Genomic DNA, 55,028 nt, shown 5'->3' on the forward strand with positions numbered 1-55,028 from the left:
AGGCGACACAGGTGAGGGTCCGGCCGCCGGGGAGGCTGATGCCGTACGACTCGTAGGCGTGGTCGACGGAGGCGACGACGTAGCCGCGGGAGGCGAGGTCCTCGGCGAGGTGGGTGAGCGTCCAGCGGGAGACGCCGAAGCCCGGCGAGAGCAGCACCAGGGGGCGCCGCCCCGGCGCGGGCCGCGCGTCGGTCCTGCTGTGGGTGCGCGTCCGGGCGAGCACGTCGCCGGAGACGCCCGGCCCGAGCTGCGCGGCGAGCAGGCGCGCCTCCTCGCGGGTGGCGTACGGGGCGATCCGGCCGCCTCCGGAGCGGGCGGCCGGATAGTGCAGGGTGACCATCAGCGCCCGTCCGTCGGCGGTGGGCACCCACGGGTCGGTACGGGAGCGGTCCACCAGGGGCAGGACGGTGCTGCCGATGGCGTACGGACCGGTGGGCGCCGGCAGGACGGCGGCACGCGCCGACGGCACGGAGGAGACGGCCGGGGCGGGAGAGCCGGCCGTCGCACCCGGCACGGAGGAGGCCGCCGTGGCGGCTCCGGCGGTCGGTAAGGCGAGGGAGCAGGCGAGGACGGCGGCGGCGGCCGCCCGGGTGATTCGGGTCATGCGGGCACGGTAGGCGGCGGACGGAGCGCCGCGCGTCCGCCCACGGTCCCACCTTCCGTCACTCCGGAGTCTGACGCGCTTTCCGGCCCGGGGCCGACGCGCGCCCCGGCCCCGGAGCCCGGCGCGCGCCCCTCGACGGTCGCGGCGCCGACGCCTGCGGGCCGGACCCAACTCCCCGTGTCCGGTGACCTCCTGGCGTCCCGCGGGTCGAACCGGTCTTGACAGTCCGGAAGACGTCCTGCCTATGGTGAGGCGGAGTCCTCGTCCGCCCGGACGGGTCCACCACCGGGGGGAGGCGCACGTGGTCGCGACGAGCACCGCGCCGTACGCCCCCGCCGACGCCCGGCTGGTCTGCCGCCGGCACGTCGACTTCTGCCGGACCTCCTCGGCCATCTGTCCTTCCCCTAGGGCCTGTCGTCAAATTCCCCTCTGCCCCGCCCTTCGGGCAACGAGGGGATTTTGACGACAGGCCCTAGCGCCTGATCCCGCTCCCGCGTGGGTCCGCGCGTCCCGTGACGTCCCGCCCGACCGGCCGCCGGTCCGCCGTGCCCCGCGCACGGCCGCCGCCGTGCCGTCGCGCGCTTCCCGACCTCCGGAAGGACTCCCATGCCCCGCCCTGCCCTGCGTCTGGCCGTCGAGATCGACGGCGACGGCGCCCATCCGGCCGCGTGGCGCCGTGCCGCGCACTCCCCCGGCGAACTGCTGAGCCCCCGGCGGCTCGCGCGGGTCGCCGCCGTCGCCGAGAACGCCGGTTTCACCCTGGTCACGCTGGACGACTCGATCCTGCCGCCGGGTTCCGGCGCCGACCCGGTGGGCCGGATCGGCGCGGTCGAGCGCGCGGCCTACGTGGCCGCCTCGACGAGTGTCCTCGGCGTGGCGCCCGTGCTGGCGACGACGTACGCCGAGCCGTTCCACATCTCGTCGCAGCTCGCCTCCCTCGACCACGTGTCGGCCGGCCGCGCCGGCTGGGTGGTGGGCGTCGAGGAGGACCCCGAGGCCGCCCGCGCCTGGGGCAGGCCCGTGGTCGAGGGCGCCGACGCCCTGGCCCGTGAGGCCCACGACGGACTGCGGGTCGTTCGGGACCTGTGGGACTCGTGGGAGGACGACGCGGTGATCCGCTCCGTCTCGACCAGCCGCTATCTGGACCGTTCGCGGCTCCACGCCATCGACTTCACGGGTGAGACGTACACCGTGCGGGGGCCGTCGATCGTGCCCCGACCGCCGCAGGGCCGCCCCGTGGTCCTCGCCCACCCGGGCCTCGTCCCGGCCGACCTGACCGACGTGGCCCTGGTCGGCGGAGCCACCGCGGCCGAGGCGGTCGCTGCGGCGGAATCCTCCGGCGCGCCCCTGGCGTTCGCCGAGATCGAGGTGGCCCTGGACACCCCACGGGAGACGGCCCGGGAACGGATCGCCGACCTGGAGCGGTCCGCCGCCTGGGAGACCCGCCCCGACCGGCTGCGGTACGCGGGACCGGCCGCCGGGCTGGTGGCGCTCCTGGCCGAACTCGCCGGCCACGTCGACGGCGTACGCCTCCACCCGCTCGTCGTCGACGAGGACCTGCCGGTGCTCTCCCGGCTCGTCCTGCCCGAGCTGTTCGTCCGGCGCCTCGCGGTCCGGCCGCTGCCGGGCACGACCCTGCGCACGACGCTGGGCCTGCCCCGGCCGCCCAGTCGCTTCACGGCCGACACCACCGCCGTGCTCGTCCCGGAGGAGACCCGATGACCCGCGCCGACCACGACGACGTCCCGCGTCCCGACGCCCGCCTGCACTTCGGGGTGTTCTTCCAGGGGGTGAACCACTGGACGATCTGGTCGGACCCCGCCAGCGGTTCCCAGATCGACCCGGCGTCCTTCCTGCGGGTCGCGCGGACCGCCGAACGCGGCCTGTTCGACGCCTTCTTCCTCGGGGACGGCCTGCGGCTGCGCGAGTCCGGGGGCGGGGTCCACGAGCTCGACGTGGCGGGGCGCCCCGACTCGATCACCCAGCTCGCGGCGCTCGCCGCCGCGACCGAGCGGATCGGGCTCGTCTCCACCTCCAACACCACCTTCAACGAACCGGGGGACCTCGCCCGCCGGCTCGCCGGGCTCGACCTGCTCTCCGGCGGCCGGGCCGGCTGGAACGTGGTGACCACCCACAACGCCTGGACCGGGGAGAACTTCCGGCGCGGCGGCTTCCTCGACCACGCCGACCGCTACCGGCGCGCCGAGGAGTTCCTCACCGTGGCGCACGCCGTGTGGAACGGCTGGGCGGACGGCGCCGTCGCCGGCTCTGCGGACGCCCGTTCCTGGTCGGTGCCGGACGCGGTGGGACGCGTACGGCACCGGAGCGCGCACTTCGACGTGGACCTGGCGCCCACCCTGCCGCGCAGCGCCCAGGGGCACCCGGTCGTCTTCCAGGCGGGCGACTCCGGGGAGGGCCGGGACTTCGCGGCGCGCAACGCCGACGTGATCTTCTCCGCGCACGGGACCGACTTCGACGACGCCCTCGCGTTCGCCGAGGACGTCCGCCGCCGGCTGCGCGCGGCGGGCCGGGCCGAGGACGCCCTGCGCATCCTGCCGGGCACGGAGATCGTCATCGGGGCGACCGAGAAGGAGGCGGAGGAGAAGGCCCGCTGGGTGCGGCTGGAGCAGGTCACGCCCGCGGTGGCCCTCGGCATCGCGGGCCGCCTGTGGGGCTTCGACCTGTCGGACCGGGACGCCGACGGACCGCTGCCCGTCGAGGATCCCGTGGTGGCCCAGGACAAGGGGACCTTCGGCACCCGCTGGGTGGACGATCCCCGCGTGGTGGTGGCCGAGTGGCGGGCCAGGGCGGACGCCAACGGCTGGTCGCTGCGCGAGACCGTGATCGAGCTCGGTCCGCAGCGCGGGCACGTCGGCACCCCGGCCGGACTCGCCGAGAGGTTCGCCCGGTTCGCCCGGCACGGCGCCGTCGACGGCTTCAACGTCTCGCCGTACCTGGTGCCGGACGGCCTCGACGACATCGTCGACCTGCTCGTGCCCGAGCTGCAGGAGCGCGGCGTGTACCGGACCGCGTACACGGGGACGACGCTCCGGGAGCACCTGGAGCTCCCGCCGGCGGCGTGACCCGACGGGGCGCGCGCCGCTCGGGGCGCGCCCCGTTCCCCAGGGTTCCGGTCGGCCGCGTCACGTCCCGGGTCCGGAGTCCGCCGCGTCCCCCGCTCCGCTCAGCCCAGGGGCAGGTCCAGGAAGGACGGTACTTCCTCCGGCGAGCCGAGGGTGGTCTGCGTCCAGGTGACGGACGCGTCGCCGTAGAGCGGGTCCTTGCTGTCGACGACGAGCATGAGGCGGTGGCCGGCCGGGACGTCGTACGCCGTCGCCTGGAGTTCCCAGGTCACGGTGGTGTCCTGCTCCGGCATGAGGTCGTACACGGTGAGCGGCTCGTGGGTGATGATCCGGGCCGTCTCGTCGTCGGCGACGTCCAGCAGATGGGCGACGAGGGTCGCGGACGTGGCCGTGGAACGGACCGTGAGGCGCAGTCGAGGGATGCCGCGGACGCGCCGGCCGGCCTGTTCCGCCTCCCGGGGGTCGTAGAGCGGACCGGTGGTCCAGGCGACGGCGTGCCGGCGGTCGATCTTGCGGGTGTCGTAGGTCTTGGGGGTGCCGGCCCACTCCGCCTGGCCGGTCCTCAGGAGCGCGTCCATGGCGGTCGCCTCGGTGTCCACGCCCGCGAGGAACGCGCGCCGCCAGCCGGTGCCGCCGGACGTGCCCTCGGCGGCGGGGAGCAGGAGCCCGTCGGTGCCGCCCGCGCCGTCCCCGGTGAGCCCGAAGGTCTCGACGCCGGCGGTGACCCCGCTCCAGTCGGCCCGGTGCTCGCGGACGGCGGGGACGACGATCCGCCGCTCGCCGGTCGGCTCGCCGCTCACGGGGTGCGCGGCGGGTTCCGTCACGTAGGTGAACATCACCTGGCCGCAGACCGCCGCCCAGTCCGCGACCCCGTTGCGGGCGCCCCGCAGGTGGTGGTCGAGCCAGGCGTACGCCTCCTCCAGGGCGAGGTCGGGCCCGTCGGGGTCGGTGCCGGTGAGCCCGGCGCCCTCGGGGGCGGTGTGGTCGCCGATCCAGAGGTTGAGGCGCTTGGGCACCTCCAGGGCGTCGAAGGTCCTGACGACCTGGTTCACGGCGAACAGGCCCTCGTGCCAGGTGTGGGAGAGGAGAGTGGGCGTCTCGTTCTCGTTGGTGAGGTGCAGGTAGGAGTCGGGGGAACGCAGTCGGCACCACTCGACGAAGGTGTCCAGGTTCCGGTCGGCGAGGAAGTCGGCGAGGACGGCCCGGTCGGCCTCGCGGAACTTCTCCTCCATCGGCCCGCCGGTCAGCGCGAGGAGCGTCCTGACCGCGGCGAGCCGACGGGTGCCGTGGTCGAGGAGTCCGGCGGCGAGGTCGCCCCAGGTGCTCAGCGCGGCCACGGCAGAGACCCGGTCGTCGTGCGCGGCGACCAGCCGGCCGATGCCGGAGCCGTAGGAGGCGCCGAGGAAGCCGACGGTGCTCGGCGCGAGGTGGTCGACGGCGAAGTCCACGACGGAGGAGCCGTCGGCCCAGTCGTGCGGCCCCGCGACGTCGACGAACCCCTCGGATGTGGAGGGCAGTCCGGGGGCGCCGAGGCCGCGGGGTGTGTACGCCAGGACGTGGTAGCCCCGGCGGGCGAGCCGGAGGTACGCCCAGAGGAACAGCGGCCAGCCGTACGGCGTCCAGCCGGCGGGGACGACGACGAGCGGATGGGGGCCGGGGCCGCGCTGACGGAGGCTGAAGGCGGACAGCCGGATGCCGTCGAAGGACTCGATCCGGTGGTACCCGGGCAGCGCCCGGGCCCGCACCTCCTCGACGTACGCGGCGAACGGCGGCGGCAGCAGGGTGCGGGGAGCGCCCCCGTCCCCGTGCGCCAGGACGGCCGCGGCCAGGGTCTGGCCGAGCCGGGCGACGTCGGGGTCGACGGTGCCGTCGGCGGCCCACAGGCCGCGGCCCTTCATGCGGGCGGCCTCGGCAGCGCTCACACCCACCGTGACGCCCGGGAAGCCGGGGAACTCTTCGGACGGTCCAGCGGTGAAGGGGTAGTCCTGGGACACGTGCACCCGTTCCTCTCGCCTGGTCTGCTGACGGCCGCGCTGCGGACGGGGGCAAGCCTCGCCCATCGGGCAGGGCGCGACCAGAGCGCACGAACGGCGCACGTGACGCGCTATCGGGTCACAGCGGCACAAGCCGCCGCGGCGCCGGGCTCCCGTCAGGGCGTGTCGGGCGGGAAGGCGACCAGCAGGGCGGCGACGTCGTCGTCGAGGCCGCCGGAGCCGTACGCGGCGAGGTCGCGGTGGAGGAGCGCCGGGACGTCGGCGGGCGCCTCGCGGATCCAGCCGCGCAGCCGGAGTTCCAGCGGGTAGAACGTGCCGGCCCGGTCACGGGTCTCGCTGACGCCGTCGGTGTACAGCAGCAGCCGGTCGCCGGGTCCGAACGCGACCTCCTCGATCCGGTGGTGGTTCTCGGCGAGGCCCGCGAGGTTGACGGGCAGCGACGGGTCGGCGAAGACGACGGGGGCGACCTCGCCACCGTGCTGGAGCAGCGGCGCCGGGTGGCCGCAGCTGAGGAGACGTGCGATGTTCCGGTCGTCGGGGAGCTCCACCAGGACGACGGTGGCGAAGCGTTCGGCGGCGTCCGAGTCCGGGTCCCAGCCGCCGTAGCGGGCGAGGCCGTCGTCGAGCCGGTCGGCGAGCGAGGCCAGGTCGGGGGCGTCGCCGACAGCGGACCGGAAGGCGCCGAGCAGGACCGAGGCGGTCTCGACGGCGCCGAGGCCCTTGCCCTGGACGTCGCCGAGCATGATCCGGACCGCGCCCGGCACGCGGACGGCCTCGTAGAAGTCGCCGCCGATCCGGGCCTTGGCCGCGGCCGCGAGGTACAGCAGGTGCAGTTCGAACCGCCCGAGGCGCTCGGGCAGCGGGCGGAGCACGACCCGCTGGACGACCTCCGCGACGGCGCTGACCTCGCGCAGGTCCTGTTCGTAGCGGGTGCGGACCCTGCTCACCCAGGCGGCGACGCCGGTGACGACGGCGAGCACGACCTCGCTGGCGAGGAGTGCGGAGGCGCTCTCGGAGCGGTCGAAACTGAGCAGCCCCCGCACCACCATGGCGAGCAGACCGATGCCGATCGTCCCGCGCACGGTCCAGGTCACCGCGGCGAGGGCCGGGGCGGCGACGAGCAGGCGTTCGAACCGCTCGTCGTCGGAGGTGAACAGGTCGGCGAGGGCCGTGACGATCAGGACCAGGAAGGGCAGGGCGCGACCGAGGTTCAACTGGGTGCGCGCCGCCCCGGGGGGACGCCGGGGGCCGGCAGCGGGCATCTCATGATCGTACGCAGACGTCCTGTCCGGAGCCGGGTGGCGGCGCACCCGGGCGTGTCCCGGACGCGCCCTTCCGCGGCGTGCCGGCACGGTCCCGGCGGCCGGGCAGCGCGAGGGCGGCCGGGAGGGCGAGGACGGCGATCGCGGCCAGCGCGGGCAGGGCGACGCCCCGGTCCGGGACGAATCCGGCCTGCGGCACGAGGGCCAGCAGCAGGGTCGCGGTGGCGACGCCGAGTGCCGGTCCGATGTTCATCACGGTCTGCTGGAGGCCGCCCGCGACCCCGGCGTGGGCCTCGGGCGCGCGGTGCACGACGACGGAGGTCGCGGTCACCATCAGCGCGACGAAGCCGGCCCCGAGGAGGGCGGATCCGGCGCCGACGGCGACGGCACCGGCCGTCGCGTCCCACGTCGAGATCAGCAGGACTCCGGACGCGAGGAGGGCCGCGCCCGCGGTCGCCGTCCGCCGCGGGCCGAACCGGCGCTGGAGCGGCGGGCAGAGCGGGGCGCCGAGCACCATGCACAACGCGAGCGGCAGGACGCGCAGGGCGCAGTGGAGCGGGTCGAGCCGCTGTACGTCCTGGAGGAAGTACGTCGCCACCAACAGCGTGCCGAAGAGGGCGGCCGAGGCGGCGAGGAGGACGGCGAGCCCGGCGACGACGGGCCCGCCGCGCAGGAGTCCGGGGGGCAGGAGGGGCCGCTCGGTCCGCCGTTCGTGCCGTACGAAGAGGAGGCCGGCGGCGATGCTCGCCGCGCAGGCGACCAGAGCGGTCCCCGCACCGCCGGGGCGGGCCGCCTCGACGAGGCCGTGGACGAGCAGCCCGAGCGCGGCGGCGAGCAGCAGGGCGCCGCCGGGGTCGAGCGGGTCCCGCTCCCGGCGCGTGTCCGGCCCGGTGCCGCGGTCCGGGTCGCGGGTCGCCAGCGCGACGAGGCCGATCGCGAGGGTCGGGGGGACCCCGAGGAGGAAGACGGAGCGCCAGCCGTACGCGGAGACCAGGGCGCCGCCGACGAGCGGTCCGGCGGCCGCGGCGAGGCCGATGGCGGCGGTGCGCACGGCGATCGGGGTCGACAGCCGCTCCGGCGGGTAGGCGGTCCGCAGCATGCCGAGGGTGGCGGGCTGGAGGAGGGCGCCGCAGACGCCCTGGAGGACGCGCAGCAGGATCACGGCGCGGATGCCGGGGGCCAGGGCGACGGCGGCGGAGGTGGCGGCGAAGCCGAGGGCGCCGACGGCGAAGATCCGGCGGTGGCCGTACCGGTCGCCGAGGCGGCCGGCGAGGACCAGGAGGCTCGCCACGGCGACGAGGTAGCCGGTGCTGGTCCACTGGACCTGGCCGACGTCGGCGTGCAGCTCGCGCTGGAGGGCGGGTTGGGCGACGGTGAGGACGGTCCCGTCGAGGGCGACGACGGCGGCGCCCACGACGCTGCAGGCGAGGACGGGGGTGCGTCGGCGGGTCGCGGCGCCGGCTCCGGCGGGCCGTGTGCGCGTGCGGGTCATCGGGTGGGCTCCGCGGGGCCGAGGTGCGCGTCGAGCGCGGCCGTGAGGAAGGGGGCGGGGTCGTCGCCGCCGGTGGCGAGCCGGAGGCTGCCCCAGTGCGACAGCTGGGCGATGCCGTGGAGGTTGGCCCAGAGGGCGCCCGCGACGACGGCGGGGTCGGCACCGGGTCGGACGAGGGCGACGAGCCCGGTCAGCCGGGCGAAGAGCGGCAGGCTCGTCTCGCGCAGCCCCAGCCGACCGCTCCGCAGCAGGTCGTGGCGGAACATCAGCTCGTACATGCCGCGCCGGGCCGCGGCGTAGTCGAGGTAGACGCCGGCGAGCAGGGCGATCCGTTCGCGGGGTCCGGCGGTCTCCCGGTCCTCGGCGGCGACGCGGTCGGCCAGTTCGGCGAAGCCCTGGCGGGCGATGGCCGACAGGAGGTCGAGGTGGGTGGGGAAGTGGCGCCGTGGCGCGCCGTGGGAGACACCGGCCCGGCGGGCGATCTCGCGCAGGGTGAGCGCCTGGGCTCCTTCGGCGTTCACCAGCTCCACGCCCACCCGGACGAGCCGTCCGCGCAGCCCGTCGTCGCCCTCGTGCTCCGCCTCGGGGCCGACAGGGGCTTCGGCGGCCGGGCTCTCTTCGTTTCCGTCGATCTCGCGCATGCACCGTGTCTACCAAGATCGAGTAGACACTGTCTACTCCTCACGCAGACAGTGTCTACTCACCCGTGCGCCCCTGTCCGTTACACTGAGGGACAGCGAAGGGGAGTAGCCCTGCGAACCGGTCGTCGACACACTGGAACCCCCGGGTTCCCGGTGACCGGGTCCGCGCACGACGCGGACGGGCGAGACCTTCGGCCAGGCAACAGCCGTGTCCGCGTCTCCGTGGGCGCGGTCCGTCATGCCGGGCCGAGTGGTCCTCCCGTCGCCCACCGAGGCGCCGTGCGAAGCCCATGGGCCCGGACCGAGCAGAGAGCCCCGGTATGCACCTCGACCCCTTGGCGATCCTCACCGCCTTCGGGCTGATCTTCCTCGCCGAGCTTCCCGACAAGACGATGTTCGCGTCCCTCGCCATGGGCACGCGCATGCGTCCGCTGTACGTCTGGATCGGCACCTCCACCGCCTTCCTGGCACACGTCGCCATCGCCGTGGGAGCCGGCAGCCTGCTCGGGCTGCTCCCCGGCTGGTCCGTCAAACTCGTCTCGGCCCTGCTCTTCGGCTTCGGCGCCTTCGTGCTGCTGCGCGGCGGCGACGACGAGGAGGCGGACGAGGGCGGCCGGACGGTCAGTGGCTTCTGGCCCGTCTTCTCGACCGCCTTCATGGCCGTCTTCATCAGCGAGTGGGGCGACCTGACCCAGATCACCACCGCCAACCTCGCCGCCACCAACGGCACCTGGTCGACGGCGATCGGCTCGCTCGCCGCCCTGATGAGCGTCTCCGCCCTGGCCCTCGTGGCGGGCCGGTTCATCGCCAAGCGCGTGCCGCTCAAGACCGTGCAGCGCGTCGGCGGCGTCATCATGGCCGGCCTCGCGATCTGGTCCCTGACGGAGGTCTTCACCGGCTGACGCGCGTCCGTCGTCCGTCCGCGCCGCACACCCCCGCCCTCGCGGGGGTGTGCGGCGTTCCGCCCCGGTGCGACCCGCGGGCTCTCCGCCCCCGGAGGCGCGCCCTCGCACGACCTCTTGTTGAAGCAATGAATCACTGCTTCACTCCTTCCATGCCCTACCGACGCACCCCCGCCGTCCAGGCCCGGCTGGACGCCCAGCGGACCTCCGTCGTCGACGCGGCCCTCGGGCTGCTCGCCGAACAGGGCTACGCGGGCTGCACGATGGCGGCGGTCGCGACCAGGGCCGGAATCGCCACGGGCAGCGTGTACCGCCACTTCCCCAGCAAGGGCGACCTCGCCGTCGAGCTCTTCCGCTCCGTGGTGAGCCGGGAGGTCGCGGCGGTCTCCGAAGCGGCCGGGCACCCCGGGCACCGGTCGGCGGCCGAGCGGGTCGTCGCCGTGACGGAGACCTTCGCGCAGCGCGCCCTCAAGTCGCCCCGCCTCGCCTACGCGCTGCTCGCCGAGCCCGTCGACCCGGCCGTCGACGCCGAACGGCTCGTCTTCCGGCGCGCCTTCCGCGACGTGTTCGCCGCCCGCGTCGCCGAGGGCGTGCGCTCGGGCGAGCTGCCGCCCCAGGATCCGGCCCTGACCGCCGCCGCGCTGGTCGGGGCGGGCGCCGAGGCGCTCGTCGGCCCGCTCGCCGAGGGCGCCGTCGGGCCCGACACCGTACCCGCACTCGTCACCTTCACCCTGCGAGCTCTGGGAGTTCCCGATGCCGACCACGCATGAGGTCACCAACCAGGTACCGCCGCTGACCGGATACGACGTGTCCGCCGACCCCGCGCTCCTGGAGGCCCTGCGCCGGGAGGGCGCCGACTGGGCCGAGGCCGAGGTCCGGGAACTCGGCCGGAAGGCCGGCGGCGAGGAGGCCCAGGAGTGGGGGCGGCTCGCCGAGCGCCACTCCCCCGTCCTGCACACCCACGACCGGTACGGCCACCGGATCGACGAGGTGGAGTTCCACCCGCACTGGCACGACCTGATGGACGTGGCCGTGCGGCACGGTCTGCACGGCGCGCCCTGGCGCGACGACCGGCCGGGCGCGCACGTGGCGCGCGCGGCGAAGGTCTTCGTGTGGGGGCAGGCGGACGCGGGACACCTGTGCCCCGTCTCGATGACGTACGCCGCCGTGCCCGCGCTCCGCGCCCAGCCTGAACTCGCCGAGGTGTACGAGCCCCTGCTCACCTCGTCCTCGTACGACTTCGGGCTGCGGGTGCCGACGGAGAAGCGCGGGATCATCGCCGGGATGTCGATGACCGAGAAGCAGGGCGGCTCGGACGTCCGGGCGAACACGACCCGGGCGGTGCCGGCCGGCGAACCCGGCCTGTACGCGCTGACCGGGCACAAGTGGTTCACCTCGGCGCCCATGTCGGACGTCTTCCTCACCCTGGCGCAGGCACCCGGCGGCCTCTCCTGCTTCCTCGTGCCCCGGGTGCTGCCGGACGGCAGCCGCAACGCCCTGCGGCTCCAGCGCCTCAAGGACAAGCTGGGCAACCGGTCGAACGCCTCCTCCGAGATCGAGTACGAGGGCGCCCTCGGCCGGCTCGTCGGCGAGGAGGGACGCGGGGTGGCCACCATCATCCGGATGGTGAACATGACGCGGCTCGACTGCGCGATCAGCTCCGCGTCCGGGATGCGCCTCGGTCTCGTCCAGGCGGTGCACCACGCCACGCACCGCGAGGCGTTCGGCGCACGGCTCGTCGACCAGCCGCTCATGCGCAACGTCCTGGCCGACCTGGCCGTCGAGGCCGAGGCGGCCACGGTCGCGGCGCTCCGGCTCGCCGGCGCGGTGGACCGCGCGACGCGCGGTGACGCCGAGGAGGACCAGCTGCGCCGGCTGGGCCTCGCCGTCACCAAGTACTGGGTGTGCAAGCGGGCGCCCGCGCACGCGGCCGAGGCCCTCGAATGCCTGGGCGGCAACGGCTACGTCGAGGACTCGGGGCTGCCGAGGCTCTACCGCGAGTCCCCGCTCCCCTCCATCTGGGAGGGCTCGGGAAACGTGGCGGCCCTCGACGTGCTGCGGGCGATGGCCCGTCAGCCGCAGGCGGTCGAGGCGTACTTCGCCGAGGTCGACCGCGGCGCGGGCGCCGACCGGCGGCTGGACGCGGCGGTCGCCGGCCTCCGCAAGGAGCTCGCGGGGCTCGGCGACCCGGACGCGGTGGCGTACGGGGCCCGTCGTCTCGTCGAGCGCCTCGCCCTCGTCCTCCAGGGCTCGCTGCTGGTGCGCCACGGGCACCCGGCCGTCGCGGACGCCTTCTGCGCCTCCCGTCTGGACGGCGACCGGGGGCTCGCCTTCGGCACGCTGCCGACGGGCGTCGACACGGCTGCGATCATCGCGCGCAGTGGCCCGGACGCGGTGGGCGCGGGCCGGGGAGTGCCTTCCTGATCTCGCCCGACCCGCGTCGCCCGCCGGAGCACGGCGGGCGACGCGGTCGTCCGCGGCGGACCGGTGCGGGTCAGGAACCGGTCAGGACGACGAGCCGCTGGGTGGCGCGGGTCATGGCGACGTAGCGGTCGACCGCTCCCTCGACGCCGTCGCCGAACCGGTCGGGTTCGACGAGGACGACCAGGTCGAACTCCAGCCCCTTCGACAGCGACGGGGTGAGCGACCGGACGCGGGAGGTCTCCCGGAAGGTCGGGTCGCCGATGACGCAGGCGACGCCTTCGCCGTGCTCGCCGAGCCAGTCGTCGAGGACCGGGCGCAGTTCGGAGACGGCTCCGTACGTGACGGGGAGACCGCTGCTGCGGACGGAGGTCGGCACGTTCGCGTCCGGGAGCGCGGCCCGGATGACCGGCTCGGCCTCGCTCATGACCTCCTCCGGCGTGCGGTAGTTGATGCTCAGCGAGGCGACGTCGATCCGGTCGAAGCCGTTCCGCTCCAGCCGCTCGGTCCACGACTCGGTGAACCCGTGCCGGGCCTGGGCCCGGTCGCCGACGACGGTGAAGCTGCGCGACGGACAGCGCAGCAGCAGCATCTGCCATTCGGCGTCGGTGAGTTCCTGCGCCTCGTCCACGACGATGTGCGCGAACGGGCCGGCCAGGGGCTCGGGGTCGGCGACGGGCAGGGCGGAGTCGTCGACCAGGCTGTCCTTGAGGTCCTGTCCGCGCAGCATCGTCACCGCGCCCTCGCCGTCGTCGTCCGCGGCGAGCACGTTGTCGATGACGTCGGCCATGCGGGCGCGCTCGGCGTCGACCGAGGCCCGGTGGCGTCGCCGGCGCGCCGGCGCCTCCGGGTCGCCGAGCCGGTGGCGGGCCGCGTCCAGGAGCGGCAGATCGGACACCGTCCAGGCGTGGGGGTCGGTGCGCCGCAGCGCGCGCACCTCGTCGGGGCCGAGCCAGGGGGCGCAGAGCCGCAGGTAGGCGGGGACGGTCCACAGGTCGCCGACGAGGTCGGTCGCCTCGAGGAGGGGCCAGGCGCGGTGGAGGGTGCCGACGAGCTCCCGGTCGAGCAGCAGCGCCTTGCGGAACTGCTCGGGCGGAACGTCGGCGTCGCTCTTGTCGGTGAGGATCGTCAGCAGCTCCTCCAGGATCTGGTCGCGCGCCTCGTTGTGCGGGGTGCCGGGCCCGACCGCGCGGAACGCCTCGGCCCAGTCGTCCGCAGTCAGCCGGACGTCCGACCAGGCGGTGGTGACCGTCATGGCCTCGGTGGGGGGATCCTCGTAGAACCGGACGGCCGTCTCGACGGCCCGGACCATGTCCGCGGACGCCTTCAGACGGGCCGCCTCGGGGTCGGTCTCGACCGTCGCGCCGGCTCCCTCGGCGACGAGGTCCCGCACGGTGCACGTCCGCACGCCCTCCTCGCCGAGGCTGGGCAGGACGTCGGCGACGTAGTTCAGGTACGGCTGGTGGGGGCCGACGAAGAGCACGCCGCCGCGGCGGTGGCCGAGTCGGGGGTCGGAGTACAGGAGGTAGGCGGAGCGGTGCAGGGCGACGACGGTCTTGCCCGTGCCGGGACCGCCGTCGACGACGAGCGCACCGCGGGACCCGGCGCGGATGACGGCGTCCTGGTCGGACTGGATGGTGGAGAGCACGTCCCGCATCCGGGCCGACCGGGAGCCGCCGAGGCCGGCGATGAAGGCGGACTGGTCGTCGAGCGCGGCGTGGTTCCGCAGGCCGTCGGCGGTGAAGACCTCGTCCCAGTAGTCGCTGACGCGGCCTCGGGTCCAGCGGTACCTGCGGCGGCTCGCCAGGCCCATCGGGTCGGCGTGGGTGGCCGCGAAGAACGGTTCGGCCGCGGGGGAGCGCCAGTCGACGAGCAGCCGCCGCCCTGCATCGTCTGTGAGGCCGAGGCGGCCGATGTAGAGGGGGTCGGTGCCGTCCGCGCCGACGACGTGGCCGAGGCACAGGTCGAGGCCGAACCGCCGCAGGGCGCGCAGGCGGGCGGTCAGCCGGTGGATCTCCAGATCCCGCTCCATGGCCGCCTGGCCGACTCCGCCCGGCGCCCTGCGTTCGGCGTCGAGGCGGGCGGACAGGTCGGCGATCGCCAGCTCCAGGCTCTCCTCGATGGCCGCGAAGTGCTTCTCGTCTCCGGCGATCAGCGCCGGGTCGGCCTTCGCCGCGAGGCTGTCGGGCAGGTGGAACGCGCTGGTGGTCTGAGGCTGCATGTCTCCCGTTTCCGCAGGTCCTGGCTTCGAGGGGAGATTGTGCGGCACCACGGGGGCCTTGCCGCAAGCCCCCCGGTGCGCTATATCTTGAGAGTGGCGGAGGATGGGTGCTCTCCTCTCGCCGACGGGCCGTGACGACGACCGGCCTCCCCTACCATCTCCCCCGGCCCGTGTGCCGGGTCGTCCGCGTGCTCTCTCGGCGGACCGGCCTGCGGGGTGACAGGCTGTCGGCGCACGCTTCCCATGGCCACGGCTTCGGCCGTAACGAGAGGGAGTCCCCGTTGGACGACGAGGCGATCCACCGTGAACTGGACGAGCGGGCGGGCGCGGTGGCGGACCGGGTGGTGGCCTGGCGCCGCCATCTGCACCGGCATCCGGAGCTGCCCAACCGGGAGGTGAGGACGGCCCTTCTGGTGGCGGAGGAGCTGCGCGCGCTGGGTCTCGACGAGGTCCGTACCGGCATCGCGGGACACGGGGTCGTCGGCGTCCTGCGCGGCGGCGCGGGCGGCGGGCGCGTGGTGGCGCTGCGGGCGGACATGGACGCGCTGCCGGTGCGGGACCTGTGCGGGACGGACTTCGCCTCGGAGGTCGTCGACGCCGACTACCCGGGCGGCCCGTTCCCGGTGTCGCACGCCTGCGGGCACGACTGCCACACCGCGATGCTGCTCGGCGCGGCGACGGTCCTGGCGGGCGTCCGCGAACGGCTGCCGGGGACGGTCCTCTTCGTCTTCCAGCCCGCCGAGGAGGGCCCGCCGGTGACCGAGGAGGGCGGCGCGCGGGCCATGATCGAGGCGGGCGCGTGCGCGGACCCGGTGCCGACGATGGCCTTCGGGCTTCATGTGACGCCTCATCCCAAGGGGTACGTCGGATACCGGATCGGCAACCAGTACGGCGCCTCCGCGCTCGTCCGGATCGTCGTCACGGGGAAGCAGACGCACGGCTCGACGCCCTGGGAGGGGATCGATCCGATGCCGGCCGTGGGGGCGGTCCTCACGGGGATCGGCCAGCTGTACCGCCAGGTCTCCGCCTTCGACGCGGTCACCGTGTCCATCGGTCACGTCGAGGACGTCGGACGCTTCAACATCGTCGGCCAGACCGTCACCCTCTGGGGCACGGTCCGCTGCGCCGTGGAGTCCGACATGGCCGAGGTCCAGCGGCGCCTCGCCACGCTGGCGGAGCACTCGGCGGCGGCGTACGGGGCGGCGGCCTGCGTCGAGTACCTCCAGCCCGTTCCTCCGGTGCACAACAGCGCACCCTGGGTGACGGCGGCGCTGCCCACCTTCCGCCGGGTGGTCGGCGAGGACCGCGTGGTGGAGACGGGCGGCACCCTCGGGTACGACGACGTGTCCGAGTTCGTGGGCCGGTTCGGCGGCCTGTACGTGATGCTCGGCGTGCAGGACGCGGCCCTGGACTCCTCGGGCCGGCCGGTCCCGGAGCCGGGCGGACGCGGTCTCGTCACCAACCACAACCCGCACTTCTACGCGGACGACGACACGCTCGTCACCGGTGTCCGCCTCCACGCGCACGTGGCCCACGACCATCTGGCGGGGGTGCTGGTGGCGTCCCCCGAACCCTGAGCGCGCCGATCGGCCGGGCCGCCGCTCAGGGGCCCGCCGGGCCGACCGCGCCCACGAAGGCCCTGAGCAGGTCGGAGTCGGCCGTGGTCGGCCAGGCCAGGCCGTACGCGAGGGGCGGGGCGTCGCGCAGCGGGACGTAGGCGATGCCGGGGCGGGGGTGGTAGACGGCGCCGCGTGCCGCTCCGGGGGCGACTCCCCGGCCCGCCGAGACGTGGGAGAGGACCTCCTGCCAGGTGGCGGCCGCCGGGCCGCGGCCGACGGGCGCTCCGGAGGGGGTGGTGCGGGGGTAGTGGTGGTCGGTCCAGTACTCGGGGACCGCACCTTCGGGGGCGATCAGTTCGAGCCCGGCGAGGTCCTCCAGGCCGAGGGACGGCCGGCCGGCGAGCGGGTGGGAGGAGGGCAGGAGCAGCACCCGGTCGTCGGTGGTGACGACGGGGCCGGTGGTGAGGTCCGGCTCGCGGACCGGGAAGGCGACGAACTGGACGTCGAGCGTGCCGTCCCGGAGGGGGCGGACGCCCTCGTCGAGCGGGACCTCCCGGACGGTGATCTCGCAGGCGGGGTGGAGCGCGAGGAGGGCGTCGGCGGCGGCCGTGAGCAGTTCGCCGCCCCAGGGTGCGCCGAAGCCGGCGCGCAGCCGGCCCTGGAGGCCGTGGCCCGCGGCGGTGGCGCGTTCGACTGCGGCGCGCAGCTGCCGGTAGGCGGGCAGGAGGTCCTCGTGGAGACGACGGCCGACCGGGGTCAGTCGGACGCTGCGGCTGGTGCGGGTGAAGAGCGGGGTGCCGACGCGACGCTCCAGCCTCTTGACCGTCTGGCTGACGCGGCCGGTGGTGACGCCGAGGCGTTCGGCGGTGCGACCGAAGTGCAGCTCCTCGGCGAGCGTCAGGAACGCCTCCAGTTCGTACCGTTCGAGCATCGCGCCTCCAGCGATCGTTGAGTGTGGCTCAACGCCGGTTCGATGATCGCACCTTGTTCGGCCGCTCCGGCGACGGGAGCCTTGGGGAGTCCCCGCCCCCCTTCGGAAGAGAGTCCGTGGAACCGAGCCCCGCCGCCGCCCCCTCCCCCGCCCGACCCCTGAACGTGCCGCTGCTCGCGGTGGCGGGCGCGGTCACCGTCGCCAACCTCTACTTCCCGCAGCCGCTGCTCGCCGCCGTGGCGCGCGGCCTGGAGGTCTCGGAGCGGACGGCGGGCCTGATCGCGCCCGCCGCCCAGGTGGGGTACGCGCTCGGACTCCTGCTGCTCGTCCCGACGGCCGACACCGCCCGGCTGCGTCGCCTCACCGCGGTGCTGCTCGCCCTCACGAGCACGGCCCTGCTCGTGGCCGCGGCGGCGCCCGACGTCGTCACCCTGACCGTCGCGACGCTCGCCCTCTCCACCACCACGGTCCTTCCGCAGATCCTCACCCCGGTCGCGGCTGTCCTCGCCGGTCCCGCGCGACGGGGCCGGGTGGTGGCCCTGGTGGGCCTCGGCCTGACCCTGGGCTCGACCCTGTCCCGTACGGTCTCGGGCGCGGTGGCCGATGCGAGCGGCAGCTGGCGGGCGGCGTACGTGGTGGCCGCGATGGCGACGGCGGCCCTGCTGTTCGTGCTGCCGCGGCGGCTGCCCGAGCGGCTGGGGCCGCCGGGACGCACCTCGTACGCCGCGCTCCTCGCCGGGCTGCCCCGGCTCCTCTCGGCCCACCGGGAGCTGCGGGTCGCGGCGGTGATCGGCGCGTGCGCCTTCGGCGCGTTCAGCGTCTTCTGGGCCGTCCTCGCCTTCCATCTGGCGGCGCCTCCGCTGGGGTACGGACCGGGGGTGGCCGGTCTGTTCGGTCTGCTGACGCTGCCGGCGGCGCTGCTCTCCGCGACGGCGGGACCGCTCACGGACCGCTTCGGCGCGGGGGCGGTGAACGCCGGCGGGCTCGTCTGCGCGGGGCTCGGCATCGCGGTGGCGGGCCTGGCCCCCGCCTCGGCCGCCGGGCTGGCGGCCGGGGCGAACCTGCTGGTGGTCGGGGTCAGCGCGTGCCAGGTCGCGGCGCAGGCTCGGATCTTCGCCATCGGACGGGAGGTGGCGGCCCGGGTCAACACGGTCTTCATGCTGGCGACCTTCGGCGGCGGCGCCGTCGGCTCGCTGGCCGGCGGGGGGCTGTACGCGGCCCACGGCTGGGCGGCAGCCCTGCTCGCCGCCGGGGCCTGCGTCGCGGGCGGCCTCGTGACGGTGACCGCGTCGGCGCGCGCGGCGGTCCCGAGTTGCGCGCCCGACGCCACACGGGAGGCTGGGGGTATCCGCCCGCGCACCTCTCCGGAGGGCACCCCGCAGGGAGATTGATGATGTCGGACCTCACCGAGCTCGCCGACGAGCACCTGGCCGCGGCCCGCACCGCCGCGCACGGGCGCAGCGCCCATCTGGTGATGCACGACGGGGTGCTCCGGCAGACCGTCATCGCCCTGACCGCGGGCACCTCCCTCGACGAGCACAACGCGCCCCCGGCGGCCAGCCTCCAGGTGCTGCGGGGACGGGTGAAGCTGACCTCGCCCGGGTGGGCGCAGGAGATGGCGGCGGGCGCGCTCCGGATGATCCCCAAGGAGCGGCACGGCCTGACGGCCCTGGAGGACGCGGTGGTCCTCCTGACCGCGGTGAACGACTGACGCCGCCGCGGGGGCGGTGCCCACGACGCGCCCCGCGCACGGCGCCGGGCGGGGTCACTCGGTCGCGTCGAGGTCCTCGGCGTAGTGCTCGATGGCCGGCCGGTACTTCCGTACGGACGGATCGTCGCTGGTGGCCGCGAGGAGACGGAGGAGCAGTCGGACCGACTCGTGGTGGCGGCCGGTGTTGTACAGCGCCATCGCGAGGAAGGCGCGCAGTGAGCCGTCCTCGGGGAACTCCTCGGCGGCGGCGGTCAGCAGGGCGACGGCGTCCTCGTACCGGCCGAGGACGCGGTAGGTGCTGCCGAGGCCGAGGAGCGCGCCGCGCCGGTCCTCGGGCGTGAGCCCGGTGCCTGCGAGGGCCCGCTCGTAGTACGGCACGGCCTGCGCCTCCCGACCGAGCACGTCGTGCGCCCAGGCGGTCTGGTACGCGACCTCTGCGTCGTCGGGCCATCGCACGGCGAGCGCGACGAGCCGCTCGCACGCCTCGACCTGACGTCCCCGCTCGCGCAGCGCGACCGCCTCGGCGAGGGCGCCGGTCCTGTCCTCGGAATGCTCCATGGCGCCATCGTCGCAGGCGGCCACAGGGGCGACGGGGGTGGGTCCCGCCCGTCCGGGTGGCGGCCCGGAGCATCGACCCCGCGTCGGCTTTCAAGATCATCATGTGCAGAATAACCTGCATGGCGATAACGAACATGCCCGAAACGGCAACGATCGACGACGCCGCGGCCATCAGCCGCGTCCTCACCCGCGCCTTCGACGACGACCCGATGATGCGCTGGTTCTTCCCCGACGAGCCCTCCCGCGCCACCGCGCTGGAGCGTTACTTCACCACCCTCTTCACCCGCCAGTACGTCCTCCACGGCGTGTGCGAGCGCACCGACGCGGCCGCGGCGTTCTGGGTGACGCCCGAGGCCCAGGCCAAGGCCGTGCCCGACGCGGAGACCATCCGCCGGCTCACCGAGATCCTCGGCGACCGGGCCGGGCTGTTCGCCGAGGCGGTCCGGACGGCCTCGGCACACACTCCGCAGGAGCCCCACTGGTCGCTGGCGCTGATCGGCGCCGACCCCGCGGCCCAGGGCCTGGGCCAGGGTTCCGCCCTCCTGCGCTCGGGCCTCGCCAAGGCCGACGCGACGGGCATGCCCGCCTATCTGGAGTCCTCCAAAGAGTCGAACCTCCCGGTGTACGAGCACTTCGGCTTCGCCGTACGCGAGGAACTCCGGCTGCCGGGCGGCGGACCCACGCTGTGGGGCATGTGGCGCGAGCCGCGCCCGACCGCCTGAGCCGCCACGCTCGGGCCGGCGAGCCGGAATTCGCCCCGGCCGAAGGGCCGGACCGGGGCACCGAGAGTCACGGGCTCAGTGGGGCTTCTTCGACCATTCGAGCGTGACCCGCAGGCTGGCGTTCGCGCTTCCCTGGACGACGAGCGCCGTGAGCCGGCCGGCGTCCAGGCCCAGTTGACAGCCGAACTCGACGGTCGCCCGGTCCGGTGACGCCTGGTGCAGCGCTTCGCCGATCCGACCCGCGAAGGAGGAGAGGGCCTCGGTGACCGCCGAGAGGTCGGGCATCCGGTCACCGATCCCCTCGGGCTCCCACTCGGGACCGAGCTGCCGGGCCTCGACGTAGAGGGTGGCGTCCCCGACGGCGACCTTGGTGACGTCCGGCATCGAGGCTCCCTGCGGTCGACGGGTGCTGACAGGACGTCAGTATCGCCGAGGGGGTGCGGGGCCGGGCGCCATCCGCCCGGCGGCGTGGCGCGGTCGTGCGTCCCGGCCACGGGCGGCGTCCGGCCCGCCCCGGTCAGAGTTCCGGGCGGAGGGTGCCGGCGGAGGGGCCGGCCGCCGCGACGGTGGTGCCGGGGGCGAAGGCGCTGCCGCGCTGCCACTCGGGCCAGCTGAGGTTCCAGTCGCCGAAGCCGTTGTCGAAGGGCGTCATGGGAGCCCCGTATCCGTTGACGAAGCTGACGAGGTCGCCCTCGCGGACCGTGCGGAAGAGCCAGGCGGCGTCCTCGGTGCTCATGCCGGTGCAACCGTGGCTCACGTTCTCGGCGCCCTGCGCGTCGACCGACCAGGGGGCCGCGTGCAGGTACTCGCCGCTCCAGGTCACCCGGGTGGCCCAGTGGACCTTGAGGTCGTAGTAGTCGCGGCTGCCGCGTTTGATGCCGATGGAGTCGCCCCGCATGCGGACCGTCGGTTCCTTGCCGAGGACGACCTTGATGCCGCTACGGGTGCGGTAGCCCTCCTTGCCGGTCGTGACCGGCAGGGTGCGCAGGACCCGGCCGTCCTCCCGGACGGTCATGGTCAGGGCCGCGATGTCCGTGACCGCCTCGATCCGTGATCCGGTGGTGAAGGTCACGGGGCTGGAACGGCCGCCGAACAGCCCGCCGCCGACCCGGACCCCGTCGAGTCCGCTCCGGAGGTGGACGACGGCGCGGGAGGGCCAGTAGGTGCGGGGGCGGTAGTGGAGGGTGGTGGCGTCGACCCAGTACCAGGCGCCCTCGACGTGGGGTTCGGCCCGCACTTCGAGGGCTCTCTCGACGGCTCGCCGGGCCGCGGGGTCGTCGGCCGGCACGGGGTGGCTGAGCTCGGCGGTGACGGGATGGCCCACGCCGTACGTCCGGCCGTCCTCCGGTCCGAAGTCGACCGTCAGCCGCTCACCGGCCGGTGCCGAGGCGGTGCGGAAGTCCAGACGGGCGAGGTCGCGGTGGATCCGACCGCCGTCGGGGCGCTCGACGACGAGACGGGCGGCGAGCGCGGCCCCGGCCGGCAGGGCGACCGCGCTGGTCCACCGCGTGCGGTCGGCGCTCGACGACCCCGCGACCCGGCGGCCGCGCCGGTCGGTGACGGTCACGTCGGCCAGGACGCCGGGGGTGCGGAGCGCGATCTCCACGGGTCCGGTCACCCTCCGGTCGATCAGAAACGGGGCGCCGGTGAGCACGGGCCCGCCGGCCAGCTCGACCGTGTGCCGGGGCACGGAGCAGAGTCCGGTGCCCGCGGAACAGCCGTCGACCGTGACGATCGCGGTGGGGTCCGATGCCAGGAGGGAGCGGGTGTCACGTCCGCCGGGCGACTGGGCCGCCGTACCGACGAGGACGGCCCCGACGGCCAGGGACAGGGCTCCCCACCCTCGTACGTATCTGCGTGACGGCACGTCGGACACCCTCCCCTTCCGGACGACGACGTCGGCGGAGGACACCGACCCGATCATCAAAGCGGATGAACCGACAGAAAGATGATCAAGACACCGGGTGTGGCGGCGCAGTGGCCGGCGAGACGACTCGAATGGGTCAGCGGGCGGGCTCGGGGAATTCCTCTGGGTCAGCGGGCGGGCTCGGGGAGTTCCTCGCCCGTCTCCAGAAGGGACTTGAGACTGGCGATGAGCGCGGGCCATCCTTCGCCGATCAGAGCCTTGATGGTCCCGTCGGGCTCCAGGTCGCCATGGGTGACGGTGAGTTTGACGATGTCGCCGGAGGGCTCGATCTCGAACGTCACCCGCGACCTGCGCTCGGCGGCGAGCCGCTCGTAGACCTCGCGGCCGAGGCCCACGGCCTCGGCCCAGGCGGGGGTGAAGGTGTGCCAGGTGTAGGAGAGGAGGCGGCCGGGTTCGGCGGCGAGGACGACCTGCTCGGGGTCGGACGTGCTCCGGCCGCCCTCGTCCCAGACCATGGGCGCTCCGGGGGTCCAGTCGGTCTCGAAGGCCACGCCCCAGAAGCGCCGGGTGAGCTCGGGGTCGGTGAGCGCCTTCCAGAGCTCGTCGGGAGTCGTCCGGATGTAGGTGGTGTAGACGAACGAGTCGCTGTCCATCGCGCTGCCCCTCGGATCTGCTCCCCCGCGGCCTGCCCCCCTCCAGCCTAGGCGGGGGCCGTACGGACGTGCCAGCGATGAACACCCGTCCGGCCCCGTCCGTGCCCCGGTGAATAGGTGCGGAGGAAACTATTCAACGTGCTGCTAGCGTGTCGGAATGTCGCTCAAGCACGCCGTTCTCGCAGCTCTTCTGGAGGGCGAGGCATCCGGATACGACCTGGCCAAGATCTTCGACGTGTCCGTCGCCAACTTCTGGGCTGCCACCCCGCAGCAGCTCTATCGCGAGCTCGACCGCCTCGACGAGGCCGGTCTGATCACGGCCCGTGTGGTGGAACAGGAACGGCGTCCCAACAAGCGGATGTTCAGCCTGACCGAGGACGGACTGCGGGACCTGACGGCCTACACGTCGACACCGCCGAGGCCCAGCGCCGTCCGCGACGAGCTGCTGGTGCAGGTACAGGCGTGCGACGAGGGCGACACCACGGCGGTACGCGGCTTCGTGGCGCAGCGGATGGAGACGGCCCGGGCCAAGCTGGCCCGCTATGACCGGCTGCGCGAATGGATGCTGGCAGGACGCGACGAGGAGACCTACCTCGTCGAGGCGGAGCGGGTCGGCCCCTATCTGACACTGATGCGCGGCCGGTTCTTCGAGGAGGAGAACCTGCGCTGGGGCGAGCGCGCCCTGGAGGTGCTCGACCTCCGCGCCGCCACGCGGAGCGGAGCCGCCGCACGGGCCGAAGCGACCCCCCGCGCCTGACGCGCACCGGGGCCGGCCCCGCCACCTCGCCCCACCCCTGTGTACCGCCGGTACCTACTCTGCGGTAGCCTCACCGACCGGCCACCGGAGGCACCGGTGGCATCGCGGGTACGGATCGGGGACGGGCTTCTATGAACGTCGGTGACCTCGTCGAGGACTTCAGCCTTCCGGACGAGACGGGCGCGGAGCGCTCGCTCACCGGCCTCCTCTCAGAGGGGCCGGTCGTCCTCTTCTTCTATCCGGCGGCCATGACGCCGGGGTGCACCGCCGAGGCGTGCCACTTCCGCGACCTCGCGACCGAGTTCCGGGCGGCCGGCGCGCTCCCCGTCGGCATCAGCTCCGACGACGTGGCGCGGCAGCAGGAGTTCGCCGAGCGGCATTCCCTGGGCTACCCCCTGCTGTCGGACCCCGAGGGCGCCATACGCGAACGGTTCGGTGTGAAGCGCGGGTTCTCGCTCGCCCCCACCAAGCGGGTCACGTTCGTGATCGGCCAGGACCGCCGGATCGTCGAGGTCGTCCGCAGCGAACTGCGCATGAGCGCCCACGCGGACCGCGCGCTGGCGGCCCTCCGGCGCGGCTGAGGCCGCGGGCCCGGCGTCCATTCGATCACGCTCACGGGCGGCCCGCACGCCGGGCCGCCACGACGTGCGGGGCCGCGGGGGCTGGGTGAGACTCGCTCCAACGCCCGGCTTCTCCCGGCCGGGTGGGAACGGAGTGTGCAGGAATGGACGACTACCCTCTCCTCGACGTCTTCTGGACCATGCTGTGGTTCTTCATCTGGATCATGTGGCTCTTCCTGCTGTTCAAGGTGATCACGGACATCTTCCGCGACCACGCGCTGCACGGCTGGGGCAAGGCCGGCTGGCTGATCTTCTGCATCCTGCTCCCGTACCTCGGCGTGCTGGTGTACGTCATCGCCCGCGGCAAGGGCATGGGGCAGCGTGACGTCAAGCAGGCCAAGGAGAGCGAGGCCGCCTTCCAGGACTACATCCGCAAGACGGCGGGGACGGCGCCCGGCGGCGGGAGCCCGACCGACGAGCTGCACCGGCTGGCGGAGCTGAAGGAGAAGGGCGCCATCACTCCCGAGGAGTTCGAGAAGGCGAAGGCGAAGATCCTGGCCTGACCGGGCGCGAGGAAGGCGGACGCCGGTGAGGAAGGCGGCCGGAGCGGCTCCGACGGCCGGGCTCGCGGGTTCCCTGCTCCGAGAGGTCTCGGCGGACCCGGGCAGACTGCCGGAGTCGCTGGCCTCCTTCGCCCTGCGCCACATGGGACCGGGTGCCGCGACGGCCGCCGAGCGCCTGAGGGCCGCCCACCCGGAGGCCGACGCGGCGACACTACGGGCCCTCGTGCTGACGCGCGGGCGCCGGGCGGTGACCGCCGAAGGGGCCTTCGTCGGAGGCCCCTTCCTACTGTTGGTACCCGTCGCGTTCTGCGGGGCCCTGCTCTCCCAGGCACGCATGGTCTTCGAGCTCGCCGCCGTCGAGGGACGGGACCCCGAAGATCCGGAGCGGGCGGCCGAACTCCTGGTCCTGCAGGGCGTGTACGAGGACACGGCGACGGCCCGCGCGGCGCTGCGGGCCGCCCCGGCCGCCGGAGGTACGACGGGGCATCGCGCCCGGGGCCGGTGGGCGGCCCTGTGGGACCTGGTGGTCAGGATGGCGAGGCTGCTCGGTCTGCTGACACCGGGCACCGAGGGGCCGGGGCGGCTCGTGCGCCTCGGCCAGTACGCGCTGACGGGTGCGGTCTTCCTCGTCGGCCTGGTGGCTCCCCTCGTCTGGCTCCCGTACCTGGCCGTCTCCTACTGGCGGGCCACCAACCGTCTGACCGACCGGGCCACGGCCTTCTACGTCGGCTCCCCCGACCTCCGCCCCCAGCGCCGGCGCCGTGTTCGCGTCGACGCGTCCATGGGCGTGGCGCTGCTGCGCGCGCTCGGGTCCCTGCTCGTGCCGGCCGTCGCGGTGTTCCTGGTCGTCACCACCGACCTCAGGACCGCGGGGGCCCGGTGGCCGGTGATCGTGATCGCGCTCGTCGCCGGCTGCCTGGTCACGGGCGGCTGGTGGCTGTGGCGGCGACGCCGACACCGCACCACCCCCTGAATACGCAACCCAAATACCACTTTGATACGGTCACACCGTGAGGCTGACGAAGTTCACCGACCTGGCGCTCCGTGCCGTGATGCGCCTGGCGGTCACCGCACCGGAGGAGTCCGTCACCACCCGCGAGGTGGCGGCGTCGATGGACGTGCCCTACGCCCACATGGCGAAGGTGGTCACCCGGCTCCAGCACCTCGGCGTGGTCGAGGCGCGGCGAGGTCGCGGCGGCGGTCTCGCCCTGACCGATCTGGGCCGGCGCTCCTCGGTGGGCTGGCTGACCCGCACCCTGGAGGGCGACGAGGAGGTCGTCGCCTGCGAGGGCGACCCACCCTGCCCCCTGCGCGCGGCGTGCCGACTGCGGGGCGCGCTGCGCGAGGCCCAGGAGGCGTTCTACCGGGCACTCGACCCCCTGACGGTGGCGGAGCTCGTGGCCTCGCCGACCGGTCCACTGCTGCTCTCCCTCACCCCACGCCCCGTCGACTGAACCACGCGCCCGACCAGGGCGCCCTTCGCACCTTCTTAAATACGTAGATCATTTACCAGATTGGAAGTTCCCATGCTGTCCGAGCAGGCCATTCCGGTCGTCCGCGCCACCTTGCCCGCCGTTGGCGGAGCCCTCGACCAGATCACCGAGCGGTTCTACTCGCGCCTCTTCGCCGCACACCCCGAGCTGCTGCGCGACCTGTTCAACCGGGGCAACCAGGCCAACGGCGAGCAGCGCAAGGCGCTCGCGGGCTCCATAGCCGCGTTCGCCGTCGCCCTGCTCGACAACCCCGACAGCCGCCCCGACGCCATGCTGTCCCGCATCGCCCACAAGCACGCCTCGCTCGGCGTGACGTCCGCGCAGTACAAGGTGGTGCACGAGCACCTCTTCGCCGCCATCGTCGAGGTCCTCGGCGAGGCGGTGACCCCGGAGGTCGCCCGGTCCTGGGACGAGGTGTACTGGCTGATGGCCAACGCGCTCATCGCCGTGGAGGCCCGCCTCTACCGGGAGACGGGCGTGCCCGAGGGCGCGGTGTGGCGCTCGATGGAGATCGCCGAACGCCAGGAGGAGACAGTCGACACGGTGTCCTTCCTCCTGCGGCACGCCGACGGCGCCCCCACCGACGCGTTCCTGCCCGGCCAGTACGTGAGCGTGCAGGTGACCCTGCCCGACGGCGCCCGGCAGATCCGTCAGTACAGCCTGTCCTCCGCCCCCGGACGCCCCCAGTGGCGGATCACCGTGAAGCGGGTCGACGGAGACCCCGCGGGCGAGGTCTCCTCGTGGCTGCACGCCCACGGCCGCGCGGGCGACACCCTGGACGTGTCGGCCCCGTTCGGCGACCTGGTCCTGCCGGAGGGCGACGGCCCGCTGCTGCTCGCGTCGGCGGGCATCGGCAGCACCCCCATGCTGGCGATGCTCGACCACCTCGCGGCCACCGGATCCACCCGCCCGGTCGCGGTCGCGCACGCCGACCGCTCCCCCGCGTCCCACGCCCACGCCGTGGAGCTGCGACGGCTCGTCGACGCACTGCCGCAGGCGACGCTGCACCTCTGGTACGAGGAGCCGGGCGACTCCGGTGCCCACGCGGGTCGCGCGGACGTCACGTCGCTCGACCTGCCGCCGGGCACGACCGCCTACCTCTGCGGTCCGCTGCCCTTCCTCCGCACGGTGCGCGGCGACCTCCTGGGCGCGGGCACGGCGGCGGCCGACATCCACTACGAGGTGTTCGGACCCGACCTGTGGCTCGGCGCCGAGGACTGACCACACTTCACCGAATGACCTTCGATCCCTGTGCGCCATAGCGCCACCGCTACGGATACTGCATAGTGAGATTCCGTATCGGCCTCGCAATCAGCGGGTCCGCAGCGAATGGACGGCAGCGATGGGATCGTTCGGATCAGCAGTCGGGGAACGGGCCGCGAGGCGGCCCGTGCGCGGAATCGCGCTCGACATCGGCAGCTCCCGGACCCGCGCCTGGGCGCCGGGAGCGGGCGTCTTCGCGGACGTGCCGAGCGGTCCGGTGCGACGCGGCCGCGTCACCGACGCGGCCTCCCAGCTCCGGCTGCTGCGCCGGCTGACCGCCTCGGCCCCGGGCGGCGACGGACACGACACGGTCGTGATGCTGACCCACCCGGTCCTCGCCCGCCCCGGGGAGCGGGAGGAGGCACGCAGGATGGTCGACGCCCTGGGCCCGGTCCGGGTCATCGCCGTGGACAGCGCCCGCGCGGCGGCGGCGTACGCGGCCCCGCCGGGCGGCGGCCCGCTGCTCGTGGTCGACCTGGGTGCCCAGCTGACCGAGGTCACCCTCGTCGTGGACGGCCTCGTCGAGGACGCCCGCCTCGCGGAGGTGGGGGTCGACGACGTGCCGCAGACGGGGCGGATGCCGGACACGATCGCCGGGACCGCCGCCGACCTGGTGAGCGACCTGTGGCGGCACGACCGCACCGGTGCGGTCCGCGGGGCGCTGCGCGGAGGTGTCCTCGTGACGGGCGGTGGCGCCCTCCGTCTGGATGTGACCGCACGCCTCGCCCACCTCCTGAGGGCCCGGGTCCGCCTGGCGAACGACCCGGCGACCAGTGTCGTCCGCGGTGCCGGTCTGATGCTCACCTCCGTTCTCCGCCACCCGACCGGGCCCCTGAGCCGCGGCTGAGCCCAGGGACACCGGTCCCGGAACGACCCGAGGGCCGTCCGGGGCATCGCGGGTGGTGCTCGTCAGCAGCCGGTCGACCAGATGTGGGAGTCACCGCGGTCGTTGGCGGCGCCGTTGTAGCCGACCTCCTGACCGGGAGCGAGACAGATGGTCATCCCGCCGCCCTGCCAGGCGCTCTCGTAGACCCGGACGTGGTCCTTGATGCCGGGTCCGGAGATTCCGTGGTTGGCCCAGGAGGAGTCGGTGTCGGAGATCCAGCTCTCCCACCAGCCGTCGTCTCCGCTCCAGTTGGCACGCTGGCCGCCGAAGTCGGCGTTCTGCCAGACACAGAACTCTCCGCTGGGGCATTCCGCGGCTCCGGCGGCGCCGGCGAGGGCGAGGCCGGCGGTGGTGGCCAGGAGCGCGGCGGCGGCCGTGGCGAGAAGTCGCTTCACGAGAGGTGGGGCCTTTCTGCGGGTGGTACGGAGACGGCCGTCTCGGATGGCGGCCGTGCGGGGCGGGTCGGTTCGGACGGGTCCGGTTCGGGCGGGCGCGACAGGGGTCGGGTGAGATCAGGTCCGGCGGATTCGGGTCGGATGGATTCAGCTCGGGTGGCCTGGGGTCGGGTGGGTCCGGATGTGCCCCGTTCGGCTTGGGCCGGTTCGAAGTCGGGTGTCTGCGCCCGGGGCAGCTCGATCGCCCTCAGCAGCGCGCGCTCGCGCAGCTGCCGGTACGCGGTGAGTTCGTCCCGGTGGAGGGTGCGCACACGGGCCAGTTCGGCAGGCTCCAGTCGCCGGCGCACCTCGTCGAGTCCACTCTCGCGTGCGCAGCGGGCGGCGACGGCCGGGTCGGGCCGGTCGGGACGGGGACGACCGGGCGGGGCCGCGCACCGGGTCCAGCGGGCGAGCGCCGCACGGTGGGCGGGGTCGGCGCCCAGCCGGGCCTGGGCCTCGGCTCGGAAGTTGTCGACCGTGACCTGGACACGGAACCAGCGGCGCTGGTCGCCGTAGAGCCGCTGCCGGGCGGCGCCGAGGCAGCCGTCCTCGTGAGCGGTGACGGTGGCACCCGTGGCGAGGGTGACGGAGAGTTCACGCGGGCCGGCACCGAAGAGCGCCGCCTGGAGGACGCGGTCCTCGTCCGGTGCGCGGGGCCTGGCCGACAGGGTGATCCCGTGGTCGCCCAGGCAGTCGACGACGAGCCGGTGCTCCGCCGCCCTCAGCAGTTCGTCCTGCGCGGCCCGGGTGACCGGCACGCCCGGTGCGCCCGCCCTTGCCGGGCCTTCCGGCCCGACCACGGTGCAGCCGGAGAGCAACAGTGCGGCAGCGGCCGCGAGGGTCCCGCGGCGGGCGCGTCCGGCGGTGCTCAGCATGGTGTGTCCCCCATCGATCGTCCCTGCTCGGAGGGGCTGCCGGTGATCGTCAGGCGGCCCGGGGTGATCACTGCCCGAAGGCTCGACGGGCATGCGGATGCTCACTCGAACGAGTCGAACGCGCCGGTGCGCGCGCCCCTCACGCGCCGTCGACGTGCCGCGCGAGCGGACGGACGACCGCGGGCCACGGCAGCGGGGACGCGGAACGGACGCCGACCCGGACGGGAACAGGGACGGCGACCCGGACGGGAAGGGGAACGACAAAGCCCCGGTTGGACGGGGGATTCCAACCGGGGCCGTTCGCCGTGACGGGGAAGGGCGGTCACCTCTGGGGGGGGACCTTGGGGACCGGGCCCCTTCGCAGTCACATAGGTATGAACGGCGAACCTTTCCCGAATGTTCCGAGAGGTCCGCGGTGGGCGATGTGAGTCACCTCACCCGGTTTCGGCGGGTGGTGTCAGTCCTTCTCGGGACGGTAGACAGCACCCGGCTCGGCCTTCCCCGGCGCGAGGAGTTCGGGGACCGTCACGAAGGTGAAGCCGCGACGCTTGAGCTCGTCGATGATCGACGGGACGGCGGGGACCGTGCCGTCGTATATGTCGTGGAGGAGGATGATCCCGTCCTCGTGCGCCTGATCGAGCACCCGCTGCCGTATGAGGGCGGAGTCGGTGGTGGAGTAGTCCTTGGCCGTGATGCTCCACAGGACCTGGGCGAGCCCGAGTTCGCGGCTGACGTCGGACACGGTGCCGTCGGTCCGACCCTGCGGTGGACGCATGAGGGTCGGCTTCCGGCCGGTGAGCTTCTCGACGGCGTCCTGGGTGCGCGACAGCTCGTCGCGGACATCGGCGGCATCGAGGTCGGTCAGTATGCGGTGGGTCCAGGTGTGGTTGGCGACCTCGTGACCCTCGGCGGCTATGCGCTGCACGACCTGGGGGTAGCGGTCGACGTGCTTGCTGCCGAGAAGGAAGAAGGTCGCGGGGACCTGCTTCTCCTTCAGGATGTCCAGGAGCCGTGGGGTGTCCTTGCCCGGTCCCGCGTCGAAGGTCAGCGCGATGCACTTGACCTTGGCGCAGTCGACGCGCCGCGCCGACGTGCCGGCCTTGTCGTCCGTTCCGGCCTCGTCCCGCGCGTCCCGAGGGGTGACGGTGTCGACGCCGCAGGCGCTGAGCGTGAGCATCAGCGACGCGGCGGCGAGCAGGGCGGCGGCCGTTCCCCCGCGTCGGCCCGGCCTGAATCGGAGCATGGTGGAACCCGCTTTCCCCGTAGTGGTCTCGGTACAGCCGCGCCCGCCTGGTCAGGGCGGGGCTCGCGACCGACAGGAACTCTACACACGGTGTATAGCGGGGAGATCGGCGGGGTCCGAGAGGGGGCGCCGGGCAGGCGACATGCGAAATCCGGCCACACGCGGACACGTGGGCATATGAGCATACGGGCACAGGTGAACCCCGGGCGGAACCCGTCCGTTCCGTCCGGGGTGTCCGTGCCTCCGGTCAGCGGGAGGCGAGCAGCAGCCTGGCCTCGGTCTCCTGGTCTCCGGAGACGGCCTGCGTGGACTGGATGTCGAAGCCCGCCGCGAGCACCTTCTGCACCTCGTCGACCGCGTGGTAGCCACCGGTGAGCGTGGCACCGACCAGTCCGGTCAGCGGTGTCGGGGCCACGTCCCGGCGCTCTCCGCCCGCGGTGTCGAAGGTTGCCGTCCAGACGGTGGGCGCGGGCCCGGTGGCCGCCTGGGGGCTCGGCGTGGCCATGTCCTCCAGCCGGTAGACCCGGTCGAGGACGTCGAAGACGGCCTGGGCGTCCTCCCGGCAGCAGTCGCAGAGCTGCACGGTGACGTCGGTGTCGATGTGCAAGTCGTACACGTCGCTCATCTCCTCGCGGCCCGCCCGTCGCTCGTGGTGCCACGTGGTCGTCGTGCCGGGCGATTCTCGTGCCACGTCTCCAGCATCCCTCTCGGGCCGCCGTCCCGCGAGGTCCGCGCCCTCCGGTCAGCGGCCCCCGGTGATCGCGTCGACGGTGTCGGCCTCCGAGGCCGGCTTGTCGGGGCGGTGGCGTACGACGCGGGCGAAGCGGAGGGTCACGCCCGCCGGATAGCGGGTCGATCGCTGAAGTCCGTCGTAGGCGATCTCCACGACGAGTTCGGGCCTCACCCGCACGGTGAACCCGTCGTCCTCCACCGCGAGTTCGCCCAGGCGCTCCGTCTGCCAGCGCAGCATCTCGTCGGTGAGTCCCTTGAACGTCTTGCCGAGCATGGCGAACCCTCCGTCGGCCGTGCGCGCGCCGAGGTGGAGGTTGGAGAGCAGGCCGGTCCTGCGACCGTGGCCCCGCTCGACGGCGAGGACGACGAGGTCGACGGTGTGGACGGGCTTCACCTTCAGCCAGGTGCGCCCTCGCCGCCCGGCCACATAGGGCGCCTCCAGCGCTTTGACGAGCACCCCTTCGTGCCCTCGGGCCAGCGTCTCCGTGAAGAACCGCTCGGCCGCGTCGGTCTGCCCGGCGTCGGCCGGGTCGGTCACGACGGTGCGGCGCACCCGGTGGGCGGCGGGAAGAAGCCGGGCGAGCACCTCGTGCCGCTCCCGACCGGGCCGGTCGATGAGCCCCTCGCCGTCCACGGCCAGCACGTCGAAGAAGACGGGTGTCAACGGCAGGGCGGCGTGCGCCCCGGCCACGTCCGTGCGCGAGCCGACCCGGGACGCGATGGACTGGAAGGCGACCGGGCGCCCGGTGCCGGGGTCGAGCGCGATGACCTCGCCGTCCAGGATGAACCGGTCGGCCCCCACGGCCAAGGCCGCCGCGACCACCTCGGGAAGACGATCGGTGATGTCGTCGAGCGAACGGGTGTGGACCCGGACGTCGTCACCCAGGCGGTGGACCTGGATGCGGAAGCCGTCGAGCTTCTCCTCCACCGCGCAGGGCCCCAGGGCCGTGATCGCCTCGGACACGGAGCCCGCCGTGTGGGCGAGCATGGGCTGCACCGGGCTGCCGACGCGCAGGGTGAACCGTTCGAGCGCTGCGGCTCCCTCGGCGAGCACCGCCTGGGCGACCGGTGGCAGAGAGCCTTCGAGCATCACCGCGCGCCTCAGCCCGGCGGCGGGCACGGCGGCCGCGCGGGCCACACCTTCCAGCGCGACGGCGTCGAGGGCACCCTGCCGTACCTCACCGGTGAGGAGCCGCAGCAGCAGCTCCTGTTCGTCGGATCCGGCGGCGGCGAACAGCGCGTGGACCAGACGGGTCCGCTCGGCGCGGGAACCGGCTCCGGCGACGGCGGCGAGTTCCGTCATCGCGGCGTCGACTTGGTCGAGCGTGAGCCCGGGCCGCTCGGCAGGCGGAACGGCCGGCGGGACGACGTCCTTGAGCACACTCCATCCGACGCCGATGCGCCCCTGCGGGAGCCGGCCCGACAGATACGCGATGACGAGCGGACTCTCGTCCGGACCCGCCTCCGCGAACAGTTCGGCGAGCAGTGCGATCTTGCGGGAGCGCGCCGAAGCCGCGGCGACCTCCCTGGACACCTCCGCCACACGGGCCAGCAGCATGGGGCCATCCTCCCCACACCCCGCCTCTGCCGCACCCCGACTCCCCGACGCGCCCGCCGCTCCCTCGACCCTCCGGCCCCTCACCGCGATGAGCCGCCGCCGACACCCGGGCGGACTTCCGTCGCCCGGGCGAGCGGTACGGGCAGCCGGGTGCGAGCAACGGGGTGCAGGCGGCCGACAGCGGCGCCCCTGCTCTCAGGGCCAGGACACCGAGCCGTTCGCACGCCGGGTCCGCCCCGCTCCCGCCTCCCTCCTTCGGCGAAGCCGATCGAGGAGCCTGGGCCGCTCCGCACGACCCGGCGGCCGGTCGGGGCCCGACGGACGCCCAGGTCCGGCGTCGGGGGCGTTCCGTCGCCTCGGCCGGACAAGGTCCGCCGCATCAGCCTCCCGAGGCACGGGACCCGGAAGCGACGGCGGCTCCGCGGGCGCGGGCGGAATCACCACGACCCGCCGCGCGGCACCGACGTCCGCATCCATCGCCCGCCTGATCCTCAGCCCGGGACCCATGGCGGAGATCCACCCGTCGGTCCACCCCTCGGCCGACGCAGGCACAGGCACAGGCACAGGAGGTTCGGTCGTCGCCGTCGGTACGGATGCCGATGGCGCAGCCACGGGTACGGGTACGCCCACCGGCTCGGGATCCGGCGCCGGAGTCCGCTTCGCCTCACGCACAGGCGAAAGCCACGCCGAGACCGTGTCCACGAACCCGTCGGGCTCGACGGACGCCACCGTCAGGGCAGGTGCGACCGGCACAGCGGGTGCGCCGACTCCGGCTCCTGTGGTCACGTCCCCGGGGTACGGCGCCTGTCGCCTGGCTCGGGCCTCGTCCAAGGCCAGCGCGAGGCTCATCCGCTGCCAGAGGATCTCGTCCGGTTCGTCGGCGCGGACGAGTCGTTCGGCGACCTCCCGCGCCGCGGCCGCGACCGGCATCCCGGAGGGCGGCGGCGGATGCAGCCGGTCCAGGTGGGCGCGCTCGTAGGGGTCGTCGACGACCTCGGCCACCTGGACGGGGTCGAGGAGCGACGCGATGGCGGCTGCGCGGGCCCAAGGATCGTCCGTGGCACGGAGCAGCAGGCCGAGGCGGCGGGCCCGCCAGTTCCTGGGACGCCGGTCCTCGTGCGCGGCCAGGCGTTCTCGGAGGTCGAGAGGCAGGCGGCCGGTGAGGAGGTTCGGCCAGCGGACGCCGAAGTCGGCGACCTCCTCGGCGAGATACGTCCACACGACCGCCCGGTAGCGGTTGAGCGCGAACCGCACCGGACTCAGGTGACCCGTACGGGCCAGCCTCGTGAAGCGTTCCGGGGTGATCGACAGGAGTGCGGCCGCCTCCCCCGTACCGACCGTGCGCACACGGTCGCGCAGGCCGGCGGGGAAGTCGGGTGCTCCTCTGAGGCGGGCGAGCTCGGACCGCTCGACCCGCCTCCGTCCGCCCTCGCCCGTCGGCACCGTCCTGACCACGCCGAGCTGGACGGCAAGCCGGAACTCATCGCGCCTCAGTTCCAGTTCCTGTGCCGCCCGCCCCGGCGCGACCGTGCGCGCTCCCTCTTCCACCGTCATCCTGCGGCCCTCCCCGTGCGTCGGTTCTCTCCCTGCCGCGGATCCCTCGGATCCACATCGAGAACGTAACGCAGAGTGATCGACCCCGCACGGCCTGTGGACAACGGCCTGTGGACAACGCGGAGAGGCTCAGACCGGGAATCCGACCGGCCTCCGACGCCCCGCCGTCAGAGCGCGGCTCTCGTCAGAGCGCGCCGCCCGGCAGTCCGGGCTGGCGGGCCGCCACGCCGAGGTGCTCGCCGACGCGGTTGACCAGGAGGGTCATCTCGTAGGCCACCTGACCGACGTCGGCCTCCGCCGCGCTCAGGACGCAGAGGCAGCTGCCCTCGCCCGCCGCCGTCACGAAGAGCAGGGCGTCGTCGAACTCGACCATCGTCTGCCGCGCGCGCCCGGCCTGGAAGTGCCGGCCCGAGCCCCGGGCCAGGCTGTGGAGGCCCGACGAGACGGCCGCCAGGTGCTCGGCGTCCTCGCGTGCGAGGCCGTTGCTCGCGCCCGTCACCAGACCGTCGTTCGACAGCACCAGCGCGTGGCGTATCGATCCGACCCGCTGGGTCAGGTCGTCGAGAAGCCAGTCCAGTCCCTTGTCCAACGCCATCAGTGTTCCTCCCCCTGGTTGGTTCGTCCCCCGTCGACCCGTTTCCCGTGGTCCCGCGCCTCCGAGGTACGCCGTATCGCCGCAAGCCTTACGCACTGTCGTGAACAGGGCAAGCACCGCACCACGCCCGCGCGTGCCGCAGGATGGGAGGCATGACGAGGATGACCGAGGATCAGTGGCGGGCCTTCGTGTCCGCGGGCACCCGCACCGGCAAACTGGCGACCGTGCGCGACGACGGCAGTCCGCACGTCGTACCGGTCTGGTTCGTGCTGGACGGCGACGACTTCGTGTTCAACACGGGCAAGGGCACGGTGAAGGGACGCAACCTCGCGCGGGACGGGCGGGTCTCCCTGTGCGTCGACGACGACACCCCGCCCTTCGCCTTCGTCACGTTGAGCGGACGGGCCGAAATCACTGAGGAACCGGCCGAGTTGCTGCGTTGGGCCACCCGCATCGCCGCCCGCTACATGGGCGAGGACCGGGCGGACGCCTTCGGCCGGCGCAACGCGGTCCCCGGCGAACTCCTCGTCCGGGTGCGGATCGACAAGGTGATCGCCGAAGGCGGCGTCTCGGACTGAGGTCGGCCGTGGGCGGTGCGCGCCCGCGGCCCCGGGCATCCTCGGGGTTCAGCCGACGGTGTCCAGGAGCCGCGCGGTGTGCATCCGTCCCGCGTACTCGACCAGGCGGATGAGCACCTCCTTGCCGGAGTCGCGGTCGCGCGCGTCGCAGAGCACCACGGGCGTGCCGCGGTCCAGGTCCAGGGCGCGGGAGACGTCGGCGGCGCCGTACGTACGCGCGCCCGTGAAGCAGTTCACGGCGACGACGAACGGGATCTTCCGGTGCTCGAAGTAGTCGACCGCCGGGAAGCAGTCCTCCAGGCGGCGGGTGTCGGCGAGGACGACGGCGCCGAGGGCGCCCTGGGACAGTTCGTCCCAGAGGAACCAGAACCGGTCCTGCCCGGGGGTCCCGAAGAGGTACAGGGAGAGCCCGGAGCGGATGGTGATCCGGCCGAAGTCCATGGCGACGGTCGTGGTGGTCTTCTGGTCGACGCCCCCGGTGTCGTCGACGGTCTGCCCGGCGCGGCTGAGCCGCTCCTCGGTACGCAGCGGACGTATCTCGCTGACCGCGCCGACGAGGGTCGTCTTGCCCACGCCGAAGCCGCCGGCGACCAGGATCTTCAGGGCGAGGGCGGTGTCCGCCGCTTCGCCCGCGCCGCTGCTCTCAGAGCGCTCGTAGGCCATCGATTACTTCCCTCAGGATTCTTTCGTCGGGGAGCTGAGCGGGCGGCACGGGTCTGCTGACCCGTACGAAGCCCGATTCGAGGAGGTCGCCGAGGAGGACCCGGACGACGCCGACGGGGAGGTCGGCGTCGGCGGCGAGTTCGGCCACCGACTGGGTCTCGGCCCGGCACAGGGTGAGCAGGGACCGGTGTTCGGGCCCGAGCAGGGCCTCGTCCCCCGGTCCCGGCGGGTCGTCGTCCACGACGACGAGGGCGATGAGGTCGAACCGCACGTTGCTGGGCCCGGGCTTGGTGCGGCCGCCGGTCATCGCGTAGGGACGGACGAGCGGTCCGGCCTCGGCGTCGTACCAGTGGCTGCCCGGTGTGGACGGGCCGTCGCGGGTGCTGTCGTCGTTCATCGGTGCCCCCGGTTCAGCCGGCGGCCGGCGGTGTCACCGTGAGCCGCGGCGGGGTGTGCAGGTGCTCGCCGACGCGTTTGACGAGGCGGGCCATCTCGTACGCGATGAGGCCGATGTCGGCGCTGGCGGCGCTGAGCACGGCGAGGCAGGATCCGTCCCCCGCCGCGGCCACGAAGAGGAAGCCGTCGTCCATCTCGACCATCGTCTGGCGCACGCCGCCGGTGTGGAACTGGCGCCCGGCGCCCTTGGCGAGGCTGTGGAAGCCGGAGGCGATGGCGGCCAGGTGCTCGGCGTCCTCGCGGCTGAGGCCGCTGGAGGAGCCGACGGCGAGTCCGTCGTTGGAGAGCACCACGGTGTGGCGGACCTCGCGGACCCGCATGACGAGGTCGTCGAGGAGCCAGTCGAGCTCGCCGGACCGGTGGTGGGAGATCCTCTCGTGGTCGATCATGCGTCGTCTCCTTCGGTGCGGGGGTCGTCGTGGGGGGCCTTGCCGTGGCCGAGGTGGTGCACGGTGCCGAGGTCCGTGTGCGGGGCCGCTTCCGCAGCCGAGCCCGGGTAGGGGCTCGCCGAGGGGCCCGGGTACGCGTGCGGGGACGGGGAGGGCGGCGCCCCGGTCCGGGAACCCTGCGGCGTGCGGGGGTCCGTGCCGCTCCCGGCCCCCGTCGCCGGTCCGGCTACCCCCGGACGGTCGGAGGTCGGCGGGCGGGCCGTGGTCGGCGGACGGTTCACGGTCGGGGGGCCGCCCGTGAGGGAAGGATTCTCCGTGGTCGTCACCGGGCCGTCGGCCGCACCGGCGCCGGAGTCCCCGCCGAAGCCGGAGCCGAGGGGGCGGCGGATGCCGGGGGCGGCGCCGCCCCCGCGCTGCCAGCCGTCCCGGTAGGCCGTCATCCGGTCCCTGACCTGTTCGGGGGTGCGGGTGTCCGCGCCGGCGGCGGTCGGGACGAAGACGGGTTCGGGCGCCGGCGCCTCGCGCAGTTGTGGCACGAGGCTCGCCTGCCGTACGCGGCGGGGCAGTTCGGCCTCGTCCTCGTCGATCCCGGCCGGAACGGCGGGACCGGCGGAACCGGCGCGGCCCGCGGGCGTACCCGGCTTCCGCTCCCCCGCCGGTGCCGGTACGACGGGACCGCGGCGGCGCAGTTCGGTGACCCCGGCGGGCGCGGGTGCCGTGTCCTGTCCCGCGCCGAGGGCGGGAACGGCGGTCGGTCCGGGCAACGGCTGCGGCCGCGGGGCGGGTGCGACCTGGGGTGGGGACGGCGGCTTGGGGCCGTGCGGCGGGGTGATGGCGCCGGGTCGTGAGCCGGCGGGGGCCGGCGGGGTGCCACGGCTCGGCACCGCGACGGGTCCCGCGGCCGGTCCGGTGGGCCCTGCGGGCCGGACGGGGGTCCCGCCGACGCCGGCGGGACCGCCGTCCGCCGGAGCGGCGCCGGGCGGGGTTCGGGGCGCGGGCGGGCGGGCGAATCGGCGGGCTTCGGCACGCTGTGCCTCGTCGCGTTCCCGCGCGGCGCGCGCGTCGTCCGTACGCGGTCCGGCGGCGGGCCTGCCCGTCGCTCCGGCCGCGGGGGAACGGGGGGCTGCCGGGTGCGGGGCCGCGTGCGCGCCCCCCTTGCGGGGGCCTTCGGGACCCGCGCCGGTCACCGGTGTGCCGTGTCCCGGCGGCAGGGCACCCTGGAGCAGATCGGTCGGGAGCAGGACCACGGCCGTGGTGCCGCCGTACGGGGACGTCCGCAGGTGGACCTTGATGTCGTGACGGGCCGAGAGGCGGCTGACCACGAAGAGGCCGAGGCGGTCGCTGTCGAAGAGGTCGAGTGCCTCGGACCGGGCGATGCGCTGGTTGGCCTCGGTGAGGGTCTCCGTGCCCATGCCGAGCCCACGGTCCTCGATCTCCAGGGCGTATCCGTTGCCGACGGGTTCGCCGCTGACGCGCACCTTGGTGTGGGGCGGCGAGAACTGGGCGGCGTTCTCGATGAGTTCGGCGAGGAGGTGGGTGAGGTCGGCGACGGCTCCGCCGACGACGGCCGTCTCGGGCAGCCGCCGCACCTCCACGCGCGCGTAGTCCTCGATCTCGGAGACGGCGGCCCTGACGACGTTGGTGAGGGCGACCGGCATGCGCCAGGCCCGGCCGGGTGCGGCGCCGGAGAGGATGATCAGGCTCTCGGCGTGGCGTCTCATGCGGGTGGTGAGGTGGTCGAGTCGGAAGAGGTCGCCGAGCTCGTTGGGGTCGTCGGCGCGCCGCTCCATGCTGTCGAGCAGGTTGAGCTGACGGTGGACCAGGACCTGGCTGCGGCGGGCGAGGTTGACGAAGACACCGGAGATGCCGCTGGCGAGCTCGGCACGTTCGACGGCGGCGGAGAGCGCGGCGCGGTGGACGGTGGTGAGGGCCTCGCCGACCTGTCCGATCTCGTCCTGGGAGACGGGACCCGACGGGGCCTCCGCCACGACGTCGATCTCCTCGCCCGCCCGCAGGCGGCTCATGGCGGAGGGGAGTTTGCGGCGGGCGATGCCCAGCGCGGTGTTGCGGAGGCTCACCAGCTCCACGACGAGTCCCCGGCCGATCCTGACGGAGATGACCAGGGACGCGGCGACCGCGGCGAGGCCGAGGGCCACGGCCGCGCCGCCGGCGCTGAGGAATCCCACGGCGAAGGGGTCGGTGCGGTCGGCCGCCGCGGTGCGGGCGTCGCTCTCGATCCCGGCGAGACCACCGCGTACGGCCGTGAGCGTGTCGTCCCAGTCGTCGGAGGTGACCGCCTGGGCGGCGGGGCGGCCGGGGCTCGCGGCGCGGATCCTGTCCTCGGCCCGGGTGAGCCGGGAGTGGTCGCCGCCGGCGGCCAGGTCGGTCCACGCGGCGCGTGCGGCGGGGGGCAGGTCGGCGGTGGCCGTCGCGGCGAGGGTGCGCCGGGTCTCGACGGCGCCGGAGAAGGCACGGAGTCGTTCGGCGGTGAGGTGGCCGGTCAGATGGGCGGAGGTGAGGAGGGCGTCCTCGCGGGAGAGCATCTCGGCGGAGCGGCCGAATTCGAGGAGCACGCGCGCGTCGGAGCCCTGTCCGGTGTCCTGGACGCCGGTGAGGGCACCGCCGACGGCGAAGGCGGCCGAGACCGTGGCGGTGTACTCCTCGTACACCTGGTCCCAGTCGGCCCGTCCGTCGACGGCGGCGGTGCGGAGCCCGGCGAGGCCGTCGACCTTGCCGACGAAGGCGCCGACGCGGGCCGCGACCTCGTCGGGCAGGTCCCCGGTGTCCCCCACGGTGTGGGTGGCGTCGAGGCGGAGCCGGCCCACGGCCGCGTCCGTGCGGCGGATCCGGTCCTTGAGCTCGGCGGCGCGGCCGGCGCCGGGCGCGGCGACCTGCCGTACGGCGGCACGCCGTTCGTCCTGCAGGGCGGTGAGGGATGCCGCCACGGGCTCGCGGATCTCCGAGTCGATGCGCTGGAGGCGGCGGAGCGCGGCGACGTCCTGGGCGGTGGTGACGGTGGCGAATCCCCAGAGGGCGAGGAGCGAGACGACCGGGACCATCAGGAGCGAGACGATCTTGGCGCGGACCGTGCGCGGGCGCAGGCCGATGTGCGAAGGCGCGGAGGGGGCCGGACGCGATGCCTCGGCGGACGGGCCGCCGGACGCGGGACGGTGGTCCGGGCCGTGCCGTCCCGCCTCGTCTGCGGGCGGCCCGGCGTGTGCGCGCCGCCCGCGGGCGGCCGCCGGAGGCGGTGTCGCCTCGGCGTCCTTGGTCTTGCGCGGAGTTCGCATGGCCTCCTCGTTCCGGCTGGGTCGTGCTCTGGTGCGGTGGGTCGTGTGTGCGGCGGTGCGGGGGTGCGGGCGGGCGCCGGCCGCGGGATCAGGGGGTGGGCGTGCGCGCGGGTTCGGCGGTGCGGAATCCGGGGGGCGCGACGTCGACCGCGCGTTCGTCGGGTTCGGTGAGCCGCCCGGCGGACGCGTACGCCGCGCGTTCCCTGGCCGTCGGGGAGAGGGCGACGAAGGCGGAGGTGATGAAGAGGTACGAGCCGAGGCCGACCGCGAACGGGAAGATGAACTGCATGACCGTGGCGCCGGGAAGGGCCTCCGCGGACGGGGCCACCTCCACCCGCACCGCGAACATGCCGGTGTAGTGCATGCTGGTGACGGCCGCGCCCATGACCAGGGAGGCGACGGCGACCGCCACCGGCGAGTGGATGTTGAGGGCCGCCCACAGCGCCGCGGTGGCGGCGACCACCGCGATCACCACCGACAGTCCGACGAGGACGGGGTCGAAGGTGACGCGTCCGTGGAGACGGAGGGCGGCCATGCCCATGTAGTGCATGCTCGCCACGCCGACGCCCGTGGTGAGCCCGCCGATCAGGAGCGAGCGCAGGCGGTCCCGTCCGTAGCCGACGACGAAGATCCCGACGCCGACGACGGCCATCGCGACGACCAGGCTGAGGAGAGTGAGGGGGACGTCGAAGCGGATGTCGGTGCCGGCGACGCCGAAGCCGACCATCGCGACGAAGTGCATCGTCCAGATGCCGGTGCCGATCGCGGAGGCCGCGGTGAGCAGCCAGTTGCGCCGTGATCGGCCGGTGGCGTCGAGCGCCCGGACGGTGCAGCGCAGTCCGAGTGCGGCGCCGGTGCAGGCCATCGCGTACGACAGCACGGGTGTCAGCCAGCCGAAGGTGGCGTGGTCCAGGTGTCCCATGGCTCAGGGACGCTAGGCGCACTGGGGGCGCACCAGGGGCGCATTTCGAAAGCTGACGGAATATGACAGAGAGATGATTCCGAACGATCGCGACGAGTTCGAACGAGCACGCAGAAGCTTCACCCCTCCGAGTACGGAATCATGAGCACATGAGCGATGACCCCACACGCGTACGAGAGTTCTTCGGTGTCCGGGCGGCCGACTGGGACAGTCGGTTCCCCGACGACGGACCCGCGTACGCCGCCGCCGTCGCCGAGATCGGCCTGCGCCCCGGAGACGCCGTGCTCGACGCCGGCTGCGGGACCGGCCGCGCGCTCCCGCCGCTCCGCGACGCCGTCGGCCCGACCGGCACCGTCCTGGGGATCGACCTCACCCCCGAGATGCTCGAACAGGCCGTTCTCGCCGGACGGGGTGTCCGCGTCGGCACAGGCCGGGAGGGCACCGGCGGGACCGCCACGCTGATGCTCGCCGACGTCGGCCGGCTCCCCGTGGGGGACGGTGCCCTCGACGCGGTCTTCGGGGCGGGTCTCGTCTCCCACCTGGCCGACCCGGTCGCCGATCTGGGCGAACTCGCCCGTGCCGTACGCCCCGGCGGCCGGCTGGCCCTCTTTCACCCGATCGGCCGCGCGGCCCTCGCGGCCCGTCACGGCCGGCGGATCACCCCGGACGACCTGCGGGCCGAGCCTCGCCTGCGCCTGGTTCTCGCCGAGGCCGGCTGGCGGCTCGTCAGTTACGTCGACGAGGACACGCGCTTCCTGGCGATGGCCGTCCGCCAGGGCTGAGCGGCCGACGGACCCCACCCGCCGAGCCACCCGCTCCGCCCGTCCGCCCGCCCGTCCGCCCGTCCGTCCGCCCGTCCGTCCGCCCGTCCGTCCGCCCGATCAACGACGCTCCCGTCCGGATCGATCACCTGACCGGTCGGGACGGGAGATCTCAGGAACGCCCCCCGCCCCGACCGGATGTGGCAGAGTCGGGACGGGTCGCGGTCCGACTCCGCGGGACTCGGCACGTACCCGCAGGGGGGCCGTGTCGTCGCGAGGGAGCGGTGCGTGGCACGGGTGGTGGACGGTCGGTTCGAGCTGGTGGCCCGGCTCGGCGGCGGCGGGATGGGGACCGTGTGGCGGGCCCGGGACCTGGCACTCCACCGTGAGGTGGCCGTCAAGGAGGTACGTCCCCCGGACCCGGCGCTGGCCGAGTACGACCCCGAGGGCGCCCGCGAACTGCGCGTCCGGGTCCTGCGGGAGGCACGGGCCCTCGCGCGCGTGGCGCACCCGCAGGTCGTGACCATCCATCACATCGTGGACGAGGGCGAGGGAACGTACCCCTGGCTCGTCATGGAGCTGGTGGCCGGCGGCTCCCTCCAGGACCGGCTCGACCGGGGCACCCTCGCACCGGGCGAGGCGGCCACGCTGGGACGGGGGATCCTCGCGGGGCTCCGCGCCGTCCACGCCATGGGGATCCAGCACCGGGACATCAAGCCCGCGAACGTCCTCCTGCGCCCCGACGGCGCACCGGTCCTCACCGACTTCGGCATCGCGGCCGTGCACGGGGCGACCGCCCTGACCGCCGCCGGCTCGATCATCGGCACGCCCGACTACATGGCGCCCGAACGCGTCTCCGGCGAGGAGGGCGGACCCGCAGCCGACCTGTGGTCCCTCGCGATGACCCTGTACGTGGCCGTCGAGGGCCGCCATCCGCTGCGGCGCGCCAACACCCTGGCCACCCTCGCCGCCGTGCTCGGCGAGGACGTCCCCCCGCCCCACCGGGCCGGTCCGCTCACCCGGGTCCTCACGGAGGTACTCGTACGCGACCCGGCTGCGCGACCGGACGGCGAGACGCTGGACCGGATGCTCGCCGACGCGGAGTCCCCCGCGGACGCACGGATCACGGCAACGGCGACACCGCCCCAGGGCCGGGGCGAGCCCGGGCCGGAGGCCGAGTCCTCGCCCACCCCCATTCCGGCCGCCGACGCCGGCACGGACGCGGAATCCGCCGCGGCGGATTCCGGCACCACCTCGTACCGCCTCGCACCACCGGCGGGACCGCCGCCGTCGGAGCCGCCACGGACGCCGATCCAGGCGCCGCCCGCGAACGGGAAGCGCCGCCGCGTGTTGTACACCGGCGGCGCCGTCGCCCTGGCGTTGAGCGGAGTGCTCGCCTGGAACCTCCTCTACGACGCGGGCGGCGACGACGGAGCCACCGACAAGGCCGGCGGCAAGAGACCGTCGGCATCCGCACCCTCGAAGGGGACGGCGGGCACACCCACGACCGGCAGCTCCGGCATCACGATCGGGATCAAGACCGACCAGCCGGGCATCGGCCTGAAGAAGCCGGACGGCACGTACGCGGGGCTGGACGTGGACGTGGCCACCTACATCGCCCGCGCCCTCGGACACGACCCCGCCGACGTCACGTGGAAGCAGGCGCCGAGCTCCACCCGTGAGTCCCTGCTCGAGAACGGCGACGTGGACCTGGTCGTGGCCACGTACGCGATCAACGACAGGCGGAGACAGCAGGTGGACTTCGCCGGGCCGTACCTCGTGGCCCACCAGGACGTGCTGCTCACCGCGGACGACGCCTCCGTCAGCCGGCCGTCGGACCTCAACGGCCGGCGGGTCTGCACGGTGACCGGCTCCACCCCCGCGCTCACCGTCCGGACGCTCATCGCCCCGCAGGCGGTGGTGATGACGTACGACACCTACAGCCGCTGCATCGACGCCCTGGAGTCGGGCGTCGCCGACGCGGTCACCACCGACGACGCGCTGCTCGCCGGGTACGCGGCGCAGGAGGGCCTCGAAGGCCGGTTCAAGCTCGCCGGGTTCCGCCTCACCGAGGAGAAGTACGGCGTCGGTCTGCGCAAGGGAAGCCCGCTCACGGACAAGGTCAGGGCCGCCCTGGACAAGATGGTCTCCGACGGCTCCTGGGCCGAGGCCGTGCGCAAGAACCTGCCACTCCTGCGGACGGACACCCCGCCCGACCCGGAATGACCCGCGAGCGGCCGAAACCGGCCGCCACTCGGAAATCTCCGACGCCAACGCGCCCTTCTGTCACGGCTTTTCACTGTCTACCGTGGACATGCCGGGCAGTCGTGCCCGGGAGAGGCGGCGAGCCGTGACACGAGTACCGGAAAGACTGCGCAGACTCCTCCCCTCCGCACGGCGGACGCCCGCGGCCGCCGCTCCGGCGCCACCGCGCCCGAGGCAGGGACACAACCTCTTCGAGGCGGCCGCCGCCTACGTGGCCGCGTGCGCCGAGGACGACCCCGCGCGCGCGGAGGAGGCGGCGAGCCGGGTCTCCCCCGGCATGCTCGCCTTCGGGGTGAACGAACTCGCCTGCCGGGCCCTCCTCACCCTCGCACGGGAACGGAACGAGTCGCCGAGCGCCGTGGCGCGGTCGCTGCTCGGGCTCCGGAGGGAGTCGCCGCAGCGCACCACGGGCGACGGCTGACCGGGCGGGACCCGGCGAGCGGACTCCGGGCGGCGCGCGAGGGCCGGACCTGAGTTCCGTGGCCGAGCCCCTCGACGTGCGGGTTCTGCGCGTCCTCGGCTGACGGGCGCCGGACCCTCGCCCCCGCCCCGCCTCTGAGGGGCGGGAGGCTGGGGTCCGGGCCGGCGCCTGGAGTCGGTCAGGCGTCGGCTATGGGCGAGGCACTCAGCCTGATGTTGTCCATCGCCCAGAACCAGTTGTTGCCCGCGCGGTGGACCCGGAAGGCCACCTTCACCGAACGCGCGTCGGCCGGCACGGGGAAGGATGAGGTGACGAGACGGTTCTGCTGGTCACGGCCTCCGTTGTCGTTCCCCGAGGCCGCGCTGGAGTAGTTCAGCACCCGAGAGGTGGCGCCGGTGTCGAAGACCACGGTCACCTCCGCCTCCTGCGGGCTCTCCTGCCGGTAGTGGGAGTCGAAGCCCAGGTGCAGCGTCGGGGTGCCCGCCGGGATCGCGACGGCGGGCGTCGTCAGCGTCGAGTCGAAGGTGCCACGGCTGGACGGGCTGCCCGTGTCGTCCCAGTCGTCCGGGTCGGCGACGGCGACGATGCCCAGGGACCGGCTGAACGCCTGGCGTTCCTGGCCGGCCGGGAACCAGAACTGCCGGGAGAGGAACGACCAGCCGTTGAGCTCCGCCGTACCCTGCGGCATCCCGGCCGCGTTGGTGACCGTCCACCCCTCGGGCGCGGTCCGCGTCCAGCCCAGGAGCCCGGGACGGCTCAGATCGGTGGCGGGGGCCAGCCGGTCGGCGAGGGACTCGAAGTCCTCGGCCAGCAGGTAGCCGGTCATCACCGGCCCCACCCGGGTGGCCAGCGACCCGGTCTGCTCCACCGTCGTGCCTCCTACGGTGCGCCCGCCGACGGTCGCCGTCAGCGTCGCCGAGGTACGGGCCGCCGACGCGGGCGCGGTGACCTTCCAGACCACCTTCACCGACGTACGGGCCGGAACCGAGGCAGGGGTACCGGCGGGCACCTCGGCACGCCACCCGGCCGGCACCTCCAGCCGGGCCGACAGGGCCGTGAGCGGAGCGCTCCCCGCGTTGGTGACGGTCGCCGTCACGGACAGCGGCTTCTCCGGGGACAGCGCGCAGCCGTCGGTGCCGGGGGAGCTCGCGGGCGCGCTCAGGGTGAGGCTCACCGCGCGGGCGACCTCCGCCCGGACCCGGGCGTCCGCGACTCGGAGCAGCCCGTCGCCCTCGGCGCGGGCGGCGACGGTGAGCGAGGCGGTGGTGGCGCCCGCCGCGGGGGTGACGGTGAACCGCAGGTCCGCGGTACCGCCGCCGGGCAGGCTGCGCGGGACCGGTCCGGAGGACTTCACCGTCCAGCCGCCCGGTGCCAGCAGCGACACGGTCAGGTCCCGCAGGCGGCTCTTCTCCTCGTTGCGTACGCGTACCACCACCTCGGCGGGGCTGCCCTGCACGAAAGGAGCGGTCAGCGGAGGCAGCGGCTCGGGCAGGTCGATCGACACGCCCAGCGCGGGAGCGGTCCCGATCGCCGGGTCCGTGGTGCCCCGTCCGCCGTCCGCGGGCCTGCCGGACATCCGACGCAGAAAGCGCGGGTCGTCCTCGTCGACCACCACGATGTCGTACCAGCCGTGCCGGGCGAGCGGTACGGACACGGTCCGCTTCCCGCCGGGCGCCAGCCGGACGGTCTGGACCCCGCCTTCTCCGTGCCGCTCATGGACGGACTCGCCCACCAGGAGGGTCCGGGTGCGCTTCGAGGGGTTGGTGCACACGACGTCCACGTGGCGGGCGTGAGCGCGCTCCACCACATGCGCCTCGGCGCCGACGCCGGCGCCGCGCAGCTCCCACAGGGCCCAGCCGGGGCCGTGCACCTGGAGGTCGTAGCCCTCGGGGCCGTACGGCAGGCTGCCGGTGGCGCTGTCCCGGCCGGCGACGGTCCAGGCGCGCGGAGCGGTCCCGTCGCCCGGGTACGCGGTGATCGCGGCGGTCCGCCGGCCCTCGTTGCCGAGCGCCAGTCGGACCTCGGCGTCAGTGACGGTGGCGCGCAGTGCGAGCCGGTACGGGGAGGGCCGGGTCGGGCGGACCCCGGGCTCCTGGACGGGCCGTTCCTGCGTCGCCGGAGGCACCGGATTCCAGCGGCCGATCGGCGCCGGAACCGCGCCGGGCCGTTCCACGTCGGGCCGGCGGTAGGCGCGGTCGAAGTCGAACACGGAGGTCAGGTCGCCGAAGACGCTGCGACGCCAAGCGCTGATGTTGGGCTCCTGGACCCCCGTCCACTTCTCCAGGAACCTGATCACCGACGTGTGGTCGAAGAGCTCCGAGTTCACGAAGCCGCCGACCGTCCAGGGGGACACGACGGTCATGGGGACACGAGGGCCGGGGCCGACCGGACGGCCGCCCACCCAGTCGTCTCCGTCGCCGCTCTCCGGCCTGGGGGCGGTGGGGGCGGGGACGTGGTCGAAATAGCCGTCGTTCTCGTCGAAGTTGATGAACAGCGCGGTCTTCGACCAGGTCTTGGGGTCCGAGGCGATGGCGTCCAGCAGGTCGTAGACGAGGCCGGCGCTGCCGACGGGCGTGGAGGAACTGGGGTGTTCGGAGAGGGCGGCCGTGGGCACCACCCAGCTGACCTTCGGGAGGGTCCCCGCCTTGATGTCGGCCTTGATCCGGGTGAGCAGGGTGCCCGGTTCGGAGCGGTGGGCACCGCGCAGAAAAAGCCGACGCTCGTCCTCGGGGAGAGCTGCCACCGCGGTCTCGAACCGGGCCAGGTCCGCCTTCCGCTGGCTGTCGTTCTTCTCCCACAGCTTGTCGTAGAACTCCTCGGTGGTGGCGTAGGCGAACCCGGCGGCGCTGAGGATCTTCCGGCCGATCCGCTTCCAGGGCTTGAAGTACTCCACCGCATTGTCGGTGAAGTTGTCCCATTCCTGGTAGATCTGCCAGGACACGCCTGCGGCCTCCAACCGCTCCGGGTAGGTGGTCCAGTCGTAGCCGGCGTGGCTGTAGGAGTACGCGGCGTTGGTGACGGCACGGCCGCCGCCGTTGGGCTCGAACCCGGTCGTGCCGGTCCACAGGAAGTTGCGGTTGGGGTTCGTCGAGCCGAAGACGGAGCAGTGGTAGGCGTCGCAGATGGTGAAGCGGTCGGCGAGTTCGTACTGGAGGGGGATGTCGCGCCGGTCGTAGTGAGCCATGGTGCTCTGGCCCTTGGCGGCGATCCAGTCGTTCCACCAGCCGTTCGCGCGGGCCTGCACGCCGTCGTTGAATCCGTGCGGCAGCGAGCCGAGGTACTGGATGTCGCCCTCGGGCCGTCCGGCGTCGACCGCCGCCTGCCTTGCGGAGAACGGCAGGACGGAGGACCCGCCGGAGCGAGGCTGCTCGAACACGCTCGCGCCGTCGGGCAGTCGCAGCGCCCGCCGGTCGCCGAAGCCGCGGACGCCTCTGAGGGTGCCGAAGTAGTTGTCGAAGGAGCGGTTCTCCTGCATGAGCACGATGACGTGCTCCACGGCCCGGAGCCCACCACGGGGCAGCGGGGCGGCCATGGCCGTCAGGAGGGAGGGAGGCAGGACAGAGAGCGCGGAACCGGCGGCGAGGGTTCCGAGGACTTTACGGCGTGAGAAGTCGGACATGGCGGGGAGGCTAGGGCGTGGCGCAGCGCCACCGAAACCCATCGCGCCAGGGGTTCGCCGACTGTTCACGCTCGCGACTCGTACGAAATCCGCAGGTCAAAGCCATGATCACGCTTCCGAGGACGGCCGGGAAGTCCGGCGGGGCGGCAGTGGCCGGCCGCATCACCGTCACCCCGGCACGGTGCTCGGCTCCGCTGACCTACCGGGCCGCACCGCGGGCGTGTTCGGTTGCGGGGGGCGCTGCATCAGCATGGTCGCTGCCTCGGTGAGCGTGATCGTCTCGTTCAGGAGTGCCGTTTCGGTGCGCCTGGCGTGCATGACGACACGGGCGCCGGCGTCCGCCATCCCTTTTACCCGTGGCGGTGCCCCCGGGAGCCGGCGGAGAAGACGGCCGTACGGGTGCGGGCGAGGTCGCGCAGGGGGTCGCGGGGTCCTCAACTGCCCGTTTATTGACTGTTCATTGGTGTGTGTCACGGTCTTCCCGGATCCAGCCCCATCAGCGGACGGAGTACGCGTGACCACGGCAGCGGCCTACCTCAACCAGGCGACCTTGAAGTATCGGCTCTCCTTCACCGTGGGGCCCGACCTCGAAGGAACTCTCCAGCGCACGTCGGGCACCAGCGTGGTCGGGAGCACCTACTACCACGGGCTGCCCGACCCGAAGGGTGCGAACGCGGGCAACTTCATGCACAACAAGGATCCGGAGCGGCAGACGATCAACCTTCTGGCCAACATGGTCCTGGAGCGGCTCGGCTGCCCGGATGACCAGTACCTGAACCAGATCCTGGCGCAGGTCACCGGGGGTGAGATCCAGCTCGTCACGGACAAGGGCCCCTGCCACTCCTGCCGGAACATCATCAAGCAGTTCCTGGGGGACTTCCCGATGATCGGGTCCTTCGTGGTGGTCTACCGCAAGACGAGCGGACGGGGTCAGCCCATCCTGGCCCTCGAACGTGCCGGAGGCGACCTCTACGGCTCCTACGGCTACGAGGACGCGGTCGAGGTCAACGGCAGCTGGAGCAAGACGCTGCGCTGACGAACCGGAGCGCTCCGCGGCCCGGGGGAACCTTCCTCGGGGAACTCCGCTCCCCTGGCCTCGCAACGCCGTTGGGCCGGCCGCGCGCGTGCTGCCGGCGCGGCCCGACGGTGGATGGCTCACGTCCCGGTGGTGGTTCGCCAGGCGGCGGTGAGGGCGCTCACGGTCGGGCCACGACAGCAAGGCCGGGGCCAGTGGTGAAGCTGTGGGCGATGGGGATGTTGACCGGGTGCTTCACCGCCTGGTGCACGGTGAGCGCCTGACGGAGCGAGGCTGCGGCGTTCGGGAAGCCGGTTGTCTTGACGAAGTAGGAGCCGGCCTCGGTGCGGAGGCCGTAGGAGAGTGGGCCGAGCCACGGACCGAGATCCACGACGCGGTCGCGGTGACGCGGCTGAGGAGCGCGGGCACGTCGACGCGGCCCTCGGCAAGCCGGGCGAGCGCGTCGACGCCGAGGCGACTGGCGCTGGGAGAGGCAGATAATCGGGATCTGGCCAGTGGCTGCTCCAGGCTGGGCAGGCACGGAGATCGTGTCGTGGGCTGCGCCGCATGATTTCCCCTGTTCCCGGCCCGCCCTCACGGTACGCACCGCGCACCGCTGGTCAGCGTGCATGGATTGCGCAAGGGGGGATGTGGCCGTTTCGCATCCGCGCAGGTCACACCAGCGTTCCTCTCGACGTGCGGGTTACTCACTGGTTAAGGTGCGCCGACGACCGGATGGGGAGGCTGCCGTGGCTGGGACGGACCCGATCGCCGAGGCGGAGGCCGACGGCGACGCAGACGCGCTGTTCGTGCTGACAGCGGCGCTGCTGACGCCCGCCCGCTTCCCGAGCGTGCTCGGCGACGACTATCCCGCGGCCTGTGCCGCGCTGGGGCTCCAGCCGTACGCGGAGGGGTACGGGCTCGTCTTCGGCCAGGACGGGCTCGGGGCGCGGTGGACGGTCGTCGTCGACGACGTGTCGCTGGTGGCGGTCGCCATCTCGTCGTGGGACTGCGGCATGGCCTACGACCTCTCCCCCGACGAGCGGTCGGTCGTGGCCGGTCTGCCGGGCTGGCCGCTCCCCGTGGCCACGCGCGCGCCGGGCGTGCCGGCGCCGCACGACCCGGAGCCGCAGGCAGGCGACCCGGCCCCGCTGACCCCGCCCTCCGGCGCGGAGTGGGGGCCGGCCCAGCGCCGACTGGGCGCGGACGAGGTGGGGCGCCAGTGGGCCGCCTGGCGGTCCCGGGCGGGCGACGACGGCGCGTCCGCCGCCCCCGCGCCGGCTTCCTCGCCCACGCCGCCGCCGGGAGCCGGCGCCCCCGCCGCCCCGGCCCCCGGCCCGTACGACGGGGTCAGGCGGGCCCTGGAACAGCTCCGCGCCTATGTGGAGGAGCCTCCGCCGGTCGGGCGCGTCCGGTCCGTCGTGGGGCCGGAGGGCGGCCCTCGTACCCTGCGCGCGGACGGCCCCGGCTGGTCGCTGGTGGCACGGGCCGACGACATGGCCTTCGTACTGCTCGACGAGCTGCCGCGCGAGGTGCTGCCGGTGGCCCGGGGCCCGAAGCTGCCCGCCCTGCTCGAAGCGCTCGACGCGATGGCCGAACGCCCGGCCTGACCGGGCGCGGCCCCGCGCCTGCTGCCGTCAGGTCAGGGCGTGGCCGTACGCGGCGGCCAGCCCGTCGAGCTCCGGATCGCCGAAGACGGCCCGCAGCGACCCGAACGCCGCGACCTTGTCCCGGCCGAACCGGGCGACGGCCTCGGTGTAGGTCTCCGGGGAGACGAACCGCGGCGGCGTCGACTTGCTGTGGAACTTGTCCGCGTACATCACCAGGCGCTCCTCGGGCGTCACCGCCACGTAGTCGGCAGGGGGCAGCGGCAGCCCCTGGGCCAGGATGTCCTCCTTGGTCAGCCCGACGCCGGTGTGGCACGAGGAGAACCGGCACAGGACCTCCGGCAGGCCCTCGGCCGCGAGGATCTCGTGGCCGAGCACCCCGTGAAGCACGTAACTGCGGTCGTCCCGGCGTCCCTCGGCGTCGAAGAGGCGGTAGACCCCGATGTCGTGCAGAAGACATCCGGCGCGGACCAGCTCCGGGTCGACGCCGTGGTCCGCGGCCGCCATGAGGCGCTCGGCGACCCGCCACACGATCTCGCAGTGGGTGAAGACGCGCTCGAACACCTCCTCGTGGGGCGCGTGCCTCAGGTGCAGGGCGCGGATGTCGTCCGTCGTCGGAATGTCCATCCGCGCAGAGTAGCGAGCAGGGTGCCGGGTCCGGCGCCCGCACCCGGCCGTCCGCACCCGACCGTCCGTGCCCCGTGGTCCATGGCTCGTGGTCCATGGCTCGTCGCCCGTCGCCACCGTCCGTGGTCCGATCACACTGCGCGACGGGCAGAGGTGTGGTTTCGAACCATGGGCCTCGGGTGGGGGTGCACCGCACGATGTGGGGCCTCATCCCATTCCGCCGTCCCACGGAGGTCCACCATGCGCCTGTTCCCAGGCGTCTCCCTCGTCGCCGCGCTGCTGACCGGAGTCACCGTCCTCGCCCCGGCGGGCTCGGCGGGGGCGCAGGAGGTCGGGTCCGCGCACTGCGCGCGCCAGGACCGGCTCCGTGTGCCCGGTGCCGAGCACCAGCAGGCGGCCTGTCTGGCGGATCTGACCACGACGGGGCTCGCCGGCACGCCGTACACCGACATGGCCGACCAGGCCGGCCTCGCCGCGCAGGGGACCCGCAACCCCTCGGGGGTGCCGGGCGTGCAGATCGACGGGTACTTCCCCGACGACTCGCGGTTGAACGCCACCCACGGCTGGTCGCACGACGCGCAGTTCGTGATCCGGCTGCCCGACCACTGGAACGGCGGTCTCGTCGTCACCGGTGCTCCGGGCACGCGCCGCCAGTACTCGACGGACGCGCTGATCTCCGACCAGGTCCTGGCCAAGGGCTTCGCCTACGCGGCGACCGACAAGGGCAACACCGGTCCGAACTTCTTCACCGACGGCCGGGCGCCGGGCGACGCGGTCGCCGAATGGAACCGCCGGGTGACCGAACTGACGCGGGCGGCCAAGAAGGCCGTGCGACAGCGGTACGGCAGGGGGCCTGAGCACACGTACATGACCGGCATCTCCAACGCCGGCTACCTGACGCGCTGGCAGTTGGAGAACCGCCCGGAGCTGTACGACGGCGGCGTCGACTGGGAGGGCGTGCTGTGGACGACACGCGGGCCCAACCTGCTGACCAGTCTGCCGGTGACGGTCGCCCGCCAGTTCGGGCAGGCTTCGGACGACGACCTGATCGCGGCCGGGTTCGCTCCCGGTTCGCGCTTCCTGTGGCCGTACCACGAGAAGGCGTACTGGGGTCTGACGCAGAAGATGTTCCGGGCCGAGTTCGACCCCTCGTACGACCCCGCCTGCCCGGGTGCCACCGCCGGCGGCACCGTGGAGCAGATCCTCGCGCCGTGCGCCTCGGACGCCTCGTACGACTACGCGTCCCGGCCGGTCGCCGTCCACCGGGCGGTCGCGAAGGTCGCGCTCACCGGCCGGATCGGCAGGCCGCTCCTCACCCTCCACGGGGACCTCGACACGCTGCTGCCGATCGCGACGGACTCCGACGTCTACGCGGGGATGATCGACGCCCGTGGACGGGGCGGACTGCACCGGTACTACACGGTCCAGGGCGGGACGCACACCGACGGTCTGTACGACACCTACCCGGACCGGCTCCGGCCGATCCTGCCCTGCTACCGCTCGGCGTTCGACGCGCTGACGCGCTGGGTCGAGGAGGGTACGGCTCCGCCCGCGGACCGGACCATCGCACGTCCGGCCGGCGGGGACCTGGTCAACTCCTGCGACCTGGCGGGCTGAGGGCGGGGCTCAGACCCGGTCGAGCGGGCGGTGGGGCTCCGCCGGCAGCTCGACGGCGATCGGGTCGCCCGGGCGGACCTCGCCGCCGGTCAGGACGACGCCCATGATGCCGGCCTTCCGTACGACGTCGCCGTTCTCGTCGCGGCCCACGACCTCCTTGAGGAGTCCGTGGCGGAAGGCGTCGATCTGGGCGCAGGGGTTGCGCAGTCCGGTGACCTCGACGACGGCGTCGGCGCCGATCCGCAGGAGGGTGCCGGTGGGCAGGCCGAGAAGGTCGATCCCCCGGGTGGTGATGTTCTCCCCGAGGTCCCCGGGCGCGACCGCGAACCCGGCGGCGGCGACGTCGTCGAAGAGCTCGGCGTGGATGAGGTGGACCTGACGCAGGTTGGGCTGGGTCGGGTCCTGCGCGACGCGGGACCGGTGCTTGACCGTCACGCCCGCGTGGACGTCGCCTTCCACGCCGAGCCCGGCGAGGAGGGTGATGCCCTCGCGGTTGGGCTTGGTGAACGAGTAGGTGCCGTTGCTGCTGACCGTGGTGACGGTAGCGCCGCTCATGAGGAGAGCCCCTTCTTCTCCCGGTCGGGCGACGGACGGGACCGCCCCGGACCGATGGTCGTATCGCGCCCTGTACGCCCGCGACCCTACTCGGCGGACTCGGAGCGGAGCGGGGCGCCCACGTCGTGCAGATGACCGAGGGCCTGGCGGTACGAGTCGACGAAGCCGGTCTCCGTGTACGGCACGCCCAGCGCGGCGCAGTGGGCGCGGACGGCGGGCTGGGCCAGGCGGAGGTGGGGACGCGGCATGCTCGGGAAGAGATGGTGCTCGACCTGGTAGTTGAGGCCGCCGAGGAACCAGTCGGTGAGGGCGCCGCCGCGGATGTTGCGCGAGGTGAGCACTTGGCGGCGCAGGTGGCCCCAGCTGTCGCCGTCCTCGTGCTCGTCCGGCCGGTCCATGCCCTTGTGGTTGGGGGCGAAGGCCATGCCGAGGTGCACCCCGAGCAGCATCTGGTGGACGAGGGCGAAGACCAGTGCCTGTGCCGGGGTGAGGAGGGTCAGGAGCAAGGCGGTGTATCCGGCGAAGTGGGCGAGGAGCAGGCCGCCTTCGACGAGCCGGTCACGGCGGGTGCGGCAGGGGCCGTCCTTCGCGAGCAGCGCCTGGACGCCGTACACCTTCAGGGCGATGCCCTCCAGCGTCGTGAGCGGGAAGAAGAGCCATGCCTGGTGGCGGGTGAGGAAACCGCGCAGACCCGTGCGGCCCGTCGTCTGGTGCTCGGCGAAGACGAGGATGTCCGCCACGACGTCCGGGTCCTTGTCGAGGTGGTTGGGGTGGGCGTGGTGGCGGTTGTGCTTGTCGTTCCACCACTCCCTGCTCATGCCGAGGAGCAGGTTGGCGTGCACCAGCTGGATCACCCGGCTCGCCCTGCGGTCGGCGGTGATCTGGGAGTGACCGGCGTCGTGCCCGACGAACGCGGCGCGGGCGGACAGCAGGGCCAGGGGGACGGCGAGGAGGAGCGCCCACCAGGACGGGCCGATCAGGGCGAGGCCGGCCACGACGGCGGCGATGCCGAGGAGGTTGACGGCGATACCCCGGGCGTACCAGCCGGGGCGGTGTTCGAGGAGGCCCTGTTCCCTGATCGTGCGCAGCAGCGGTGTGAACTCGCCGGC

The 55,028-nt window shown here is 73.9% G+C and carries 51 protein-coding genes (2 of these 51 only partly in view); 23 read left to right on the top strand and 28 right to left on the bottom strand.

All coding sequences use genetic code 11. The features are described 5' to 3' along the window. A protein-coding gene (locus AB0424_RS02510; RefSeq protein ID WP_366301565.1) for an alpha/beta hydrolase crosses the window boundary here: on the bottom strand, nucleotides 1-604 show its 5' portion. 593 nt of this gene lie to the left of the window's left edge; 604 of the gene's 1,197 nt are visible here — the first part of the coding sequence; the start codon lies at nucleotides 602-604; the stop codon falls past the left edge of the window. 606 nt (nucleotides 605-1,210) lie between these two features. On the opposite strand from AB0424_RS02510, the gene AB0424_RS02515 reads away from it, so the two are divergent. Both AB0424_RS02515 and AB0424_RS02520 read left to right on the top strand, forming a co-directional pair. Then, nucleotides 1,211-2,326 carry an LLM class flavin-dependent oxidoreductase gene (locus AB0424_RS02515; RefSeq protein ID WP_366301566.1) on the top strand — a complete coding sequence of 372 codons (1,116 nt, stop codon included), beginning with the start codon at nucleotides 1,211-1,213 and terminating at the stop codon, nucleotides 2,324-2,326. Then, entirely contained in the window at nucleotides 2,323-3,687 is a 1,365-nt protein-coding gene (locus tag AB0424_RS02520; RefSeq protein WP_366301567.1) for an NtaA/DmoA family FMN-dependent monooxygenase, read from the top strand. Before AB0424_RS02515 ends, AB0424_RS02520 begins: the two co-directional genes overlap by 4 nt. 101 nt (nucleotides 3,688-3,788) lie before the next feature. Here the strand turns inward: AB0424_RS02520 and AB0424_RS02525 are convergent, their stop codons facing one another. The 4 genes from AB0424_RS02525 to AB0424_RS02540 form a co-directional block, all read right to left on the bottom strand. Further along, nucleotides 3,789-5,609, bottom strand: coding sequence for a CocE/NonD family hydrolase C-terminal non-catalytic domain-containing protein (locus AB0424_RS02525; protein WP_366301568.1), 1,821 nt, complete (start codon nucleotides 5,607-5,609; stop codon nucleotides 3,789-3,791). A gap of 227 nt (nucleotides 5,610-5,836) precedes the next feature. Further along, complete coding sequence (locus tag AB0424_RS02530; RefSeq protein WP_366301569.1) at nucleotides 5,837-6,943, bottom strand: PP2C family protein-serine/threonine phosphatase; 1,107 nt, start codon at nucleotides 6,941-6,943, stop codon at nucleotides 5,837-5,839. A gap of 1 nt (nucleotide 6,944) precedes the next feature. Beyond that, complete coding sequence (locus AB0424_RS02535) at nucleotides 6,945-8,435, bottom strand: MFS transporter (RefSeq protein WP_366301570.1); 1,491 nt, start codon at nucleotides 8,433-8,435, stop codon at nucleotides 6,945-6,947. After that, nucleotides 8,432-9,076, bottom strand: a complete 645-nt coding sequence (locus AB0424_RS02540) for a TetR/AcrR family transcriptional regulator (RefSeq protein WP_366301572.1) — start codon at nucleotides 9,074-9,076, stop codon at nucleotides 8,432-8,434. Before AB0424_RS02540 ends, AB0424_RS02535 begins: the two co-directional genes overlap by 4 nt. A gap of 320 nt (nucleotides 9,077-9,396) precedes the next feature. On the opposite strand from AB0424_RS02540, the gene AB0424_RS02545 reads away from it, so the two are divergent. The 3 genes from AB0424_RS02545 (at nucleotide 9,397) to AB0424_RS02555 (ending at nucleotide 12,402) form a co-directional block, all read left to right on the top strand. Then, entirely contained in the window at nucleotides 9,397-9,978 is a 582-nt protein-coding gene (locus AB0424_RS02545) for a TMEM165/GDT1 family protein (RefSeq protein WP_366301574.1), read from the top strand. Nucleotides 9,979-10,130: 152 nt separating this feature from the next. After that, a complete protein-coding gene (locus AB0424_RS02550; protein ID WP_366301575.1) occupies nucleotides 10,131-10,748 on the top strand; it encodes a TetR/AcrR family transcriptional regulator in 618 nt (205 codons plus the stop codon). Continuing rightward, on the top strand, nucleotides 10,732-12,402 hold the full coding sequence (locus AB0424_RS02555) for an acyl-CoA dehydrogenase family protein (RefSeq protein WP_366301576.1): 1,671 nt from the start codon (nucleotides 10,732-10,734) through the stop codon (nucleotides 12,400-12,402). The genes AB0424_RS02550 and AB0424_RS02555 overlap by 17 nt, the downstream gene beginning before the upstream one ends. Nucleotides 12,403-12,472: 70 nt before the next feature. On the opposite strand, the gene helR is transcribed toward AB0424_RS02555, so the two are convergent. Then, nucleotides 12,473-14,620, bottom strand: a complete 2,148-nt coding sequence (gene helR, locus AB0424_RS02560) for an RNA polymerase recycling motor ATPase HelR (protein ID WP_366301577.1) — start codon at nucleotides 14,618-14,620, stop codon at nucleotides 12,473-12,475. A 281-nt stretch (nucleotides 14,621-14,901) separates the two neighbouring features. Here helR and AB0424_RS02565 point away from each other — a divergent pair, with 281 nt between their 5' ends. Further along, nucleotides 14,902-16,197, top strand: a complete 1,296-nt coding sequence (locus AB0424_RS02565; RefSeq protein WP_366301579.1) for an amidohydrolase — start codon at nucleotides 14,902-14,904, stop codon at nucleotides 16,195-16,197. 25 nt (nucleotides 16,198-16,222) lie between these two features. Here the strand turns inward: AB0424_RS02565 and AB0424_RS02570 are convergent, their stop codons facing one another. Then, complete coding sequence (locus AB0424_RS02570; protein WP_366301580.1) at nucleotides 16,223-17,110, bottom strand: LysR family transcriptional regulator; 888 nt, start codon at nucleotides 17,108-17,110, stop codon at nucleotides 16,223-16,225. A gap of 116 nt (nucleotides 17,111-17,226) precedes the next feature. Between AB0424_RS02570 and AB0424_RS02575 the strand changes: the two genes are divergently transcribed. Then, nucleotides 17,227-18,501, top strand: a complete 1,275-nt coding sequence (locus AB0424_RS02575; protein WP_366301582.1) for an MFS transporter — start codon at nucleotides 17,227-17,229, stop codon at nucleotides 18,499-18,501. A 2-nt stretch (nucleotides 18,502-18,503) separates the two neighbouring features. Then, the gene (locus tag AB0424_RS02580; protein ID WP_366301584.1) at nucleotides 18,504-18,821 is read left to right on the top strand and encodes a cupin; all 318 of its coding nucleotides are present in this window, start codon (nucleotides 18,504-18,506) and stop codon (nucleotides 18,819-18,821) included. Nucleotides 18,822-18,875: 54 nt separating this feature from the next. On the opposite strand, the gene AB0424_RS02585 is transcribed toward AB0424_RS02580, so the two are convergent. Continuing rightward, nucleotides 18,876-19,379 carry a tetratricopeptide repeat protein gene (locus tag AB0424_RS02585; protein WP_366301585.1) on the bottom strand — a complete coding sequence of 168 codons (504 nt, stop codon included), beginning with the start codon at nucleotides 19,377-19,379 and terminating at the stop codon, nucleotides 18,876-18,878. A 119-nt stretch (nucleotides 19,380-19,498) separates the two neighbouring features. Here AB0424_RS02585 and AB0424_RS02590 point away from each other — a divergent pair, with 119 nt between their 5' ends. Further along, nucleotides 19,499-20,101, top strand: coding sequence for a GNAT family N-acetyltransferase (locus AB0424_RS02590; protein WP_366301587.1), 603 nt, complete (start codon nucleotides 19,499-19,501; stop codon nucleotides 20,099-20,101). A 75-nt stretch (nucleotides 20,102-20,176) separates the two neighbouring features. On the opposite strand, the gene AB0424_RS02595 is transcribed toward AB0424_RS02590, so the two are convergent. From AB0424_RS02595 to AB0424_RS02605, 3 genes are all read right to left on the bottom strand, one after another. Continuing rightward, nucleotides 20,177-20,485, bottom strand: coding sequence for a CU044_2847 family protein (locus tag AB0424_RS02595; RefSeq protein WP_366301588.1), 309 nt, complete (start codon nucleotides 20,483-20,485; stop codon nucleotides 20,177-20,179). A gap of 133 nt (nucleotides 20,486-20,618) precedes the next feature. Continuing rightward, nucleotides 20,619-21,968 carry an Ig-like domain-containing protein gene (locus AB0424_RS02600; protein WP_366301589.1) on the bottom strand — a complete coding sequence of 450 codons (1,350 nt, stop codon included), beginning with the start codon at nucleotides 21,966-21,968 and terminating at the stop codon, nucleotides 20,619-20,621. A 167-nt stretch (nucleotides 21,969-22,135) separates the two neighbouring features. Further along, entirely contained in the window at nucleotides 22,136-22,621 is a 486-nt protein-coding gene (locus AB0424_RS02605) for an SRPBCC family protein (RefSeq protein WP_366301590.1), read from the bottom strand. Nucleotides 22,622-22,778: 157 nt separating this feature from the next. Here AB0424_RS02605 and AB0424_RS02610 point away from each other — a divergent pair, with 157 nt between their 5' ends. From AB0424_RS02610 to AB0424_RS02640, 7 genes are all read left to right on the top strand, one after another. Further along, nucleotides 22,779-23,378, top strand: coding sequence for a PadR family transcriptional regulator (locus AB0424_RS02610; RefSeq protein WP_366301591.1), 600 nt, complete (start codon nucleotides 22,779-22,781; stop codon nucleotides 23,376-23,378). Nucleotides 23,379-23,509: 131 nt separating this feature from the next. Further along, a complete protein-coding gene (locus AB0424_RS02615) occupies nucleotides 23,510-23,959 on the top strand; it encodes a peroxiredoxin (protein ID WP_366301592.1) in 450 nt (149 codons plus the stop codon). Nucleotides 23,960-24,102: 143 nt separating this feature from the next. Next, on the top strand, nucleotides 24,103-24,501 hold the full coding sequence (locus AB0424_RS02620) for an SHOCT domain-containing protein (RefSeq protein WP_366301593.1): 399 nt from the start codon (nucleotides 24,103-24,105) through the stop codon (nucleotides 24,499-24,501). A gap of 25 nt (nucleotides 24,502-24,526) precedes the next feature. Further along, on the top strand, nucleotides 24,527-25,474 hold the full coding sequence (locus tag AB0424_RS02625; protein WP_366301594.1) for a hypothetical protein: 948 nt from the start codon (nucleotides 24,527-24,529) through the stop codon (nucleotides 25,472-25,474). A 37-nt stretch (nucleotides 25,475-25,511) separates the two neighbouring features. Beyond that, a complete protein-coding gene (locus AB0424_RS02630; RefSeq protein ID WP_366301595.1) occupies nucleotides 25,512-25,955 on the top strand; it encodes an Rrf2 family transcriptional regulator in 444 nt (147 codons plus the stop codon). 72 nt (nucleotides 25,956-26,027) lie between these two features. Next, on the top strand, nucleotides 26,028-27,215 hold the full coding sequence (locus AB0424_RS02635; protein ID WP_366301597.1) for a globin domain-containing protein: 1,188 nt from the start codon (nucleotides 26,028-26,030) through the stop codon (nucleotides 27,213-27,215). 169 nt (nucleotides 27,216-27,384) lie between these two features. Continuing rightward, nucleotides 27,385-28,104: a rod shape-determining protein MreC gene (locus AB0424_RS02640; protein WP_366301598.1), complete on the top strand. Its 720-nt coding sequence runs from the start codon at nucleotides 27,385-27,387 to the stop codon at nucleotides 28,102-28,104. Between the two features lie 62 nt (nucleotides 28,105-28,166). Here AB0424_RS02640 and AB0424_RS02645 read toward each other — a convergent pair whose 3' ends face one another. The 7 genes from AB0424_RS02645 to AB0424_RS02675 form a co-directional block, all read right to left on the bottom strand. Next, the gene (locus AB0424_RS02645) at nucleotides 28,167-28,538 is read right to left on the bottom strand and encodes a peptidase inhibitor family I36 protein (protein ID WP_366301599.1); all 372 of its coding nucleotides are present in this window, start codon (nucleotides 28,536-28,538) and stop codon (nucleotides 28,167-28,169) included. Beyond that, nucleotides 28,535-29,452: a hypothetical protein gene (locus AB0424_RS02650; RefSeq protein WP_366301600.1), complete on the bottom strand. Its 918-nt coding sequence runs from the start codon at nucleotides 29,450-29,452 to the stop codon at nucleotides 28,535-28,537. The genes AB0424_RS02645 and AB0424_RS02650 overlap by 4 nt, the downstream gene beginning before the upstream one ends. Before the next feature lie 457 nt (nucleotides 29,453-29,909). Further along, nucleotides 29,910-30,695 carry a polysaccharide deacetylase family protein gene (locus AB0424_RS02655; protein ID WP_366301601.1) on the bottom strand — a complete coding sequence of 262 codons (786 nt, stop codon included), beginning with the start codon at nucleotides 30,693-30,695 and terminating at the stop codon, nucleotides 29,910-29,912. Nucleotides 30,696-30,942: 247 nt separating this feature from the next. After that, nucleotides 30,943-31,386 carry a hypothetical protein gene (locus tag AB0424_RS02660; RefSeq protein WP_366301603.1) on the bottom strand — a complete coding sequence of 148 codons (444 nt, stop codon included), beginning with the start codon at nucleotides 31,384-31,386 and terminating at the stop codon, nucleotides 30,943-30,945. A gap of 51 nt (nucleotides 31,387-31,437) precedes the next feature. Next, a complete protein-coding gene (locus tag AB0424_RS02665; RefSeq protein ID WP_366301604.1) occupies nucleotides 31,438-32,985 on the bottom strand; it encodes an ATP-dependent DNA ligase in 1,548 nt (515 codons plus the stop codon). 195 nt (nucleotides 32,986-33,180) lie between these two features. After that, nucleotides 33,181-34,539: a DUF6397 family protein gene (locus AB0424_RS02670; RefSeq protein ID WP_366301606.1), complete on the bottom strand. Its 1,359-nt coding sequence runs from the start codon at nucleotides 34,537-34,539 to the stop codon at nucleotides 33,181-33,183. A gap of 184 nt (nucleotides 34,540-34,723) precedes the next feature. Then, a complete protein-coding gene (locus tag AB0424_RS02675; protein ID WP_366301608.1) occupies nucleotides 34,724-35,134 on the bottom strand; it encodes a roadblock/LC7 domain-containing protein in 411 nt (136 codons plus the stop codon). Between the two features lie 152 nt (nucleotides 35,135-35,286). Between AB0424_RS02675 and AB0424_RS02680 the strand changes: the two genes are divergently transcribed. Then, a complete protein-coding gene (locus tag AB0424_RS02680) occupies nucleotides 35,287-35,712 on the top strand; it encodes a PPOX class F420-dependent oxidoreductase (protein WP_366301609.1) in 426 nt (141 codons plus the stop codon). A gap of 48 nt (nucleotides 35,713-35,760) precedes the next feature. Here the strand turns inward: AB0424_RS02680 and AB0424_RS02685 are convergent, their stop codons facing one another. The 5 genes from AB0424_RS02685 to AB0424_RS02705 form a co-directional block, all read right to left on the bottom strand. Next, entirely contained in the window at nucleotides 35,761-36,375 is a 615-nt protein-coding gene (locus AB0424_RS02685) for an ATP/GTP-binding protein (protein WP_366301611.1), read from the bottom strand. Continuing rightward, nucleotides 36,356-36,772, bottom strand: a complete 417-nt coding sequence (locus tag AB0424_RS02690; protein WP_366301613.1) for a DUF742 domain-containing protein — start codon at nucleotides 36,770-36,772, stop codon at nucleotides 36,356-36,358. The genes AB0424_RS02685 and AB0424_RS02690 overlap by 20 nt, the downstream gene beginning before the upstream one ends. 13 nt (nucleotides 36,773-36,785) lie before the next feature. After that, entirely contained in the window at nucleotides 36,786-37,220 is a 435-nt protein-coding gene (locus AB0424_RS02695) for a roadblock/LC7 domain-containing protein (RefSeq protein ID WP_366301614.1), read from the bottom strand. Further along, nucleotides 37,217-40,510, bottom strand: coding sequence for a nitrate- and nitrite sensing domain-containing protein (locus AB0424_RS02700; RefSeq protein WP_366301616.1), 3,294 nt, complete (start codon nucleotides 40,508-40,510; stop codon nucleotides 37,217-37,219). The genes AB0424_RS02695 and AB0424_RS02700 overlap by 4 nt, the downstream gene beginning before the upstream one ends. An 88-nt stretch (nucleotides 40,511-40,598) precedes the next feature. Beyond that, a complete protein-coding gene (locus AB0424_RS02705; protein ID WP_366301618.1) occupies nucleotides 40,599-41,432 on the bottom strand; it encodes an MHYT domain-containing protein in 834 nt (277 codons plus the stop codon). 149 nt (nucleotides 41,433-41,581) lie between these two features. On the opposite strand from AB0424_RS02705, the gene AB0424_RS02710 reads away from it, so the two are divergent. The 3 genes from AB0424_RS02710 to AB0424_RS02720 all read left to right on the top strand — a co-directional run bounded on the left by AB0424_RS02710 (nucleotide 41,582) and on the right by AB0424_RS02720 (nucleotide 44,879). After that, nucleotides 41,582-42,214 (top strand): methyltransferase domain-containing protein, encoded by a 633-nt coding sequence (locus tag AB0424_RS02710; RefSeq protein WP_366301620.1) that lies wholly within the window; start codon nucleotides 41,582-41,584, stop codon nucleotides 42,212-42,214. A gap of 324 nt (nucleotides 42,215-42,538) precedes the next feature. Then, nucleotides 42,539-44,419, top strand: coding sequence for a bifunctional serine/threonine-protein kinase/glutamate ABC transporter substrate-binding protein (locus AB0424_RS02715; protein ID WP_366301862.1), 1,881 nt, complete (start codon nucleotides 42,539-42,541; stop codon nucleotides 44,417-44,419). Nucleotides 44,420-44,543: 124 nt separating this feature from the next. After that, nucleotides 44,544-44,879, top strand: coding sequence for a hypothetical protein (locus AB0424_RS02720; protein WP_366301622.1), 336 nt, complete (start codon nucleotides 44,544-44,546; stop codon nucleotides 44,877-44,879). A gap of 178 nt (nucleotides 44,880-45,057) precedes the next feature. Here the strand turns inward: AB0424_RS02720 and AB0424_RS02725 are convergent, their stop codons facing one another. Further along, complete coding sequence (locus AB0424_RS02725; protein ID WP_366301624.1) at nucleotides 45,058-48,498, bottom strand: phosphocholine-specific phospholipase C; 3,441 nt, start codon at nucleotides 48,496-48,498, stop codon at nucleotides 45,058-45,060. Between the two features lie 514 nt (nucleotides 48,499-49,012). On the opposite strand from AB0424_RS02725, the gene AB0424_RS02730 reads away from it, so the two are divergent. Next, nucleotides 49,013-49,534, top strand: a complete 522-nt coding sequence (locus AB0424_RS02730) for a hypothetical protein (RefSeq protein WP_366301626.1) — start codon at nucleotides 49,013-49,015, stop codon at nucleotides 49,532-49,534. Nucleotides 49,535-49,694: 160 nt separating this feature from the next. Here AB0424_RS02730 and AB0424_RS02735 read toward each other — a convergent pair whose 3' ends face one another. Next, complete coding sequence (locus AB0424_RS02735; RefSeq protein WP_366301627.1) at nucleotides 49,695-49,904, bottom strand: hypothetical protein; 210 nt, start codon at nucleotides 49,902-49,904, stop codon at nucleotides 49,695-49,697. 358 nt (nucleotides 49,905-50,262) lie between these two features. On the opposite strand from AB0424_RS02735, the gene AB0424_RS02740 reads away from it, so the two are divergent. Next, nucleotides 50,263-51,123, top strand: coding sequence for a hypothetical protein (locus AB0424_RS02740; protein ID WP_366301629.1), 861 nt, complete (start codon nucleotides 50,263-50,265; stop codon nucleotides 51,121-51,123). 27 nt (nucleotides 51,124-51,150) lie between these two features. Here the strand turns inward: AB0424_RS02740 and AB0424_RS02745 are convergent, their stop codons facing one another. Beyond that, nucleotides 51,151-51,747, bottom strand: coding sequence for an HD domain-containing protein (locus AB0424_RS02745; RefSeq protein WP_366301630.1), 597 nt, complete (start codon nucleotides 51,745-51,747; stop codon nucleotides 51,151-51,153). 240 nt (nucleotides 51,748-51,987) lie between these two features. On the opposite strand from AB0424_RS02745, the gene AB0424_RS02750 reads away from it, so the two are divergent. Beyond that, nucleotides 51,988-53,364, top strand: coding sequence for a tannase/feruloyl esterase family alpha/beta hydrolase (locus AB0424_RS02750; RefSeq protein WP_366301632.1), 1,377 nt, complete (start codon nucleotides 51,988-51,990; stop codon nucleotides 53,362-53,364). A 9-nt stretch (nucleotides 53,365-53,373) separates the two neighbouring features. On the opposite strand, the gene AB0424_RS02755 is transcribed toward AB0424_RS02750, so the two are convergent. After that, entirely contained in the window at nucleotides 53,374-53,919 is a 546-nt protein-coding gene (locus AB0424_RS02755) for an MOSC domain-containing protein (RefSeq protein ID WP_366301634.1), read from the bottom strand. Nucleotides 53,920-54,005: 86 nt separating this feature from the next. Further along, nucleotides 54,006-55,028: the 3' portion of an acyl-CoA desaturase gene (locus tag AB0424_RS02760; protein ID WP_366301636.1), read on the bottom strand. It continues 90 nt past the right edge of the window; only the last 1,023 of its 1,113 coding nucleotides appear in the window; the start codon falls outside the window, past its right edge; it ends in the stop codon at nucleotides 54,006-54,008.

Origin of the sequence: Streptomyces sp. NPDC051180 (genome assembly GCF_040689545.1) — a bacterium.
GTDB lineage: Bacteria > Actinomycetota > Actinomycetes > Streptomycetales > Streptomycetaceae > Streptomyces.

What these genes read in the sequence shown, in the direction of transcription:
- AB0424_RS02515 (WP_366301566.1), top strand. Translation starts at nt 1,211, where the DNA reads ATGCCCCGCCCTGCCCTGCGTCTGGCCGTCGAGATCGACGGCGACGGC.
- AB0424_RS02520 (WP_366301567.1), top strand. Translation starts at nt 2,323, where the DNA reads ATGACCCGCGCCGACCACGACGACGTCCCGCGTCCCGACGCCCGCCTG.
- AB0424_RS02530 (WP_366301569.1), bottom strand. Translation starts at nt 6,943, where the DNA reads ATGCCCGCTGCCGGCCCCCGGCGTCCCCCCGGGGCGGCGCGCACCCAG.
- AB0424_RS02535 (WP_366301570.1), bottom strand. Translation starts at nt 8,435, where the DNA reads ATGACCCGCACGCGCACACGGCCCGCCGGAGCCGGCGCCGCGACCCGC.
- AB0424_RS02540 (WP_366301572.1), bottom strand. Translation starts at nt 9,076, where the DNA reads ATGCGCGAGATCGACGGAAACGAAGAGAGCCCGGCCGCCGAAGCCCCT.
- AB0424_RS02545 (WP_366301574.1), top strand. Translation starts at nt 9,397, where the DNA reads ATGCACCTCGACCCCTTGGCGATCCTCACCGCCTTCGGGCTGATCTTC.
- AB0424_RS02550 (WP_366301575.1), top strand. Translation starts at nt 10,131, where the DNA reads ATGCCCTACCGACGCACCCCCGCCGTCCAGGCCCGGCTGGACGCCCAG.
- AB0424_RS02555 (WP_366301576.1), top strand. Translation starts at nt 10,732, where the DNA reads ATGCCGACCACGCATGAGGTCACCAACCAGGTACCGCCGCTGACCGGA.
- helR (WP_366301577.1), bottom strand. Translation starts at nt 14,620, where the DNA reads ATGCAGCCTCAGACCACCAGCGCGTTCCACCTGCCCGACAGCCTCGCG.
- AB0424_RS02570 (WP_366301580.1), bottom strand. Translation starts at nt 17,110, where the DNA reads ATGCTCGAACGGTACGAACTGGAGGCGTTCCTGACGCTCGCCGAGGAG.
- AB0424_RS02580 (WP_366301584.1), top strand. Translation starts at nt 18,504, where the DNA reads ATGTCGGACCTCACCGAGCTCGCCGACGAGCACCTGGCCGCGGCCCGC.
- AB0424_RS02585 (WP_366301585.1), bottom strand. Translation starts at nt 19,379, where the DNA reads ATGGAGCATTCCGAGGACAGGACCGGCGCCCTCGCCGAGGCGGTCGCG.
- AB0424_RS02590 (WP_366301587.1), top strand. Translation starts at nt 19,499, where the DNA reads ATGGCGATAACGAACATGCCCGAAACGGCAACGATCGACGACGCCGCG.
- AB0424_RS02595 (WP_366301588.1), bottom strand. Translation starts at nt 20,485, where the DNA reads ATGCCGGACGTCACCAAGGTCGCCGTCGGGGACGCCACCCTCTACGTC.
- AB0424_RS02605 (WP_366301590.1), bottom strand. Translation starts at nt 22,621, where the DNA reads ATGGACAGCGACTCGTTCGTCTACACCACCTACATCCGGACGACTCCC.
- AB0424_RS02610 (WP_366301591.1), top strand. Translation starts at nt 22,779, where the DNA reads ATGTCGCTCAAGCACGCCGTTCTCGCAGCTCTTCTGGAGGGCGAGGCA.
- AB0424_RS02615 (WP_366301592.1), top strand. Translation starts at nt 23,510, where the DNA reads ATGAACGTCGGTGACCTCGTCGAGGACTTCAGCCTTCCGGACGAGACG.
- AB0424_RS02620 (WP_366301593.1), top strand. Translation starts at nt 24,103, where the DNA reads ATGGACGACTACCCTCTCCTCGACGTCTTCTGGACCATGCTGTGGTTC.
- AB0424_RS02635 (WP_366301597.1), top strand. Translation starts at nt 26,028, where the DNA reads ATGCTGTCCGAGCAGGCCATTCCGGTCGTCCGCGCCACCTTGCCCGCC.
- AB0424_RS02650 (WP_366301600.1), bottom strand. Translation starts at nt 29,452, where the DNA reads ATGCTGAGCACCGCCGGACGCGCCCGCCGCGGGACCCTCGCGGCCGCT.
- AB0424_RS02655 (WP_366301601.1), bottom strand. Translation starts at nt 30,695, where the DNA reads ATGCTCCGATTCAGGCCGGGCCGACGCGGGGGAACGGCCGCCGCCCTG.
- AB0424_RS02665 (WP_366301604.1), bottom strand. Translation starts at nt 32,985, where the DNA reads ATGCTGCTGGCCCGTGTGGCGGAGGTGTCCAGGGAGGTCGCCGCGGCT.
- AB0424_RS02670 (WP_366301606.1), bottom strand. Translation starts at nt 34,539, where the DNA reads ATGACGGTGGAAGAGGGAGCGCGCACGGTCGCGCCGGGGCGGGCGGCA.
- AB0424_RS02675 (WP_366301608.1), bottom strand. Translation starts at nt 35,134, where the DNA reads ATGGCGTTGGACAAGGGACTGGACTGGCTTCTCGACGACCTGACCCAG.
- AB0424_RS02680 (WP_366301609.1), top strand. Translation starts at nt 35,287, where the DNA reads ATGACGAGGATGACCGAGGATCAGTGGCGGGCCTTCGTGTCCGCGGGC.
- AB0424_RS02685 (WP_366301611.1), bottom strand. Translation starts at nt 36,375, where the DNA reads ATGGCCTACGAGCGCTCTGAGAGCAGCGGCGCGGGCGAAGCGGCGGAC.
- AB0424_RS02690 (WP_366301613.1), bottom strand. Translation starts at nt 36,772, where the DNA reads ATGAACGACGACAGCACCCGCGACGGCCCGTCCACACCGGGCAGCCAC.
- AB0424_RS02695 (WP_366301614.1), bottom strand. Translation starts at nt 37,220, where the DNA reads ATGATCGACCACGAGAGGATCTCCCACCACCGGTCCGGCGAGCTCGAC.
- AB0424_RS02700 (WP_366301616.1), bottom strand. Translation starts at nt 40,510, where the DNA reads ATGCGAACTCCGCGCAAGACCAAGGACGCCGAGGCGACACCGCCTCCG.
- AB0424_RS02705 (WP_366301618.1), bottom strand. Translation starts at nt 41,432, where the DNA reads ATGGGACACCTGGACCACGCCACCTTCGGCTGGCTGACACCCGTGCTG.
- AB0424_RS02710 (WP_366301620.1), top strand. Translation starts at nt 41,582, where the DNA reads ATGAGCGATGACCCCACACGCGTACGAGAGTTCTTCGGTGTCCGGGCG.
- AB0424_RS02715 (WP_366301862.1), top strand. Translation starts at nt 42,539, where the DNA reads ATGGGGACCGTGTGGCGGGCCCGGGACCTGGCACTCCACCGTGAGGTG.
- AB0424_RS02725 (WP_366301624.1), bottom strand. Translation starts at nt 48,498, where the DNA reads ATGTCCGACTTCTCACGCCGTAAAGTCCTCGGAACCCTCGCCGCCGGT.
- AB0424_RS02745 (WP_366301630.1), bottom strand. Translation starts at nt 51,747, where the DNA reads ATGGACATTCCGACGACGGACGACATCCGCGCCCTGCACCTGAGGCAC.
- AB0424_RS02750 (WP_366301632.1), top strand. Translation starts at nt 51,988, where the DNA reads ATGCGCCTGTTCCCAGGCGTCTCCCTCGTCGCCGCGCTGCTGACCGGA.
- AB0424_RS02755 (WP_366301634.1), bottom strand. Translation starts at nt 53,919, where the DNA reads ATGAGCGGCGCTACCGTCACCACGGTCAGCAGCAACGGCACCTACTCG.